General features: G+C 71.4%; 50 protein-coding genes and 1 pseudogene (2 of these 51 only partly in view). 31 read left to right on the forward strand and 20 right to left on the reverse strand.

The genetic code is table 11. The annotated features are described in order from the left end of the window. Positions 1-380, forward strand: partial view of a hypothetical protein gene (locus tag QU602_RS06045; protein ID WP_308799339.1) — the final stretch only. 706 nt of this gene lie to the left of the window's left edge; the window shows 380 of its 1,086 coding nt (coding positions 707-1,086); its start codon lies beyond the left edge, outside the window; the stop codon is at positions 378-380. 6 nt (positions 381-386) lie between these two features. Here QU602_RS06045 and QU602_RS06050 read toward each other — a convergent pair whose 3' ends face one another. From QU602_RS06050 to QU602_RS06070, 5 genes are all read right to left on the reverse strand, one after another. Further along, positions 387-1,247 (reverse strand): CPBP family intramembrane glutamic endopeptidase, encoded by an 861-nt coding sequence (locus QU602_RS06050; protein ID WP_308799340.1) that lies wholly within the window; start codon positions 1,245-1,247, stop codon positions 387-389. 169 nt (positions 1,248-1,416) lie between these two features. Further along, a complete protein-coding gene (locus QU602_RS06055; protein ID WP_308799341.1) occupies positions 1,417-2,292 on the reverse strand; it encodes an alanyl-tRNA editing protein in 876 nt (291 codons plus the stop codon). A 46-nt stretch (positions 2,293-2,338) separates the two neighbouring features. Beyond that, positions 2,339-3,415, reverse strand: coding sequence for an AI-2E family transporter (locus tag QU602_RS06060; protein WP_308799342.1), 1,077 nt, complete (start codon positions 3,413-3,415; stop codon positions 2,339-2,341). Positions 3,416-3,558: 143 nt separating this feature from the next. Then, complete coding sequence (locus QU602_RS06065) at positions 3,559-3,960, reverse strand: arsenate reductase ArsC (RefSeq protein ID WP_308799343.1); 402 nt, start codon at positions 3,958-3,960, stop codon at positions 3,559-3,561. Positions 3,961-4,013: 53 nt separating this feature from the next. Continuing rightward, the gene (locus QU602_RS06070) at positions 4,014-5,309 is read right to left on the reverse strand and encodes an FAD-dependent oxidoreductase (protein WP_308799344.1); all 1,296 of its coding nucleotides are present in this window, start codon (positions 5,307-5,309) and stop codon (positions 4,014-4,016) included. Positions 5,310-5,393: 84 nt separating this feature from the next. On the opposite strand from QU602_RS06070, the gene QU602_RS06075 reads away from it, so the two are divergent. The 8 genes from QU602_RS06075 (at position 5,394) to QU602_RS06110 (ending at position 15,902) form a co-directional block, all read left to right on the forward strand. Beyond that, the gene (locus QU602_RS06075) at positions 5,394-5,768 is read left to right on the forward strand and encodes an ArsR/SmtB family transcription factor (RefSeq protein WP_308799345.1); all 375 of its coding nucleotides are present in this window, start codon (positions 5,394-5,396) and stop codon (positions 5,766-5,768) included. A gap of 202 nt (positions 5,769-5,970) precedes the next feature. Beyond that, positions 5,971-8,328 (forward strand): choice-of-anchor M domain-containing protein, encoded by a 2,358-nt coding sequence (locus QU602_RS06080; RefSeq protein WP_308799346.1) that lies wholly within the window; start codon positions 5,971-5,973, stop codon positions 8,326-8,328. A gap of 70 nt (positions 8,329-8,398) precedes the next feature. Continuing rightward, positions 8,399-9,991: an anchored repeat ABC transporter, substrate-binding protein gene (locus QU602_RS06085; protein ID WP_308799347.1), complete on the forward strand. Its 1,593-nt coding sequence runs from the start codon at positions 8,399-8,401 to the stop codon at positions 9,989-9,991. Continuing rightward, on the forward strand, positions 9,988-10,965 hold the full coding sequence (locus QU602_RS06090; protein WP_308799348.1) for a choice-of-anchor M domain-containing protein: 978 nt from the start codon (positions 9,988-9,990) through the stop codon (positions 10,963-10,965). The genes QU602_RS06085 and QU602_RS06090 overlap by 4 nt, the downstream gene beginning before the upstream one ends. Continuing rightward, a complete protein-coding gene (locus QU602_RS06095; protein WP_308799349.1) occupies positions 10,962-11,708 on the forward strand; it encodes an anchored repeat-type ABC transporter ATP-binding subunit in 747 nt (248 codons plus the stop codon). The genes QU602_RS06090 and QU602_RS06095 overlap by 4 nt, the downstream gene beginning before the upstream one ends. Continuing rightward, complete coding sequence (locus QU602_RS06100; protein ID WP_308799350.1) at positions 11,708-12,649, forward strand: anchored repeat-type ABC transporter permease subunit; 942 nt, start codon at positions 11,708-11,710, stop codon at positions 12,647-12,649. The genes QU602_RS06095 and QU602_RS06100 overlap by 1 nt, the downstream gene beginning before the upstream one ends. After that, a complete protein-coding gene (locus QU602_RS06105; protein ID WP_308799351.1) occupies positions 12,646-15,042 on the forward strand; it encodes a choice-of-anchor M domain-containing protein in 2,397 nt (798 codons plus the stop codon). The genes QU602_RS06100 and QU602_RS06105 overlap by 4 nt, the downstream gene beginning before the upstream one ends. Further along, positions 15,042-15,902 carry a lytic transglycosylase domain-containing protein gene (locus QU602_RS06110; protein WP_308799352.1) on the forward strand — a complete coding sequence of 287 codons (861 nt, stop codon included), beginning with the start codon at positions 15,042-15,044 and terminating at the stop codon, positions 15,900-15,902. Before QU602_RS06105 ends, QU602_RS06110 begins: the two co-directional genes overlap by 1 nt. Before the next feature lie 19 nt (positions 15,903-15,921). Here the strand turns inward: QU602_RS06110 and QU602_RS06115 are convergent, their stop codons facing one another. Continuing rightward, positions 15,922-16,215 carry a Dabb family protein gene (locus QU602_RS06115; RefSeq protein ID WP_308799353.1) on the reverse strand — a complete coding sequence of 98 codons (294 nt, stop codon included), beginning with the start codon at positions 16,213-16,215 and terminating at the stop codon, positions 15,922-15,924. A 22-nt stretch (positions 16,216-16,237) separates the two neighbouring features. Here QU602_RS06115 and QU602_RS06120 point away from each other — a divergent pair, with 22 nt between their 5' ends. Next, positions 16,238-17,131: a dihydrodipicolinate synthase family protein gene (locus tag QU602_RS06120; protein WP_308799354.1), complete on the forward strand. Its 894-nt coding sequence runs from the start codon at positions 16,238-16,240 to the stop codon at positions 17,129-17,131. A 31-nt stretch (positions 17,132-17,162) separates the two neighbouring features. On the opposite strand, the pseudogene QU602_RS06125 reads toward QU602_RS06120, so the two are convergent. Next, positions 17,163-18,004: pseudogene (locus tag QU602_RS06125) on the reverse strand (helix-turn-helix transcriptional regulator). Positions 18,005-18,170: 166 nt separating this feature from the next. Between QU602_RS06125 and QU602_RS06130 the strand changes: the two are divergent. Next, entirely contained in the window at positions 18,171-19,127 is a 957-nt protein-coding gene (locus QU602_RS06130; RefSeq protein ID WP_308799355.1) for an SDR family oxidoreductase, read from the forward strand. Between the two features lie 44 nt (positions 19,128-19,171). After that, on the forward strand, positions 19,172-19,684 hold the full coding sequence (locus QU602_RS06135) for a hypothetical protein (RefSeq protein WP_308799356.1): 513 nt from the start codon (positions 19,172-19,174) through the stop codon (positions 19,682-19,684). A 23-nt stretch (positions 19,685-19,707) separates the two neighbouring features. Here the strand turns inward: QU602_RS06135 and QU602_RS06140 are convergent, their stop codons facing one another. Together QU602_RS06140 and QU602_RS06145 are read right to left on the reverse strand one after the other, a co-directional pair. Beyond that, positions 19,708-21,948, reverse strand: coding sequence for a heavy metal translocating P-type ATPase (locus tag QU602_RS06140; protein WP_308799357.1), 2,241 nt, complete (start codon positions 21,946-21,948; stop codon positions 19,708-19,710). Beyond that, a complete protein-coding gene (locus QU602_RS06145; RefSeq protein ID WP_308799358.1) occupies positions 21,945-22,157 on the reverse strand; it encodes a heavy-metal-associated domain-containing protein in 213 nt (70 codons plus the stop codon). Before QU602_RS06145 ends, QU602_RS06140 begins: the two co-directional genes overlap by 4 nt. A 117-nt stretch (positions 22,158-22,274) precedes the next feature. On the opposite strand from QU602_RS06145, the gene QU602_RS06150 reads away from it, so the two are divergent. Continuing rightward, a complete protein-coding gene (locus tag QU602_RS06150; protein WP_308799359.1) occupies positions 22,275-23,309 on the forward strand; it encodes an NADPH:quinone reductase in 1,035 nt (344 codons plus the stop codon). Between the two features lie 99 nt (positions 23,310-23,408). On the opposite strand, the gene QU602_RS06155 is transcribed toward QU602_RS06150, so the two are convergent. From QU602_RS06155 to QU602_RS06165, 3 genes are all read right to left on the reverse strand, one after another. Beyond that, positions 23,409-23,531 carry a hypothetical protein gene (locus tag QU602_RS06155; RefSeq protein ID WP_308799360.1) on the reverse strand — a complete coding sequence of 41 codons (123 nt, stop codon included), beginning with the start codon at positions 23,529-23,531 and terminating at the stop codon, positions 23,409-23,411. Positions 23,532-23,659: 128 nt separating this feature from the next. Beyond that, the gene (locus QU602_RS06160) at positions 23,660-24,781 is read right to left on the reverse strand and encodes a carboxylate-amine ligase (RefSeq protein WP_308799361.1); all 1,122 of its coding nucleotides are present in this window, start codon (positions 24,779-24,781) and stop codon (positions 23,660-23,662) included. Positions 24,782-24,900: 119 nt separating this feature from the next. Further along, positions 24,901-26,082 (reverse strand): alcohol dehydrogenase catalytic domain-containing protein, encoded by a 1,182-nt coding sequence (locus QU602_RS06165; protein WP_308799362.1) that lies wholly within the window; start codon positions 26,080-26,082, stop codon positions 24,901-24,903. 211 nt (positions 26,083-26,293) lie between these two features. Between QU602_RS06165 and QU602_RS06170 the strand changes: the two genes are divergently transcribed. From QU602_RS06170 to QU602_RS06180, 3 genes are all read left to right on the forward strand, one after another. Next, a complete protein-coding gene (locus QU602_RS06170; RefSeq protein ID WP_308799363.1) occupies positions 26,294-26,494 on the forward strand; it encodes a hypothetical protein in 201 nt (66 codons plus the stop codon). A gap of 70 nt (positions 26,495-26,564) precedes the next feature. Next, positions 26,565-27,134 (forward strand): NADPH-dependent FMN reductase, encoded by a 570-nt coding sequence (locus QU602_RS06175; protein WP_308799364.1) that lies wholly within the window; start codon positions 26,565-26,567, stop codon positions 27,132-27,134. 44 nt (positions 27,135-27,178) lie between these two features. Continuing rightward, on the forward strand, positions 27,179-27,997 hold the full coding sequence (locus tag QU602_RS06180; RefSeq protein WP_308799365.1) for a carbon-nitrogen hydrolase family protein: 819 nt from the start codon (positions 27,179-27,181) through the stop codon (positions 27,995-27,997). A gap of 15 nt (positions 27,998-28,012) precedes the next feature. Here the strand turns inward: QU602_RS06180 and QU602_RS06185 are convergent, their stop codons facing one another. Then, complete coding sequence (locus QU602_RS06185; protein WP_308799366.1) at positions 28,013-29,260, reverse strand: aminotransferase class I/II-fold pyridoxal phosphate-dependent enzyme; 1,248 nt, start codon at positions 29,258-29,260, stop codon at positions 28,013-28,015. A gap of 145 nt (positions 29,261-29,405) precedes the next feature. On the opposite strand from QU602_RS06185, the gene QU602_RS06190 reads away from it, so the two are divergent. From QU602_RS06190 to QU602_RS06210, 5 genes are all read left to right on the forward strand, one after another. After that, entirely contained in the window at positions 29,406-31,277 is a 1,872-nt protein-coding gene (locus QU602_RS06190) for a S1C family serine protease (RefSeq protein WP_308799367.1), read from the forward strand. Between the two features lie 179 nt (positions 31,278-31,456). After that, positions 31,457-32,455, forward strand: coding sequence for a glycosyltransferase family 2 protein (locus QU602_RS06195; protein WP_308800097.1), 999 nt, complete (start codon positions 31,457-31,459; stop codon positions 32,453-32,455). A 4-nt stretch (positions 32,456-32,459) separates the two neighbouring features. Continuing rightward, positions 32,460-33,266, forward strand: coding sequence for a CDP-alcohol phosphatidyltransferase family protein (locus QU602_RS06200; protein WP_308799368.1), 807 nt, complete (start codon positions 32,460-32,462; stop codon positions 33,264-33,266). 118 nt (positions 33,267-33,384) lie between these two features. Next, positions 33,385-34,224, forward strand: coding sequence for a glycosyltransferase family 2 protein (locus tag QU602_RS06205; RefSeq protein ID WP_373692916.1), 840 nt, complete (start codon positions 33,385-33,387; stop codon positions 34,222-34,224). A 39-nt stretch (positions 34,225-34,263) separates the two neighbouring features. Continuing rightward, on the forward strand, positions 34,264-35,559 hold the full coding sequence (locus QU602_RS06210) for a CDP-glycerol glycerophosphotransferase family protein (RefSeq protein ID WP_308799369.1): 1,296 nt from the start codon (positions 34,264-34,266) through the stop codon (positions 35,557-35,559). Positions 35,560-35,737: 178 nt separating this feature from the next. Here QU602_RS06210 and QU602_RS06215 read toward each other — a convergent pair whose 3' ends face one another. The 3 genes from QU602_RS06215 to QU602_RS06225 all read right to left on the reverse strand — a co-directional run bounded on the left by QU602_RS06215 (position 35,738) and on the right by QU602_RS06225 (position 38,471). Further along, a complete protein-coding gene (locus QU602_RS06215) occupies positions 35,738-36,745 on the reverse strand; it encodes a hypothetical protein (RefSeq protein ID WP_308799371.1) in 1,008 nt (335 codons plus the stop codon). A gap of 134 nt (positions 36,746-36,879) precedes the next feature. After that, a complete protein-coding gene (locus QU602_RS06220; protein ID WP_308799373.1) occupies positions 36,880-37,656 on the reverse strand; it encodes an ABC transporter ATP-binding protein in 777 nt (258 codons plus the stop codon). Beyond that, the gene (locus tag QU602_RS06225) at positions 37,656-38,471 is read right to left on the reverse strand and encodes an ABC transporter permease (protein ID WP_373692917.1); all 816 of its coding nucleotides are present in this window, start codon (positions 38,469-38,471) and stop codon (positions 37,656-37,658) included. The genes QU602_RS06220 and QU602_RS06225 overlap by 1 nt, the downstream gene beginning before the upstream one ends. Positions 38,472-38,551: 80 nt before the next feature. On the opposite strand from QU602_RS06225, the gene QU602_RS06230 reads away from it, so the two are divergent. Beyond that, positions 38,552-39,106, forward strand: a complete 555-nt coding sequence (locus QU602_RS06230) for an ECF transporter S component (protein WP_308799374.1) — start codon at positions 38,552-38,554, stop codon at positions 39,104-39,106. Positions 39,107-39,210: 104 nt separating this feature from the next. Here QU602_RS06230 and QU602_RS06235 read toward each other — a convergent pair whose 3' ends face one another. Then, positions 39,211-39,903 carry a phosphocholine cytidylyltransferase family protein gene (locus QU602_RS06235; protein WP_308799375.1) on the reverse strand — a complete coding sequence of 231 codons (693 nt, stop codon included), beginning with the start codon at positions 39,901-39,903 and terminating at the stop codon, positions 39,211-39,213. Between the two features lie 271 nt (positions 39,904-40,174). Between QU602_RS06235 and QU602_RS19100 the strand changes: the two genes are divergently transcribed. From QU602_RS19100 to QU602_RS06255, 4 genes are all read left to right on the forward strand, one after another. Further along, positions 40,175-42,313: an ABC transporter ATP-binding protein gene (locus QU602_RS19100; protein ID WP_373692894.1), complete on the forward strand. Its 2,139-nt coding sequence runs from the start codon at positions 40,175-40,177 to the stop codon at positions 42,311-42,313. Between the two features lie 178 nt (positions 42,314-42,491). After that, positions 42,492-48,944: a family 78 glycoside hydrolase catalytic domain gene (locus QU602_RS06245; RefSeq protein WP_308799376.1), complete on the forward strand. Its 6,453-nt coding sequence runs from the start codon at positions 42,492-42,494 to the stop codon at positions 48,942-48,944. 170 nt (positions 48,945-49,114) lie between these two features. Further along, positions 49,115-50,689, forward strand: coding sequence for a hypothetical protein (locus tag QU602_RS06250; protein WP_308799377.1), 1,575 nt, complete (start codon positions 49,115-49,117; stop codon positions 50,687-50,689). Positions 50,690-50,699: 10 nt separating this feature from the next. Beyond that, positions 50,700-50,987, forward strand: coding sequence for a DUF3039 domain-containing protein (locus tag QU602_RS06255; RefSeq protein ID WP_308799378.1), 288 nt, complete (start codon positions 50,700-50,702; stop codon positions 50,985-50,987). Between the two features lie 36 nt (positions 50,988-51,023). On the opposite strand, the gene QU602_RS06260 is transcribed toward QU602_RS06255, so the two are convergent. Further along, on the reverse strand, positions 51,024-52,343 hold the full coding sequence (locus tag QU602_RS06260; protein ID WP_308799379.1) for a nicotinate phosphoribosyltransferase: 1,320 nt from the start codon (positions 52,341-52,343) through the stop codon (positions 51,024-51,026). 78 nt (positions 52,344-52,421) lie between these two features. On the opposite strand from QU602_RS06260, the gene murI reads away from it, so the two are divergent. The 4 genes from murI (at position 52,422) to QU602_RS06280 (ending at position 55,726) form a co-directional block, all read left to right on the forward strand. Further along, positions 52,422-53,258 carry a glutamate racemase gene (gene murI, locus QU602_RS06265; RefSeq protein ID WP_308799381.1) on the forward strand — a complete coding sequence of 279 codons (837 nt, stop codon included), beginning with the start codon at positions 52,422-52,424 and terminating at the stop codon, positions 53,256-53,258. Between the two features lies 1 nt (position 53,259). Next, positions 53,260-54,030: a ribonuclease PH gene (rph, locus tag QU602_RS06270; RefSeq protein ID WP_308799382.1), complete on the forward strand. Its 771-nt coding sequence runs from the start codon at positions 53,260-53,262 to the stop codon at positions 54,028-54,030. Then, complete coding sequence (gene rdgB, locus QU602_RS06275) at positions 54,027-54,644, forward strand: RdgB/HAM1 family non-canonical purine NTP pyrophosphatase (RefSeq protein WP_308799383.1); 618 nt, start codon at positions 54,027-54,029, stop codon at positions 54,642-54,644. Before rph ends, rdgB begins: the two co-directional genes overlap by 4 nt. A gap of 152 nt (positions 54,645-54,796) precedes the next feature. Further along, complete coding sequence (locus tag QU602_RS06280) at positions 54,797-55,726, forward strand: cation diffusion facilitator family transporter (RefSeq protein ID WP_308799384.1); 930 nt, start codon at positions 54,797-54,799, stop codon at positions 55,724-55,726. 47 nt (positions 55,727-55,773) lie between these two features. Here the strand turns inward: QU602_RS06280 and QU602_RS06285 are convergent, their stop codons facing one another. Together QU602_RS06285 and QU602_RS06290 are read right to left on the reverse strand one after the other, a co-directional pair. Further along, positions 55,774-56,526: a DedA family protein gene (locus tag QU602_RS06285; protein WP_308799385.1), complete on the reverse strand. Its 753-nt coding sequence runs from the start codon at positions 56,524-56,526 to the stop codon at positions 55,774-55,776. 158 nt (positions 56,527-56,684) lie between these two features. Then, positions 56,685-57,332 carry a biliverdin-producing heme oxygenase gene (locus tag QU602_RS06290; RefSeq protein ID WP_308799386.1) on the reverse strand — a complete coding sequence of 216 codons (648 nt, stop codon included), beginning with the start codon at positions 57,330-57,332 and terminating at the stop codon, positions 56,685-56,687. A gap of 125 nt (positions 57,333-57,457) precedes the next feature. Between QU602_RS06290 and QU602_RS06295 the strand changes: the two genes are divergently transcribed. Further along, positions 57,458-57,671 carry the 5' end (the start) of an LLM class flavin-dependent oxidoreductase gene (locus QU602_RS06295; protein WP_308799387.1) on the forward strand. Its footprint extends 659 nt past the window's final position, so only the first 214 of its 873 coding nucleotides appear in the window; its start codon is at positions 57,458-57,460; its stop codon lies beyond the right edge, outside the window.

Raw genomic sequence — 57,671 nt, forward strand, 5'->3', positions numbered from 1 at the left:
TCATAGGTGTGCTGCTCGCCTGCGTCGGGATCTTCCCGGTCGACGAGTTCCTGGAGGCGCACAACGCCGCCGCTTCGGGTATGGCGGTCGTGTACGTCGCGACGGTCATCGGCCTCGGCTGGATGGTTCCCTCGCTTCCCAAGGTGTTCCTGCTGCTCAGCTATGTCTACGTCGCCGTGATCGTCGTCCTGGCGGTCTTCTTCCTCACCGGGTACTACAACCTCACCGCCGTGGAGCTGGTGGCTGCAGCGCTCATCTTCAGCTGGCTCATCGTGTTCCTGCGCAACACCGGCGCGGTCAGCGCGCGCGCCGAGCCCCCTTCAGTCGTGTCCGACGTCGACGCGCGAGCGCAGCGGTCGCGCTCGTCGCAGACGAGGTGACGGCGGTCAGGCGATGTGGTCGTCGGCCGTCTGCCGGCGGTCGCGTCGTGCGCGCAGATCCTGACGGATGCAGCTGACGAGCAGTGCGGCGGCGAGCGCCCAGAGCGCGAACTGGATCACCACGTTGACCGGTGAGGTGAGGACGTCGGAACCGCTGTGATCTGCGAGGTCGCCATTGGAGACGTACAGACTGAAATCGGTCAGCGCGTGCAGCGTGGCCGCCACCCAGAGCCGCCCCGTGGCACGGAACACGCCGTAGAGCAGGACGCCGTCGAAGGCGGTCGCCACGACCTGGAACGCGATGAACGTCGGCTGCAGGCCCAGCATCACGCTCCCGAGCGTGTGCGCGGCGCCGAAGAGCAGCGATGTGACCACGAGGGTGAGCGTCTCGCCGTGGTGCGCTCGCAGACTCGCACGGAGAATGCCGCGGACGTACAGCTCCTCTCCGAACCCGACCATCGCCGTCCCGAGCGCCACGACGAGCACCAGTCCGGCGGCCCGGTCATTCCAGGGGATGAGGACGATCACGGCGACCGCCTGGGCGAACAGCAGCACCGGGAACGCGAGCATCCACCATCGCCGCGGATGGGTCTCGAACGCGGCGGGCGTGCGCCAGACGGAACGCCCCCACCCGGACACCCGGACGAAGACCACGCCGGCGACGATCAGCGGGATGAGCACCGGGAAGTGGGTGAGCGCGAACTCGCCGACCTCCGAGCTCGGCTGGACCCACGCGTCGAGCAGGTTGGCGACGCCGCCCGCGAGCGCGACGTAGACGACGAGCGCCAGCAGCCCGATCCAGAAGCGCTGCGGCACCCGGGTGGTCGCGCGCAGATCGGCGGGCTCGTTCGAGACGGGCGCGGTCATTCGGCTCCTTCGGTCAGGATGAGCAGACCGAACGCGGCCCGACCCCACGCTACGGCCTGTCGGCTGCATCGTTCAACGGCCGTCAGGTCGACCGCGACGCGGCCTGTCGGTGCTCGTGGCCGCCTTCGGCATCGGGCCGCTCGTCGCCTCGCTTGGCATCGGGCCGAGGTCAGGAGTGTCGGCGCTGCACCGTCGTCGTCATCCGCACCTCGGTCGCGCTGCCGAGGTCGGTGATCTCGAACGACACCGATGCGTTTGACAGCTCGGCCAGGTCGGTGAGGTGCGTGCCGCCGCACGGGATCGAGACGCGCGCGTCCGGCAGGTCGCATTCCCACGACCGGCGCGCCGACAGCCGGGGGTCGTCGACGCGGATCTGGACGGCGCCGCCGGCGCTGATCCACTCGGCGAGGCGGCGGTTCACCCGTTCGGCGATCCCGGCGGGGTCCGCGAAGCCGTCGGCCGGGAACCCCTTGCGCCTGAGCGACTTGCCGAGGCGGTACACGTCGACCGACCCGTTCTCGTGGATTCGGGAGCGCTCGATCGCGAGTGCGTCGAAGGCCGGGTTGCCCAGCGCGTCGGTGGGTGCGGGTTTCGTCCAGCGCTCAGCGAGGGCCTCGTCGAGCGCGAGCGACGCGAGGTGGCAGCCCGTGTGCCCGGCGCTCAGGGCGTCGCGGTAGTCGACGTCGACCTCGACGCGGGCGACGGAACCCGGCTCGGGAGCGCCCCCGTCGATGACGTGCGCGACGACGAACGTCCACCCTTCGGTGCCCGTTCGAACGGGCAGGTCGGCACCCAGATGCAGTCGCCCTTCGGAGATGCCGGCGGTCACCACGTCGAGGATCGGCTGCGTTCCGGCCGCGGTGCGCAGCACCGCCCGGTCGGCGGGCTGGTCGGGCCACGCGGTGTCGACCGGATGCGCCGCAGTCGAGTCGAGCATCACGGCCGACCGGCCGTCGGCGAGCGGTTCGACGTGCACGACGACGCCCTCGGCGCTCGTCGCGCCGGCCGGATAGGTCACGACGGTGTCAGAAGAAGGCAAGGCCACGATCATGAAGTCTGCCAGGTCCGCCTCCGGCGGCCGCGTCGCCCGGTCAACCGCCACGGCCGGGCGCCGGAGCCGCGTTGCCGGACAACCAGCGCACCACGGCGGCGCCGGGGTCTCGGTCGAGGAGCAGATCCCGGACGAGCAGGGTGAGCGGGATCGACAGGATCGCGCCGAGCGGACCGATCACGAACGTCCAGAAGACCACCGACACGAAGCTCAGTGTGAGCGAGAGGTCGACGGCGTCGCTGACGAACTTCGGCTGGATGAGCACCTGCAGCACCACGTTCACGACGGAGTACACGGCGATCACCGCGAGCGCCAGGGGCAGCCCGCCGACCACGAAGGCGAGCGCGACGGGCGGCACGAGGCCGAGCACGAACCCGATGTTCGGGATGAAGTTCGTGACGAACGCGAGGATGGCCCATACCGCCGGCGCCGGAACGCCCATCGCCCAGAGCGCCAGCCCGTCGATGACCGCCACGATCGCGCCGAACGACGCGTTGACGACGTAGTAGCGACGAACCGAGGAGTTGTATGCCCGCACGCGGTCGATCGCCGCGCGCACGCCGGCGCCGAGCGCCTGCTCTGCCCGCCCGTACCGGGCCGCGTCCGCGGCCATGAAGATCACGTAGGCGAGGACGAAGAACGCGGCGGTGAGGAATCCGAGTGCCCAGCCGGCGACACCCTGCGCGACGTCCAGCAGCACCGACGGGTCGAGGGCGCTCGCGGCCGCATCCGACAGCTGATCGCCGAGCCCCAGGGTCGTCAGCCAGTCGGTGACGGATGCCACGCTGGCCTCGAGCTCATCGCCGAAGCCGGCGACCAGCTCGCCGAACTCGAATCCGGCGTACACCAGGAGCGCGGCGAGCGCGGCGAGGATCAGATACGCGACGGCGACGACGACGCTGGTCGCGGCCCATCGGGGCCAGCCACGCCGCTGCAGCGGGTGCCGGATCGGATGCACGATGATGACCAGCACGGCGGCCAGCGCCAGCGGCGCGACGATCTCGCGGGCGACCCACATCCCCGCGAGCGTGAGCAGGAGTGCGATGACGATGACCGCGGTCCGCACGCTCGGCGACGGTGCGCCCGTCGTCGCACCACCACCGGTCTCGCCGGTCACCGGTTCGTCCCGTCCTCGCGCAGTACCATGCGTCGCACACTAGGGCGCAGCACCCGCGCCGCGCCAGACCAGCGCCGAGATCGCGAGCGGTCGCCCGGGGAACCTCTCTCGCCGCCGCGGCCGGCTCGTCGGCCGGCCCGGCCTCAGAGCCCCAGCTCGGTGAGCAGCCGCTGCACGCGGCCCCGGATGTCGTCGCGGACGCGGCGGACGGTGTCGAGATCCTGGCCGGCCGGGTCGTCGAGCTCCCAGTCTTCGTACCGCTTGCCGGGGAAGATCGGGCAGGCGTCGCCGCAGCCCATGGTGATCACGGCGTCGGCGGCGCGGACGTCGTCGGTCTGCAGCAGCTGCGGGACGGCGGCACTGATGTCGATGCCCTCCTCGCGCATGGCCTCGACCGCGACGGGGTTGATCTCGGACCCGGGCTCGGAGCCGCCGGAGAGCACGTTCGCCCGGCCGCCGGAGAGGGCGCGGGCGTACCCTGCGGCCATCTGCGACCGGCCGGCATTGTGCACGCAGACGAACAGGATGGTGGGGGAGTCGGTCATGCAGCGGTTCCGTTCGCAGCTCGTGTCGGCGTCTGGTGGGGGTGATGGTGGGCTCAGGAGCATCCGCCGCTCGACGGTAGCACCAGGTCGACCTGCGACGCGGCCACGTCGTCGCCGGCCAGGTGCGCGACGATCGAGCGGATCTGCTCGTACCCGGTCGCGAGCAGGAAGGTCGGGGCGCGGCCGTAGGACTTCATGCCGGCGATGAAGAAGTCGGGCTCGGGGTGCTGCAGCTCGGCGAAGCCATGTGGTGCGACGGTGCCGCAGGTGTGCAGGTTCGGGTCGATGAGCGGCGCGAGCCGCTTGGGTGCCTCGACGACGTCGTCGAGCTCGAGCCGGATCTCGCGGAGCAGGCCGAGGTCCGGCCGGAAGCCGGTGGCGTTGACCACGAGGTCCGTCTCGTGCTCGACGAGCTCGCCGGCTCGAGCGCCGTACAGCCGGATGCCGTGGTCGGTGCGCCTGAGCCGGATGATCTCGAAACGGTCGGCCACAGCGATCCTCCCGGCGGCGACGAGGGCGTCGACGCGTCGCCCGATCGACGCACGGGCGGCGAGCTCGTCGTTCCCCGACGTCGCGACGCGGACCGCGCCGGCGGTGCGGATGAGCCAGGTGATCGTGGTGCCGGGTTCCTGCTCGGCCAGCTCGGCCAGCGCGAGCAGCGTGTTCGCGGCGGAGTGCCCGGCGCCCACCACGGTCGTGTGCTTCCCGCTGAATCCTTGCCGGTCGCGACCGAGCACATCGGGCAGCGCGTGGCTCACCCGGTCGGCGACGTCCGCGAGTCCGAGCGGTTCGAGCCCCGAGGAGCCGAGGCTGTTCGGCAGGTCGTAGGTGCCGGATGCATCGATGACGGCGCGGGCCGTGAGCTCCTCGGTGGTGCGCTGCCCGGTGTCGTCCACCGAGACGACGCGCAGCAGGAACGGCGTCGACTCGCGGTTCACGCTGCGCGTGCGGTCCATGCCCTGACGGGTGACCGCCTCGACTCTGACGCCGGTGCGGAGGCGGCCGGCGATCGCCTCGAGCGCGGCGAGCGGTTCGAGGTATCGCTCGACCAGATCGAGTCCGGTCGGCAGCGACTCGGGCGCGGGCGGCTCCCACCCGGCCGCGTCCAGCAGCCGGCGCGACGCGGGATCGACCACGAGCCGCCACGGGGAGAACAGGCGGGTGTGGCCCCAGTCTCGGATGCTGCTCCCGACGCGGTCGCCGGCTTCATAGACGACGAAGTCGATGCCGCGCTCCACGAGGTGGGCCGCTGCGGCGAGTCCGACAGGGCCGGCGCCGATGATCGCGACCGGCACTGCGGCGAGCTGCGGTTCGGTCGGGGCGGGGATCGTCAGGTCGACGAGCGTCATGGTGCATCTCCAAGGCATCGATGAACTTCGATATGCACTCTCGACCATCCATCGATGTTTGTCAATATCGACTACCATCGATGCATGCCCACCTCCGTGCTCCCGCTGGTACAGACTGACGCGCAGGCCGCGACGGCTGCCTGCTGCACGCCGATCACCCGAGAGCCGATCGACGCCGACCGGGCGAACGACCTGGCGAAACGGCTCAGGGCGCTGGCTGACCCCACGCGCCTCAGGCTCGTGTCGATCGTCGCCGCGGCCGAGGGTGAAGAGGCCTGCGTGTGCGACCTCATCGAACCGGTCGGGCTCAGTCAGTCCACCGTGTCGCACCACCTGAAGATCCTGATGGACGCCGGATTCCTCACGCGCAGCAAGCGTGGGACCTGGGCGTACTACAAGCTCGTGCCCGGCGCGCTCGGGCAGCTCTCCCAGCTGCTCGACGTCACCGCTTCGCGCTAGCGCCTGCCTCGCGGGCTCGGCGCGAGTCCCGACGAAAGCCTCTCCTTCGGGAGGGGCTTTCGTCGTCTCCGGCGACCTCATCGCGACTCGATCGTGCCGCGTTCGCGTCCCCCGAGCGAATTGCGAGTCACCGCTCCGTGTGCCATGGTGATCATGATAATCGTTTTCAATAACGACCGTCTGGTCGTTTGGAAAGGCACTCATGCACGTTAAGACTCGTCCGAGAGTCGCCGCGGGCCTGGTCGGGCTCCTCGCCGTGACCGGGGCGCTGCTCGCCCCGGCATCGGCGCTGGCCGCCGAGCCCGTCGACGACCCCATCCGCTTCGACAGCGGCCACATCGACGCGTTCGCGCTGTCCCTCAACGACGACGGCTCGGTCCGGCTCGCGTTGAAGGAGGACGTGACCGGATCCCACGTCGAGCGCACGCCTGAATCCGTCGAGCTCTTCGTCAAGAGCCAGGCGATCGTCGACGGCGTTCCCGCCCAGTACCTGCCGGCCGGGCTGGAGGGCGCGTCGTACCAGCTGCCGCTCACGCAGAACCCCGAGCTGCTGTGGCCGGGCTGGGACAGCCAGCCGATCGCCTCGGTGTACGGCGCGAACGCCAAGATCGAGATCGACGTCACCGACGTCACCGGACCGGGCGAGGTGTTCCTCTGGTCGCAGGGTCCGTTCGGCGACCCGCGGCAGATCCTCAGCGGCGCCTGGAAGCTGCCGGCCACGATCCAGCAGTCGGCGCCCGCGCACGTCCACAGCAACTGGGCGTTCACCGAACCGGGCACCTACCGGTTCACCGCGCAGGCCACGGTCACGAGCGGTGACGGAACGCGCGAGTCGACGACCAACTCGGCCGACTACACATTCGTCGTCGCCCCCGCGCCGACGGCACTCACGATCGACGGCGCCGAGTCGGCGGTCGAGCCGGGCTCCCTGCTGACGCTCACCGCCGGGCAGACCCCGGCGGCGGCGACGTTCAGCGACTTCGCCTGGTTCAGCCGCGCCGGCTCCGACGGCGAGTGGCAGCAGGTCACGGATGCCTCGGGCAGCGAGCTGACCGTGACCGCCGTCGACGGGGCGCAGTACAAGGCGACCGTCTCGGGCGGTCAGCGTGTCGCCGCGGGCGGCCCGTTCACCATCGAGTCCGAGCCGGTCACGATCGATGCGGCCGCCGCGCCGGTGAACCCCACCATCGGCATCTCCCCGCTGGCACACCACTACCACAGCGGTTCCCCGATCAATCTGACCGCGATCGTGGAGCCCGCGCTCGACGACGCGACCTACCGGTGGACCGTCCAGCGCACCGACCAGCAGACGCCGGGCGTGCTTCCGGAGACCGGGCCGACGGCCAGGCTGACCGCCGAGCAGGCGCTGAGCGACGCGGTCGTGCGGGTTGCCCTGCTCGGGACCGACGGGACCGTGCTGGCGGAGTCCGAGCCCGCCACGGTCGACGTGGACGACCACGGCGCCGCACCGCTGCAGCAGGTCTCGATCGGCGGCCTCGCGCACCACTACCACTCGGGCGACACCGTCGAGCTGACCGCCTCGGTCGACCCGGCATCGGTCCTCACTCGGTTCGAATGGTACGTGCAGCCGCAGGGCGAGACCGTGCCGCAGCTCGTCGCCGGGCAGCACGACGCCGACTACGCCTTCGAGGCGACGGCGGACCTCGCAGGTGCAGCCGTGATCGCGAAGCTCACCTACGACGACGGCCGCCCCTACGCCGAATCGGCACCGGTGCTCGTGCACCTCGACGACCACGGCCACGAGATCCCCGAGACGGGCCTCACGATCGGCACCGACCGCGCGGCGGACGACTACTGGGTCGGGCAGACCGCGAGGCTGACCGCCGAGCAGTCCACGCCGACCGGCCTCACCGAGCACCGATGGCTGGTGAAGGCCGCCGGCGCGGATGCGTTCGCCCCCGTGGCCGCGCAGTCCGCGGCGCAGTACTCGTTCAAGCCGACACTCGCGAACAGCGGGATCCAGGTGAAGGTCCAGCTGCTCCACGACGGCGAGGTGCATGCCGAGTCCGAGGCGGTCACGATCACCGCGCAGCAGCGACCCGTGGTCACCGAGCTGCTCGTCGAATCCGACCGGGCGGCGTACGTGCCGGGCGACACGGCGCAGCTGACCTCGCGCCAGAGCCCCGAGACCGGCATCGACCACTACCACTGGTACGTCAAGCGCGCCGGGGCCGCCGACTTCGTGTGGGTCGACCAGTCCCGTGAGGCCGACCTGGCGTTTCCGGTGACGCTCGAGGACGACGGGGCGCAGCTGGTCCTCCGCCTGTTCGACGACACCCACGCGGTGATCGCCGAGTCGGCGCCGTACACGCTGACCGTCGCGGCCGGCGCCACCCAGCCCGACCCGGTCGAGCCTCCCGTCGATCCCGCGGCACCGGTCGGCGGCGAGCCGTCGCCGGCCGACCCGGCGCTCACCTCCACGGGGCTGGCGTCGACCGGGGCCGATCTCGGCGGAGCGGTCCTCGGCGGAGCGCTGCTCCTGCTGCTGGGCGCCGCATCCGTCGCCGTCGCACGCCGTCGCCGGCCGTCAGCCGACTGATCGCCGTGCCTCCGGGTGGCCGTCGCGACCGCGTCGCGGCGGCCACCCCGCCTGAACCCGAGAGCCATCCGTGAACCGACTCGTCACCCGTGCTGCCACCGTCGCCACCGCGCTTCCGCTCGCCCTGCTCGCCGGGTGCGCCACGACCGCGCCGGCTCCGGCCGCGACCGACGGCACGGTCGAGGTCGTGACCACCACGGCCATCCTCGCCGACCTCGCCGCGAACGTCGCCGGCGACCGCGCCGAGGTCGTCCCGCTCGTGCCCGAAGGCGGCGACCCGCACAGCTACGAACCGACCCTGCGCGACATCCGCAACATCGTGTACGCCGACGTCGCGTTCTCGAACTACCTCATGCTGGAGGAGCAGAGCCTCATCACGGCCCTCGACACGAACCTGCCGCCCGGCGTGCCGAACATCTCGCTCGCCGAGGAGGCCGTCAAGTACGCGGCCGAGATCATCCCGCTGGTCGAGGACGTGTCGCTCGATACCATCTGGCTCGGGCTCCGCGTCACCGGTGATGGGGCCGCGTACGGGGCCGATCGCACCGCCGACGTGCTGTTCTCGGCCACGGGCGTCGACGGACCCGGCGACCTGATCGCCTATCTCACCGGCAGCTTCGGCGACGTCGACCGGTACTTCGACTCGACCGACGGCTTCGACCGGGCGACCGGCTACCGCGACGACACCGTCACGCTCCCACCGGACGCGCACACCCATCTCAGTTGGGCGTTCACCGAACCCGGGTACTACACGCTGGACGTGCGCGCGAAGCTGCAGGTCGCCGCCGACCAGCGACCCATCGAGATCGCGGAGGACGACCTCGTCTTCGCGGTCGGCGTCGACCCCTACGGCGCGCCGGGCCGCACCGATGCGACGGTGCTCGACGCCGGCCACGCCGACCTCACCCTCAACCTGGACGCCGAACGGTTCGAGCTCGTCCTCGACCACGAGCACGGCTCGGGCGACGTGCATCAGGAGACGTTCGATCTCGGCCGGGTGGTCGTCGACGTGCCGAACACGGCGCTGCACGAGATCCCGGGCGACCCCGCGTACCGCTTCCTCGGCCGTCCGGGGGAACCCGTCTATCAACTGCCGCAGGCGGTGCTCGGCAAGCACGTCCACGGGGAGATCGATCCGCACCTCTGGCAGAACGTGCGCAATGCGATGGCCTACGTCGAGATCATGCGGGACACGCTCATCGAAGCGGATCCGGAGGGAGCGGCGGAGTACGCCCGGAACGCCGCCGCCTACCTCGACGAGCTCGCCGCGCTCGACGGGGAGGTCAGGGAGACGATCGCCGGGATTCCGCGGGAGCGGCGCACGCTGGTCACCACCCACGACGCGTTCGGATACCTCGCTCAGGCGTATGACCTCACGATCGCGGGTTTCGTCACCCCGAACCCCGCCGTCGAACCGTCCCTGGCCGAGCGGAAGCGACTCACCGAGACGATCCGCAACCTCGAGGTGCCCGCGGTGTTCCTCGAACCGAACCTCGCCGCGCGTTCGTCGACACTCGTCGAGGTCGCCACCGAACAGGGCATCGCCGTGTGCCCGATCTACGGCGACGCGTTCACCGCCGACGTCGCGACGTACGTCGACATGATGCGGTTCAACGCCCGCTCACTCGCCTCCTGCCTGTCCGAACCCAAGGAATCCCGATGAACTCCACCAGACCGCTCGTCCGAACCGCCGCATTCGTGGCGCTGCTGCTGGCGGGACTCACCGCGCTGCCCGTCGCACCGGCGCTCGCCGCGCCCGCCGACGAGCCACCGGCGCAGACGATCGATCCCGGCCAGTCGCAGGGGACCGGTCAGTTCGTCGTCGATCGTGGACACGTCGACTTCGGGCCGACGCTGAACACCGGCGAGTGGATCGTACAGATTCACGACGACACCGGGACGCCGAAGTACTGGCGGAACCCCGAGGACGTGGTCATGAAGGTCACCGATGCCGGCGTGCTCACCGTTCCGGAGGGCGACGCCTACGCCTTCCTGCAACAGGCGCCCGGCACCGAGGTCTGGGTGGTACCGCAGACCCGCAATGCGGACGTCGTCTGGACCGGGTGGAACACCCAGGAACCGACCGTGCTCGAGAGCCTCAACCTCGGGACCACGCTCCGCATCCACGGTGTCGACGGGCCAGGCGACGTCTCCGCCTACCTGCAGAGCGGCAACTTCGGCGATCCGCAGCCGCTCTGGTCCACGTTCGACGCGTTCCCTCAGGAGACCTGGATCGAGGTGAACACCCACACGCACGCCAACTGGGTGTTCAGCCGGCCGGGTGTCTACCTGGTCGAGATCGAGTTCGAGGCCGACCTCATCGACGGCCGGAACGTGTCGGCGCGCGACACGCTGCGCTTCGCCGTCGGCGACGAGACCGACCCGGCAGAGGCCTTCGCGGCCGTGTACTCGGGGCCCGCTCCCGCCGCCGACCCCGAGCCGGCGGCGGATCAGGCCGATGCCGCCGCGCCCGATCCCGACGCCGGCACCGACCTCGGCCTCGTGATCGGTGCGGTGGTCGCCGCGGTCGCCGTCGCGCTCGCCGCGGCGATCGTCGTCGCCGCGCTCGCCACCCGCCGCGCGAAGGCGAGAGCCAGGGCGGGATCGGGCGCCCGGACCGGGAGCGACACCCGATGAACGCGCTGGACATCACCGATCTCAGCGTCCAGCTCGGCGGCCGGCGCGTGCTCCGGAACGTCGACCTCGCGGTGCGCACCGGCGAGTTCGTCGGGCTCATCGGTCCGAACGGTGCGGGCAAGACCACCTTGCTCCGGACCATCCTCGGGATGCTCCGCGCGGAGCGCGGCTCGGTCCGGGTGGACGGACGGCCGCCCGCGCGAGCGCGCAGCGCCATCGGGTACGTGCCGCAGCGGCACGAGTTCGCCTGGGACTTCCCGATCAGCGTCGAGGACACGGTCATGACCGGCCGGGTGCGCCGGATCGGCTGGCTGCGCCGGCCGGGGCAGCAGGACTTCGAGGCGGTCGCCGACGCCCTCGAACGCGTGCACATGGGCCACCTCGCCGCGAGGCCGGTCGGCGAACTCTCCGGGGGGCAGCGCCAGCGCGTGCTCGTCGCCCGCGCGCTCGCGCTCCGACCCAGCCTGCTGCTGCTGGACGAACCGTTCACCGGGCTCGACATGCCGACGCAGGAACTGCTCATCGAGCTGTTCCGCGACCTCGCCACCGAAGCGCGCGCGGTGCTCATGACCACGCACGACCTGATCGGCGCGATGCACGAGTGCTCGCGGCTGTGCCTCGTGAACCGGACCGTGATCGCGGACGGGGCACCGGGCGACCTCACCGACCCCGAGGTGTGGATGCGCACGTTCGAGGTGAACGCGGGCAATCCGCTGCTCACCGCACTGGGGGTGGCCGCCTGATGCTCTCGCCGATCGACTTCATCACCGACCTGCTGAACCCGGATCTGCGCTTCCTGCCGAAAGCACTGCTCATCGCGATGATGTCCAGCGTCGTCTGCGGCGTCATCGGCTGTTACGTGGTGCTCCGCGGGATGGCGTTCATCGGCGACGCCGTCGCGCACGCGGTGTTCCCGGGCCTCGCGGTCGCCTTCGTCATCCAGGGCAACCTCGTGTTCGGCGGCGCGGTCGCCGGCGTCCTCACCGCCATCCTGGTCGCGGTGTTCTCGCAGAACCGCCGGATCAAGGAGGACAGCATCATCGGCGTGTTCTTCGTGGCCGCGTTCGCGCTCGGCATCGTGATCATCTCCCAGGCACCGGGATATGCCGGGTCACTGCAGCAGTTCCTCTTCGGATCGATCACCGGGATCCCCGACGAGGACCTCATCGTCGTCGCGGTCACCGGGCTGGTGCTGATGCTGGTCGCGTTCCTGTTCCACAAGGAGTTCGTGTCGGTCACGCTCGATCGCGAGATGGCCAGATCCACGGGCATCCCGGTCTTCACCCTCGACCTGGTGCTGTACGTGATGGTCGCCATCGCGATCGTCATCTCGATCCAGACCATCGGGAACATCCTGGTGCTGGCCCTCCTGATCACGCCGGCCGCGGCCGCGAGGCTGCTCACCGACCGGCTCGCCGCGATGATGGTGCTCGCTCCCGTCATCGGCGGGGTCTCGGCGCTCGTCGGGCTGTACGTCTCGTGGAGCTTCGACTTCCCGGTCGGCGGGATGATCGTCCTCGTCGCCACCGCGATCTTCCTGCTCGCCTGGTGCTTCGCACCCCGGCACGGCCTCGTCGCCAAGACGATGCGCCGTCGCGCGCAGCCGATCGAGGGCGAGGACGACCTCGACCAGTCGCGCCCGCCCGCGCGAGCCGACGTCCCGGTCGGGAGCCTCGCACCGTGAGCCGGGCGAACCTGCGCCGTCGCGGCGCCGGGGCGATGCTGCTGACCCTGGCGTTGCTCAGCGGCGCGGCTGCGCCCGGCGCGGCGGCGGCCCTCCCCGCGGGCCCGGGTGAGCCGGCAGGCCGCACGGCCGCCGCGCCGGGCCAATCCGACCAGCCCGCGCCGCCCAGCTCGCGCAAGCGCGTGATCGGCGCGGTGCACACCGACACGGTCTCGGCCTTCCTGGACCAGGGAACCCTCACAGTGGCGAGTCGGGCCGACATCGACCTGGACGGTGACGGGGTACCCGATCTCGGCAGCCGCCTGGACCCTTCGGGGGTGCTCTTCCATCTGGATGAGCCCAGCCGTACCACCGTGCCGGCCGGCGACGCATACGCATTCCTCGGAGCGGCCGGCGCCCCCGTCTGGCTCGCACCGCAGATCCAGGACCATCGCCTCCTCTGGCCCGGGTTCAGCACCGAGGACCCGGCGCTCGCCGGGACGGTCCACGACGGCCGGCTCGCCGTGCGCATGCTCGGAGCGGCCGGCCCGGGCGAGGTCGAGATCTTCCTCCAGGACGGCGGCGCGGTCCGCCGCGTCTTCAGTTCCACCAGCGACCTGCCGTCGTGGCAGACCGGCGTGCCGCAGCACACGCACATGAACTGGGCGTTCACACAGCCCGGCACCTATGAGCTCGAGTTCGAGATGCGCGGGGTCGTCGGCGGCCGTGAGCAGGCCGCGGCGAACCGCTACACCTTCGTCGTGGGTGACCTCGCCGCACACACCCGCAGCACGAGCACCGGGCTGCGTGCCGACCGCAGCGTCGCCGCACCCGGCGAGGCCGTCACGCTCGTCGCGACCGTCGCGCCCGCGGTCGCCGGCGCCGTCCAGTTCCGCGATCTCGGCAGCAATGTCATGCTGGGACACGCGCCCGTCGCCGGCGACGGCTCCGCCACGTTCCGCACCTCCGCGCTCGTCCCCGGGGGGCATCAGATCCGCGCGGAGTTCGTTCCCACCTGGGCCGACGACGCCACGACGTCAGCCTCGGCACCGATCGACGTCACGGTGACCGGGACCGCGGAACCCGAACCCGACCACGACGACACCGTCCCCGTGCCGGACGACCGGCTCGATCCCGTTGAGGCGGGGGCCGGGCTCACCGTGACGACTCCGCAGAAGCGTCTCGCGCCGGGCGGCACCGTGACCGCGCGAGTCACCGGCGCGCTCGCCGGGCGGTGGGTCTCGGTGTGGGTGCACGCACCCGAACCGTCCTGGTACGGGTGGCTGCAGGCCGACCTCACGGGAGGGTTCAGCGTCGATCTGGCCGACGACCTTCCGGCGGGCGACGCGCGTCTGGTGGTGAAGGATGCCGAAGGCGCCCTGCTCGGCTGGGACCGCTTCACGCTCGTGCCCGCGAGCAACGGGAACGGCGGTGACGGAAGCGGCCCGCCGCCCGTCGCCCCGCCGCCGACGTCGAATCCCGAGCCGCCGCAGGCGGCGACCCAGCAGTGTGCGCCGGCACTGGTCCTCGACCGCGGCCACGTCGACCTGTTCTTCGTGTCAGCCGCCAATGGGAAGGCCGTGCTGCAGCTCGTGGAAGACGTCACCGGTCACCGCGTCGTCCACGAAGCCGAGACGGTGCTGCTCCGCGTCGACGAAGCCGCCTACCGGGCGAACATCCCCGCGGGCACGCCCGGCGCCCCGGCCGGGTACGTCCTTCCACTCACGCAGAGCCCGGATCTCGTCTGGCCCGGCTGGGACACCAACCGCACCGCCGCGAGCGGCCACACCGACGTGACCATCGACGTCACCGGGGTGGACGGCCCCGGACGGGTGCACCTGTACAGCCAGGGATCGTTCGGGGACATCCGGCCGCTGCTCCAGGGCGGGAGCACGGCCCTGCCGGGCAGCATCCGGGAACCGACGCCCGCGCACACGCACGCCCAGTGGGTCTTCAGCGCACCCGGTGTCTACCGGCTCACCGCGCACGCCACGGCGACGAACCCGCAGTCGGGTGCGACCCTGACGACCGCGGCGCACACCTACGTGTTCCAAGTGGGGGACGTCCCGATCGGCGACGTGTTCTGCGGCATGACCACGCACGGCGTGGCGGACGCGGCGGAGGTCAACGCCGCCGTCGACCGGGCCGCGGCGGAGGCGGTCGCGGCGAACCAGGCCGCCGATCCCGAGACGCTGACCCGTGCGCGAGGCCCGGGGAACCGCGGGGCCACCGACGACGTCGCGCACGACGAGACCACGCGAGCCACCGGCGCACAGCACCCCATGGTGCTGATCGCCGTGATCGGCGGAGGCACGCTCGTGGTCCTCGGTCTCGCCGGCGCCACCTGGTGGTACGTCAGGCGACTGCGTGAGCCGGGGCCCGCCGCGGCAGGTCCTTCGGGGGAGCGCGGCTGATGGACCGCGATCCCGCGGGGTTCGACGACCTGCTCGGTGCCGCGGACGATCCGCTCGGCGAGCCCGTGGAGCAGATCCCGCCGCCGAGCCGCACGCCGTGGGTGCTCGCCGCGTCGGTCGGCAGCATCCTCATCGGCACCGCAGCCGTGGTCGCTGCGACCTTGACCCTCCCTGCCGGCGCGGGTGTGCCGCCCGGCGCAGAGGCATCCGCAAGCCGTTCCGCGACCGCGCCGCCGGAGCCCGCAGGAGTCCCCGCCCCCGGGACCGGCTGGGCGGCGGGCGCGGCCGCGCGCCAGGTCGATCCCGGCTGGGTCGCCGACGTCGCCGAACGCACCGCCATCCCCGGGCGTGCGCTCGCCGCGTACGCCGGCGCCGCGCACCGTGTGCGCCTCGAACACCCGGGCTGCGGGCTCGGCTGGAACACCCTCGCCGGGATCGGCCTCGTCGAATCGGAGCACGGCCGCATCGACGGCGCCCGCATCGGCGGCGACGGCGTCGTCACGCCGCCGATCATCGGCATCCCGCTCGACGGTACGCGTTCCGACGCGATCCCCGACACCGACCGCGGCGCCCTCGACGGCGACGCCGTCTGGGACCGCGCGGTCGGGCCGATGCAGTTCATCCCGTCCACCTGGGCGCAGTGGGCCTCCGACGGCGACGGAGACGGTGTCGCCGACCCGCACCAGATCGACGACGCGGCGTTCACCGCGGCCCGGTACCTGTGCCACGACGGTGCCGACCTCACCGACCCGCAGGGCTGGATCGCCGCGATCGCGTCGTACAACAGCTCGCTCGACTACAACCACCGGGTCGCCGAGGCTGCCACCCGGTACGCGGAGAACGCCGGCGCGTTCGGCTGACCGGCCTGGCGCCTCGACGTCAGTAGGCCTCGAAGTCGAGCTCTTCGAACTCGCTGACCTCGGGGACCCAGCGCTGTTCGACGAAGGCGACGTGCGCCGGGTGCGCGTTGTAGGCCTCGTAGGCCGAGGCATCCGCAAAGCTCATCGCGAACTGGAAGCGGAAGCTGCTCTTCGGGCTCACCTGCCGGGCCACCGCGAAGTCGCGCACGCCGGGGATGGAGGTGAGCGCCTGCCGGCCGTCCTCGAGGAATGCCGTCTCGGCCGGCGAACCGGCCTCGTGGCGGAGCGAGAAGGCGACGGTATGGCGGATCATAGGTCGATCGTATGCTGTGCAGATGTTCACCGGTCTCAGTGCGTTCCCACTCACACCGATCACCGACGACCGCGTCGACGACGAGGCGTTCGTCCGGCTCGTCGCGCGGCTTCGCGACGCGGGCGTGGACTCGATCGGCGCACTCGGCTCGACGGGCAGCTACATGTATCTGCATCGCGAGGAGCGCGCACGAGTCGCCGGGCTCGCCGTCGAAGCCGCCGGTGAGGTGCCGGTCATCGTCGGCATCGGCGCACTGCGCACGCGCGATGCGGTGGCCGCCGCGGAGGACGCGCAGACCGCCGGTGCGGCCGGTCTGCTGCTCGCCCCGGTCGGCTACCAGCGACTCAGCGCCGACGAGGTGTACGGGCTCTTCGCCGACGTCACCCGAAGCCTGTCGGTCCCGCTCGTGATCTACGACAACCCCGGCACGACCCACTTCACCTTCACGCCCGAGCTCTACGCCCGCATCGCCCGACTTCCGCACGTGGCATCCGTCAAGATTCCCGGCGTGCCCGCCGACGAGGCGGCCGCGGCCGCCCGCGTCGCCGAGCTCCGCGGCTCGCTACCGGCCCGCTTCACGATCGGCGTGAGCGGGGATGCCTCGGCGGCGACCGGTCTCCTCGCGGGCTGCGACACGTGGTACTCGGTGATCGGGGGCACGCTGCCCGAGCTCGCGGTCGAGCTCACCGAGGCCGCGCGGTCCGGCGACGCGCAGCGCGCGCGAGCGCGGTCCGACCGGCTCGCACCGCTCTGGGAGCTGTTCGCGGTGCACGGCAGCCTTCGTGTCGTCGCGTCGATCGCCTCGCTCCTCGGCCTCACCGCGGTCGAGAACCTGCCGGCCCCGGTCCGCGGACTCGACGCCACCGTCCGCCGCGAGGTCGGCGATGCGCTCGCGCTGATCGGGGTCGACGTCTGAGCCGCCGGCGCGCGCGGCCGGCCGTCGCCGGTCAGGCGAGGCGCTGCGCCCCGATCACCGCGAGGAGCCGGAGCTTCTCGGCGCTCTCGGTACCCGGCGCTGCGGTGTACACGAGGAGCGAGTGCGACTGGGGGGGTCGACCAGCGTCTGGCAGCTGAGTTCGAGCGCGCCGAGCTCGGGGTGCACGAAGTGCTTGATCGCCCTGGGTCGAACTCCGACCTCGTGCCGCGACCAGAGGTCTCGGAACTCGTCGCTCTGCCGCAGCAGCAGGTCGGCGAGGTGTGCGGCGTGGGACGAGCGCCCGCGGAGCGTCGCGACCTCGCGGAGGCCCGACACCCAGAGTCTGGCGAGGAACGGATGGTCCTCGGGGGCGTAGAGCGCGCGGCTGGCCGGATCGGTGAACCAGCGGAACCCGATGCTCCGCGCCGGTCCGACCAGGCTCGCCGTGTCACCGGTGAGCGCGACGCCCAGCGGGGTCTGTCGCAGCGTCTCGCCGAGCTCGGAGACGATCTCGGCGGGCGTGTCGTTCAGGCGGTCGAGGATGCGCAGAAGCCCAGGGCCGATGTGCTCGCTCGAGCTGCCCCGTGCGGGTGGTCGATGCCCGGCGAGCCGGAACAGGTGGTCCCGCTCATCGATGGAGAGATGCAGGCCCTGCGCCATCGAGGCGATCATCTCCTCGGACGGGTGCGGCCCTGTGCCGCGCTCGAGGCGCGCGTAATAGTCGGTGGACATGTGGCAGAGCCCGGCGACCTCCTCGCGCCGGAGGCCGTCGGTGCGGCGCCGCGGGCCGCGCGAGAGCCCGACGTCCTCGGGCTGCAGCGCCTCGCGGCGGCGGCGCAGGAACTCGGCCAGACCGGCTCGATCGATCGACATGGCGCTCCTCACTCGTGCCTCCCTTCCTACCGCCTGCTCACGGCGGGAGCCACTGACCGACGATCCACCTCTCGCAGCCGTGGATCGTCGGGTCCTGGTTCGCGCTCGCCGCAGCGGCGAGAGTCGAAGCACCGACTGCACGCACCGAATCGACTTGGAGCAGATGATGCCACGCACACCGATCGAACCCGCCGTCCCCCGTCTGACCGGCACGCGCGCCGTGATCACCGGCGGCAGCGACGGCATCGGGCTCAGGATCGCGATGCGGCTCGCCGTCGCCGGCGCCGAGGTCGTCCTCCCGGTACGGAATCCGGGGAAGGGTGAGTCCGCCGTGGCTCGCATCCGCGAGGCCGCCCCCGGAGCGCGAGTGTCGTCGCGTCGTCTCGACCTCTCTTCGCTGGAATCGGTCGCGGCGCTGGGCGACACCCTGCGCGGCGAGGGCGAACCCATCCATCTCCTCATCAACAACGCGGGGGTCATGACCCCGCCCGAGCGGCAGGTCACCGAGGAGGGGTTCGAGCTGCAGTTCGGCACGAACCACCTCGGTCACTTCGCCCTCGTCGCTCAGCTGCTCCCGTTGCTTCGCGCGGGCCGGGCGCGGGTCACCTCACAGGTGAGCATCGCGGCGAACCAGGGCGGCATCAACTGGCAGGACCTGAACTGGGAGCGCTCGTATCACGGCATGCGCGCCTACAGCCAGTCGAAGATCGCGTTCGGCCTCTTCGGTCTCGAGCTCGACCGTCGCAGCCGGGTGCACGGATGGGGCGTGACGAGCAACCTGTCCCATCCCGGAGTCGCGCCGACGAGCCTGCTGTCGGCACGCCCGGAGCTCGGACGCGGCGGTGACACCACGGAAGTCCGCGTGATCCGCTGGTTGTCCGCGAGAGGACTCATCGTCGGCACCCCGGAGACGGCGGCGATGCCGGCCCTGTACGCGGCCACCTCGCCGGAAGCCCTCGGCGGGCGGTTCTTCGGTCCGAACGGGATCGGCCACATGGGCGGGGCACCGGCCGAACAGCGGCTCTTCTCCCGCTTGCGCAGCGAGGCCGAGGCCGCGCGTGTCTGGCAGGTGTCGGAGGAGCTGACCGGGAGTCGCATCGCGCACGAGTCGTCCTCGGCGTGAACCAGCCTGTGAGTCACCACATGTTGCAGGCCTACGATCCGAACATGAGCATTGATCAGCATCGTGAGACGTCATCGGACGTCCCTGCCCCTCAGGGCGCCGCCTCGCCGGACGCGGACACGTCCGCGTTCGAGCCGTTCGCCGTGGACCACCTCATCCTGAACGACCTCCCGTTCACCCTCGGCACGGTCGACGCACCCGAGCGGTACACGGTCACGGCGGTCTTCACGCGTCGCCCGCTGCCCCTCGAGCTCGAACTCCTGGCCAAGCCCGAGACCCAGATCCTGCTCGCCGAAGCCGGCTACCCCGCGGTGTCGCTGACGACCGCCGACCGGCGGCTGTTCATCGTCAACACGAATCTCAGCGAGTTGCGCCAAGGCCTGGCCCAGGTCATCGGCCGAGTCCTCGACGACATCGGCACGAGTGTCGCGAAGACGCGGACCGAGCAGGCTCAGAAGGCCGCCGAGCTGGCCCACCGCGCCGCGGAGCGGGTGCAGCGTGTGTTCGCCGAGGCCGAGCAGATCGACTTCTCGCCGAACCGGGCGCACTACACGTGAACGCGATGCGGGGCTGAGCCGGCTCAGCCCTCAATGCTCCTGAACGCGCGCAGCCGAAGGCTGTTGCCGACCACGCACACGCTGGAGAGCGCCATCGCCGCGCCGGCGAGCATCGGATTCAAGAGACCGAGGGCGGCGATGGGGATCGCCGCGACGTTGTAGGCGAAGGCCCAGAACAGGTTGGTCTTGATGGTGCCGAGCGTCTTCCGCGCCAGCCGGATCGCGTCGACCGCGCTGCGCAGGTCGCCGCGGACCAGGGTGAGATCGGATGTCTCGATCGCGACATCCGTCCCGGTGCCCATCGCGAGGCCGAGGTCCGCCTGCGCGAGCGCGGGCGCGTCGTTGACACCGTCGCCGACCATCGCGACCACCTTGCCCTGATGCTGCAGCCGGGCGACGACGTCGACCTTCTGCTTCGGAAGGACCCCGGCGATCACCTCGTCGATGCCGACTTCGGCGGCGATCAGACGGGCCACCGTCTCGTGGTCTCCCGTGAGCAGCACCGGCGCCAAGCCCATGCGCTGCAGCTGGGCGATGGCCTCGCGGCTGGTCGGCTTCACCGTATCGGCGACGATGAGCAGGCCGCGGGCGAGCCCATCCCAGCCCGCCGCGACGACGGTCCTGCCCTCGGCTTCGGCGCGGGCCTTGGCCGCGGCGAGCTCGTCGCCGAGACCCAGCGACCGTTCGGCGAGCAGGGTCTCGCGACCGACGACGACCGGGCGGCCGTCGACGACCCCCTCGACGCCCCGGCCTTCGGCGTTCGAGAAGCGCTCGGCGACGGGAAGCGGGCCGGCCTCCTGGGCCGCGGCCTCCGCGATCGCCCGGGCGATGGGGTGCTCGGAGGCCGCTTCGACCGCGCCGGCCAGGCGGAGCAGCTCCGCGCGTCCGGTGCCGGGCTCGAGCACGACCTCGACGACGGACATCTGCCCGGTCGTGACCGTCCCGGTCTTGTCGAGGACGACCGTGTCGACCGCCCGGGTGGACTCGAGCGCCTCGGGGCCCTTGATCAGGATGCCGAGCTGCGCGCCGCGTCCGGTGCCGACGAGGAGAGCGGTCGGCGTGGCGAGGCCCAGCGCGCACGGGCACGCGATCACGAGCACCGCGACCGCGGCCGTGAACGCCGTTTCGACGGGGAGGCCGCTGACCAGCCACGCGGCAAGGGTGACGAGCGCGACCACCAGGACGACCGGGACGAAGACGGCCGAGATCCGGTCGGCGAGCCGCTGCACCGCGGCCTTGCCGGTCTGCGCGTCCTCGACGAGCTTCGCCATCTGCGCCAGCTGGGTGTCCGACCCGATGCGCGTCGCCCGGACCACGAGCCGGCCGCCGACGTTCACGGTGGCGCCGGTGACCCCGGCACCCGCCCCGACCTCGACCGGCATGGATTCGCCGGTGAGCATCGAGCGGTCCACGGCGGATGTGCCCGACACCACGACGCCGTCGGTGGCGATCTTCTCGCCCGGTCGGACGACGAACTCATCGCCCACGGCGAGCCGCTCGACGGGGATCTTGGTCTCGACCCCGTCGCGGATGAGGGCCACGTCCTTCGAGCCGAGCTGGAGCAGGGCCCTCAGCGCCGCACCGGCCTGGCGCTTGGCGCGCTGCTCGAAGTAGCGACCGGCGAGGACGAACGTCGTGACGCCGGCCGCGACCTCCAGATAGAGGTTCGACGCGCCGTCGGATGGCGCGATGACGAACTCGAACGCGTGCACCATGCCCGGGACGCCGGCGGAACCGAAGACGAGGGCGTACAGCGACCAGAGGAAGGCTGCCGAGGTGCCCATCGAGATGAGCGTGTCCATGGTGGCGGCGCCGTGCCTGAGGTTCGTCCAGGCGGCCCGATGGAACGGCCAACCGCCCCAGACGACCACGGGCGCTGTCAGCGCGAGGGAGACCCACTGCCAGTACGTGAACTGCAGGGCGGGGATCATCGCCATCGCGATGACCGGGACGGTCAGCACGATCGAGACGACGAGGCGATTCCGCAGCGCTCCGGCGGCACGGTCGACGGCCGGACCCGCCTTCGCCGGTTCGCGAGCGGGCGGGGCGGCCGGGAGTGCAGCGGTGTAGCCGGCGCGCTCGACCTCGGCGATCAGCGCGGCGGGGTCGTACCCGGCGGGCACGACCACCATCGCCTTCTCGGTGGCGTAGTTCACCGTCGCGGCGACGCCGTCGAGCCGGTTGAGCTTCCGCTCGACGCGCGTGGCGCACGAGGCGCACGTCATCCCGCCGATCTCGAGCTCGACACCGGGCGCGGGGGTCATTGGACGCGCGTTGCCGAGTAGCCCGCCTCGCCCACCGCAGCGAGGACGGCCGTATCGTCGACCGGTGCCGCGCCGGTGACGACGAGGAGCCCGGTCTGCGCGCTCACTCGGATCTCGTCGACGCCGGCGATCTGGCCGACCTCCTCGCGGACGGACTGCTCGCAGTGCGCGCAGGTCATGCCGGTGATCTCGAACTCGGTCGACGTCATCTCACGCTCCTCCCAAATACCCGGGGTGGGTATTCGTCACCAGTCACCGTAGCCCCAGGCCGCCATCGTGTGCAAACGCGACGAAATACCCGGGACGCCGGCTCGGTTGACCCTGGCATGAGAGCCGTCGTCTATGCGAATCCCGGTCCGTCCTCCGTGCTGTCGCTCGTGGAGCGTGACGTCCCCGAACCAGCCCAGGGCGAAGTGCGGGTCAAGGTCGCCGTCTCGGGCGTGAACCCGACCGACTGGAAGAACCGCGCCGGTGGCGGACGCCCCGGGCCCGCAGGCGAGATCGTGCCCAATCAGGACGGAGCCGGTGTCGTCGACGCGATCGGCGACGGCGTCGACGGCCTCACGGTCGGCGACCGGGTCTGGCTCTATCTCGCCCAGCACGAACGGCCCACCGGCACGGCACAGGAGTACACCGTCGTGCCGGCGACCCGCGTGGTGCGCCTGCCCGAGGGCATCGGCATGGACGTCGCGGCGAGCCTGGGGGTTCCCGCCATGACGGCGCACCGGGCCCTCACCGTGCACGAGGCCGGGCCCACCCGGCTGTCGCCGGGCGCGCTGAGCGGCCGCACCGTCCTCGTCAGCGGAGGCGCCGGCGCGGTCGGCCACGCGGCCATCCAGCTCGCGGTCTGGGCCGGCGCGACCGTGCTCACGACCGTGAGCAGCGACGAGAAGGGCGAGCTCGCGCGCGCGGCCAGCGCACACCACGTCGTGCGGTACACCGACGACGACGTCGCCGAGCAGATCGAGCGTCTCGCGCCCGAGGGCATCGACCACATCGTCGAGGTCTCGCTCGCGGAGAACGCCGCCCTCAGCCTCCGCGTGCTCGCGAACCACGGCAGCATCGCGTTCTACGCCGACAACGGCGGCGACCACGTCGACGTGCCGATCCGCCCCGCGTTCGCGAAGAACGCGCGACTCCAGGGTCTGCTGATGTACACCGTCGGCGATGCGGCCCTGCACGCCGCGGCCGAGGACATCACGGCGGCGCTCCGCGACGGGGCGCTTCCGGTCGGAGCGGCGGCCGGTCTCCCGTTGACCTGGTTCGGCCTGGAGGAGACCGCCGCCGCCCACGACGCCGTCGAAGCCGGCACGGTCGGCAAGGTGCTCATCGACGTGGCCGCGAGCGACCGCCCCGCCTGAGTGCGCCGACCGGCATGACGAAGGCCGCTCCCGTCGGGGAGCGGCCTTCGTTTCCCGGCCTCGTCGGCGCGGGACGCTATTCCTCGTCGGCGCGGGACGCTATTCCTCGACGCCGGGGTCGCCGGCCTCGAGGCCGCCGTCCGTCGACTTGGTCATCGGCTCGCCCTCTTCGCTGGGGTCCCGTTCCTGCTCGTCCTCGCTGCGGGGAGTGGCATCCGTCATCGGTCGCTCCAATCGTGATGGTGCCGCCAGTCTCGCCCAGGCGACCGGCCGGTGACAGGGGCTTGACCTGCCGTCCGGGTGTGCCGCACCGACCCGCGTGCGGCTCCATGGGTTCCGCGTACGAGTCGTCAGGCCGCTCCGGCGGTGGGGCGCGTCGGTGAGGAGGAACGGACGGGCGTGGCTCCGGCGAGCACCGCGCCGAGCAGGCCGGATGCCTCGGCGGCACGCCGTTGGATCGAGGCGCCGTTGCCGTCGCGAAGGATCTGCTGCACGCCCGTCGTCACGACGTCGAGATCGCCGTGCTCCAGAAGACCGGGTGCGGCCTCGGCGAGCAGTGCGCCGACGACCTCGGCCGCGGGCGCCGGCTCACCCCGGAGCGGATGGACGAGCAGGCCCTCGAGCCCCTCCAACGAGGCGGTCCACGAGGCCAGCCGGAGCACGTCGGCCGACGCGGGAGGAGCGGGATCCCCGCGTGCGGCGGACGCCGCTGCCGAGGCCACGAGTCCGCGGATCAGGCCGGCGATCGTCACCGTGGCCGACGGGAGGAGCGGCACGTCGGCGACCCGCACCTCGATGGTCGGGAAGCGGCTCGACAGCCGCACGTCGGGGTAGAGCATCCCCTCGTCGAGGAGGGCGCCGGTGCGCAGCAGCGCGTCGATCGCCGAATGGTACGCCTCGAGGCTTCCGTACACCTCGTTCGGCCCGCTCGAAGGCCACTGACTCCACTGCAGGAACCGGTAGCTCGCGTAGCCCGTGTCGATCCCGTTGTGGAAGGGCGAGTTCGCGGCCAGTGCGCGGATCACGGGCAGCCAGACGCGGATCCGGTCGAGGATCGCGACACCTTCGTCAGGCGAGGACACCGAGACGTGCACGTGCAATCCGCACGTCATGCAGCGCAGCGAGGTCGCCCCGTACCGCTCGACGATCGCCCGGTAGCGCGGTCCCGGCGACGGGTGCGGGCTACTGGGGAACGGGGACGTCCCGAGCGCCACCGCGCGGGCGCCGAGGCGACCCGCCCAGCGATCCGCCGATCGCCGCGAACGCCGGACCTCGGCCGCCAGTGCGCGGAGCGAGGCGTGCGGGCGCGACACCAGCTCGAGCATCTCCTCGTGCATCTCGGCGACCGCGGCGTCAGGTGGGACACCGTCTCGTGCGGCGAGCTCGAGGACCTCGGGCGCGACCGGCACGGGCGCCCCCGTCTGTCCGTCGACGAAGAGCAGCTCTTCCTCGACTCCGAATGTCCGTCTCATCGCATCACGCTTTCGAACATCGACGCACCCTCTTCGGTGCGGCCCCGACGTTCAGTGTGACATGTGCCGCTCGAATGCGCTCCGTGAGGTGGACAGATCGCCCGGACCTGACCCGGGACTCACGCGCCGGGCTTGAGCACCACCTTGATGCAGCCCTGCTCCTTCTTCTGGAAGATCTCGTACATCTCGGGCGCGCGGTCGAGCGGCACCCGGTGCGTGGTGAGGTCCTCGGTGCCGAGCGGGTCCGCGGGATCCTCGACGAGCGGGAGCAGCTCGTCGCGCCAGGCGTGCACATTGCACTGGCCCATGCGCAGGGAGAGCTGCTTGTCGAACATGGTCATCATCGGCAGCGGGTCGGCGGCGCCCGCGTAGACGCCGCTCAGCGAGAGCGTCCCGCCGCGACGCACCGCGTCGATGGCGAACGTCAGTGCGGCGAGCCGGTCGACGCCGGCGTGCTGCATGATCGGCTTGGCGGCGGCGTCGGGGAGGATGCCCACCGCCTTCTGCACGACCTCGATCGTCCGGTTGCCGTGCGCCTCGAGGCCCACCGCGTCGACGATCGAGTCCGGCCCGCGCCCGCTCGTGCGCTCGCGGAGCGCGTCGAGCGTGTCGTCACCGAGGTCGAGCGTCTCGATGCCGTATCGCTCGGCCATCAGCCGTCGCTCCGGAACGGGGTCGATCGCGATGACCCGGTGACCGAGATGCCGGCCGATCCGCGCGGCGAACTGGCCGACCGGGCCGAGCCCGAGCACGCCGAGCGTGCCACCGTCGGGCACGTTCGCGTACTGCACGCCCTGCCAGGCGGTCGGCAGGATGTCGCTCAGGAAGAGGTAGCGATCGTCGGGGAGATCGTGCCCGACCTTGTAGGCGTTCGCGTCGGCGCGGCGCACGCGAAGGTATTCGGCCTGCCCACCGGGCACCGATCCGTACAGCTCGGTGTACCCGTACAGATCGGCACCCGTGCCGTGCTCGTGGTTCTGCGTGGTCTCGCACTGGGTCGTGAGGCCCGACCGGCACATCGCGCACTCGCCGCACGCGATGACGAACGGCACGACGACGCGGTCGCCGGCCGCGAGGGTGCGCACGTCGGACCCGACGGCCTCGACCACGCCCATGGCCTCGTGGCCGAGGATGTCGCCGCGGTCGAGGAACGGGCCGAGGACGCCGTACAGGTGCAGGTCGGATCCGCAGATCGCGGTCGAGGTCACCCGGATCACCACATCCTTCGGATCCTCGATCGTCGGGTCGGGGACGGTCTCGACGGAGACGTGACCGGTGGACTGCCAGGTGAGTGCTCGCATGGCCCCTGTCTACGCCGCACGCGGCGCGGCGCCGCGGGGGTTGACGCGTGGGCGGCGGCCATGGTGATCGGTCGAGTGCCCCGACGCCGAGACATCCGCCGTCTTCGGTCCGGTGCTCGGGAGCAGCCGTGTTCCGCAGCTCGACGCGACGGCCGGTCCGGGCTAGCCTGACGGCGAGCGCGGGCTCGTTTCGATCGCGGGGGTGGTCAGCATGAGCGGGGACGGTCGTAGCCGGGTGACGGCGACCTCGGGGTCGCTGGGTTTCTTCTTCCTGCTGGCGTACATCGGGGCGGCGATCTATTTCATCTCGGTGTCCGACGGATCGTTCTGGGGCGTCATCCTCGGGCTGCTCCAGGCGATCGTCTGGCCCGTGTACGTCGTGTACCACGTGCTCGTGCTGCTCGGCGCCTGACTCCGAGTGCGACCTCGGCACCGAGCGCAACCCTCTGGCGGCGCGCGGGCGGGTCGCCGAATGTGGACGCATGAGCACCTACCGAGTCGGATACTTCGTCGGCAGCCTGTCGTCCACGTCGATCAACCGCGTGTTGTCACGCGCGCTCATCCGCATCGCGCCCGGCGACCTCGAGTTCAGCGAGATCGCGATCGGCGACCTGCCGCTCTACAGCCCGGACTACGACGCCGACTACCCGGCGCCGGCGCAGGCGCTGAAGGAGTCGATCTCGCGGGCCGATGCCGTCCTCTTCGTGACGCCCGAATACAACCGCTCGATCCCCGGCGCGCTGAAGAACGCGATCGACTGGGCGTCGCGGCCCTGGGGTCAGAACTCGTTCGACCACATCCCGGCCGCGGTGATCGGCGCGTCAGCCGGGCAGATCGGCACCGCGCTCGCCCAGCAGAGCCTGCGCGCCGTGCTGAGCTTCTGCAATGCCAGGCAGATGACGGCGCCCGAGGCATACATCCGGTTCTCGCCCGAGGTGTTCGCCGATGACGGCGCGGTGCACGACGAGAGCACCGAGACCTTCCTCACGAACTACATGGCCGAGTTCCGCGACCACATCGAGCGCGTGCTGACGGTGCTCCCGCGACGCTGAGCTGGCGGCGCCGCACGCGGGCCGCGCACCCGTAGGCTGGCCGTATGCCGACCGAATCCGAGGCGTTCGCCGTCGCCGTCGCCCAGTTCGCCCCGACCGACGACCGCAGCGCGAATCGCGACGAGATCGAACGGCTCGCGACGCTCGCGGCCGGCCGCGGGGCGAGGCTCGTGGTCTTCCCCGAGTACTCGAGCTACTTCACGCCGCAGCCGGGTGAGGACTGGCTCGACGCCGCCGAAGACGTCGACGGTGGCGAGTTCACGACGGCGCTCGCGGCGCTCGCCGCCCGGCTCGGCGTGCACCTCGTCGCGGGCCTCATCGAGCGGGTGCCGGGGGAGCGCCGGGTCCGGAACACGGTCGTCGCGGTCGCACCCGATGCCGGCGTGGTGGCGCGGTACCGCAAGCTCCACCTCTACGACGCGTTCGGCGCGCAGGAGTCCGAGTGGATCGCACCGGGCGACATCGACGAGCCCGAGCTGTTCACCGCGGGCGGGCTGACGTTCGGGCTGCAGACCTGTTACGACGCGAGATTCCCCGAGGTGACCCGCCGGCTCGTCGACGCGGGTGCCGACGTCGTCTGCATGCCCGCCGAGTGGGTGCGCGGCCCGCTCAAAGAGGCGCACTGGCGCACGCTCACGACGGCTCGCGCGCTCGAGAACACGATCTACGTCGCCGCGGCCGACCACGCGCCGCCGGTCGGCGCCGGCAACAGCATGATCGTGGACCCGATGGGCGTCGAGGTCGCGACGATCGGCGAGGCGACCGATGTCGCGCTCGCCTGGGTCTCGCGCGAACGCATCGATGCCGTGCGCCGGGTGAACCCGGCGCTCGAGTTGCGTCGATTCGGGGTCATCGAGCGCTGACGTCCGCGAACCGGGTCACCGAGCCCTGAGGCGCGTGAGCCGGGCGGATGCCTCTTCGAGGACGTCCCGGCGCTTGCAGAACGCGAACCGCACGAGGTTCGCGACGTCGCCGCGACGCTCGGCCGGCACGAACGCCGACACCGGCACGCCCACGACGCCCGCGAGCTCGGGCAGTCGACGGCACAGCGTCTCGCCGTCGTCCCAGCGGCCGTCGGCGACCCCGGCCAGCGGTGCCGCATCGGCGACGATGAAGTAGCCCGCCGCCGGGAGGGACACCCCGAACCCGGCGGCGGTGAGCCCGTCCGCGAGCAGGTCGCGCTTGGCGCGGAGCGCGTCGGCGGCGGCCGTGAAATAGGAGTCGGGCAGGTCGAGTCCGGCCGCGATCGCGGGCTGGAACGGCCCGCCGTTCACATACGTCAGGTACTGCTTCACCGCGAGCACCGCCGTGATGAGCGGAGCCGGCCCGGTGACCCAGCCGATCTTCCAGCCGGTGGTGTTGAACGTCTTGCCGCCGGACGAGATCGAGAGGGTGCGCGCCCAGGCGCCGGGGAGCGTCGCCACCGGCACGTGGCGGCCGTCGAAGACGAGGTGCTCATAGACCTCGTCGGTGACGATCAACGCGTCATGGTGTTCGGCGAGCTCGACCACCAGCTCGAGGACGTCGCGGTCGAGCACGGCGCCGGTGGGGTTGTGCGGCGAGTTGACGAGGACGAGCCGGGTGCGATCGGTGACCGCGGCGCGGAGCTCGTCGGGGTCGGGGCGCCAATCCGGCCGCTCGGCGTCGGGGGTCCAGCGCAGCGGTACGGTGCGGAGCACACCGCCCGCTCGCGCCACGAGCGCCGAATAGGCGTCGTATGCGGGCTCGAACGCGACGACCTCGTCGCCCGGCTCGACGAAGGCGAGGATCGTGGCGGCCAGCGCTTCGGTGGCGCCGGCCGTGACCAGCACTTCCGTCGAGGCATCCGTCTCGAGGCCGTACCATCTCGCCTGGTGACGCGCGATGGCCTCGCGCAGCACGGGCACACCGGGGCCGGGCGGGTACTGGTTGAGCCCCGACGCGATGGCCTCGCGTGCGGCCTCGAGCACCTCGGGCGGTCCATCCTCGTCGGGGAAGCCCTGCCCGAGGTTGATCGCACCGCTCGCGAGGGCCAGCGCACTCATCTCGGCGAAGATCGTGGGCCGCACGCTGCCGTCCGCCGCGAGCAGGCCCGCGCCTGCCGCCGTGCGCTGCCAAGGGAGAAGGGGGTTGGGCGTCACCGTCACGCTCACACCGTATGCCAGGTTCCGGTCGCTACGCTGGGCGCGGCATCCGGATGACTCCAGGTGAAGCGATAGCGAGTTCATAGACTTCGCCGATCCACCGCACAGGGTGCGGGGTGAGAGTGGGGATCGCTTGAAAGGAGCAGACATGACCGATCACCAGCACGGCCCGGCCCAGGGGGAGCCCACGGAGCCTCGTCAGCCGGCAGAGGGCGCGCCCGAGGCCGCCGCCACGGCTGAGACCGCGAGCACCGCTCCCGCCACGCCCGCAGCCCCGGCCGCACCGACCTCGGACGCGCAGTCCGCTTCGCCGGCTGCCCCGGTCTCGATGCCGGCCCCGCCCGCAGCCCCGGCCGCACAGCCGGCCGGCCACACCGAACCGACGGCCCAGACGGCGCAGGCGACCACGCCGACGGCGCAGACGGCGCCGACGGAGCCGGTCGCGCCCGCAGCTTCCGCTCCCGCTGCGCAGGAGCCGACTGCGCCGACGGGCACCGTCTACGCGCCCGGCCAGACGCCGCAGCCGTACCACGCGCCGCAGTACAGTCACCAGTCTTCGACGCCCGCCGCACCGGCGCAGCAGTACTACGGACAGCAGCACCCGCAGCAGCAGGCGCAGCCGGCCCCCTACGGGCAGCACGCCGGTCACCAGGCACCCGGCCCGCACGGCGCGGGCGGCCAGGCGCCGACGGCGCACCACGCGCAGACGCAGCCGACGCAGCCGCTTCCGGGCGCGCCCGGCTCGGTTCCGCCGGCCTTCGGCGGCCCCGGCACCCCCGGCGCCCCCGCGGACGGGGCGTCGGCCGGGCAGCCCAAGCCGCGACGGGTCGGGCTCGGGGTCGCCGCGGCGATCGTCGCCGCCGCGCTCATCGGTGGCGCCTCTGGCGCCGGCATCACGGCGCTCGTCGGTGGCGACCGGTCGACCGGCGCGGTCGAGTCCTCGGCCACCGGCACCCAGAACATCGTGGTCAACGACACCGACTCGGTGAACGAGATCACGGCCGTCGCCGCCAAGGCCAGCCCATCCGTCGTGACGATCTCCGTCGCCGGCGGGCAGGGCGCCGGCACCGGATCAGGCATCATCATCTCCGAAGACGGCTACGTGCTCACGAACACGCACGTCGTCACGCTCGACGGCACGACCGGTGAGCCCACCATCCAGGTGAAGGCGAGCGATGGCCGCCTCTACACGGCCGACCTCATCGGGACCGACCCGATGTCCGACCTCGCGGTGATCAAGCTCCAGGATGCTTCCGGCCTGCAGGCGCTCGACTTCGCCGACTCCGACGCGCTCAACGTCGGTGACGTGGCGATCGCGATCGGGGCGCCGCTCGGACTCTCCGGCACCGTGACCAACGGCATCGTGAGCGCCCTGAACCGCAGCATCGACGTGAAGTCGTCGGCCGTCCCCGAGTCGCCGGAAGACAGCCGCGAGGGCGAGAGCCAGCAGCCGTTCGACTTCTGGAACTTCGACATCCCCGGTCAGGAAGGCGGACAGCAGACGCAGTCCGGCGGCACGATCTCCATCCCGGTGATCCAGACCGACGCGGCGATCAACCCCGGGAACTCGGGTGGCGCACTCGTCGACTCGGAGGGCAAGATCATCGGCGTCAACGTCGCGATCCTCTCCGCGGGCGGAGCGTCCGGCCAGGCCGGGAACATCGGCGTCGGCTTCGCCGTCCCGTCGAACCTCGCCCAGCGGGTCGCACAGGAGCTCATCGAAGACGGTTCGGCCAGCCACGGCCTCCTCGGCGCGACGGTGACGAGCGCCCAGGCCGAGGCGGACGCCACGAACGTCGGCGCCTTGATCACCGAGGTCACGCAGGGCGGCGCTGCGGCGTCGGCCGGGCTGCAGGCCGGTGACGTGGTGACCGAGTTCAACGGCGTCCAGATCACCGACCAGACCGACCTCACGGCGCAGGTCCGCGCACAGGCCGGCGGCGCGACGGCGCAGCTCACCTACCAGCGCGGTGATGAGACGAACACGATCGAGGTCACCCTCGGCACGTTCGAAGGCTGAGTTAGCCACCCGAGCGGGGCCGGCGCCGTCGGGCGCCGGCCCCGCTCGCGTCCATGGCCGGCCGACGCCCCTCGGGCCCGGTGCGCTGCTAGGCTCGATCGACCGAGCACGAGTGAGGACCCTTGCCCCAAGAGCCACCCGAGGCGACGCCGTCGCCACGCGTCGGCGTCTCTTACGTCATGCCGGTGCTGAACGACGTCTCGCACGTCAGGGCGGCCGTGGCGTCGATCCTCGAACAGGACTACGACGGCCCCGTCGAGGTGCTGATCGCGCTCGGGCCCTCGATCGACGGCACCGGCGAGCTCGTCGCCGACCTCGCCGCGCGCGACGAGCGGGTGCGCGTCCTCGACAACGAGGTCGGCTCGACCCCCGCCGGTCTGAACCTCGGCATACGCGCGGCGCAGTATCCCGTCGTCGTCCGGGTCGACTCGCACTCGATGCTTCCGCCGCAGTACACCCGTGTCGCGGTGGCGACGCTCGAGCGCACCGGCGCAGACAATGTCGGCGGTGTCATGGCCGCGCGCGGCGAGACGCCGTTCGAGCGGGCGGTCGCGCTCGCGTACAGCACCAAGGTCGGGCTCGGCGGCACGAAGCTGCACATCGGCGGGCCCGAAGGCCCGGCCGAGACGGTGTACCTCGGCGTGTTCCGCACCGACGCCCTGCACCGCGTCGGGCTCTTCGACGAGGACATCAAGCGCGGTCAGGACTGGGAGCTCAACCGGCGGCTGCGCGAGCACGGCGGCACCGTGTGGTTCACACCCGAGCTCTCCGTGACCTACCGGCCGCGATCGAGCCTCGGCCGCCTGGCCCGTCAAATGTTCTCGACCGGGTTATGGCGTGGCGAGCTCGCACGCCGGTTCCCCGCGGCGAACGGCCTCCGCTATTTCGTCCCGCCGGCGATGGTCGTCGGCGTCGGCCTCGGCCTGCTCGCCGGAATCGCGGGCGTCGTGCAGGCCGCGCTCGGCCAGACGCCGTGGCTGCTCCTCGGATTCGCGATCCCCGCGGTGTACGCCGCGTTCGTGTGCGCGGCGACCGTCCGATACGCTCGCGGATCGGGTGCTGCGACGGCGAGCCGATTCCTGGTGGTGCTGCCGTGCATCCACATCGCATGGGGATCCGGCTTCGTGCTCGGATACCTCTCGCTCGCGAAGAACATCGCGCGACACACGGGAAGGTGAGGGGATGAGCTCAGCCGGCTACGCACGACCCACGAGCATCGCCGAGCTCAAGGCCGTGACGCAACCGCCCGAGGTGCGCCTGCGGCGCAATGCCGAGCACTGGACCGCGTCGTTGTATCTCCGGCGGCTGTCGCCGTACCTCACCTGGCTGCTGCTGCACACCCGCATCTCGGCCAACGGCGTGACCGGGTTGATGATCCTCGTCGGCTGGTCGACGGCTGCCGCGCTCCTCATCCCGGGCATCTGGGGCGCGTTGCTCGCGGTCGTGCTGGGTCAGCTGCAGATGCTCATCGACTGCTGTGACGGCGAGGTCGCGAGATGGCGGAAGACCTCCTCGCCCGCCGGGGTGTTCCTCGACAAGGTCGGGCACTACACGACCGAGGCGTTGATCCCGATCGCGCTCGGCATCCGCGCGGCCGCCTACCCACTCGAGTTCCCGGCCGACTTCCTCTGGACGACCGTCGGTGCGATGCTCGCGCTCGTCATCGTGCTCAACAAGGCGCTCAACGACATGGTCCACGTGGCGCGGGCGAACGCCGGCCTGGCCAAGCTCGCCGACACCCACGGCGAGACTGCGCCGCGAGGTGGACTGGTCGCGAAGCTCCGCCGCGCGGCGAAGTTCCTGCCGTTCCACCGGCTGTACCACTCGGTCGAGCTCACGCTCATCGCGTTCGCTGCGGCGCTCGTGGGCCTCATCGTCGGGCAGCCGTTCGTCGACCGTGTCGTGGTCGCAGCGTTGCTGCCGCTGGCCGTCCTGGCGCTCGTCGGTCATTTCGTCGCGATCATGGCGAGCCGCCGTGTCCGGGCCTGACGGCGCTCACGGGCCTGACGGCGCCCGCCAGCCCGGCGCCCGCGAGCCCGGCGCCCGCGAGCCCGGTGCCCGCGAGCCCGACGGCCCGCGCCCACGCGTCGGCGTGGTCGTGCTCACGATGGGGCGGCGCCCCGACGACCTCGCCAGGGGCATCGAGAGCGTGCTCGCGCAGCGCGAGGTCGTGACCGACGTGGTCGTCGTCGGCAACGGCTGGGATCCGGCGACCTCCATGCTTCCGGCGGGCGTGAAGACCGTGCACCTGCCCGAGAACCTCGGCATCCCGGCCGGGCGTAACCGCGGGGTGCCGCACGTCGAGGGCGAGGTGCTGTTCTTCCTCGATGACGACGCTTTCCTCCCGCACGACGACTTCCTCGCTCGCGGCTGCCGGATGCTCGCCGAACGCCCGGACCTCGGCCTCATCCAGCCCCGAGTGGTCGACCCCACCGGGCTCACCGCCCCGCGCCGATGGATCCCGCGCATCCGCAAGGGGGACCCCGAGACATCCGGCGACGTGTTCTCCTGCTGGGAAGGCGCGGTGCTCATGCCCCGCCCCGTGTTCGACGCGGCCGGCGGCTGGGGGGACCCGTATTTCTACGCGCACGAGGGCATCGAGCTCGCCTGGCGCGTCTGGGACACCGGGCATCGCGCCTGGTACGCGGGCGACCTCGAGGCGGGGCATCCGGTCATCGATCCGGCCCGCCACGCCGAGTACTACCGTCTCAACGCCCGCAACCGGGTATGGCTCGCGAAACGCAACCTGCCCGCCCCGCTCGTGCCCGTCTACGTCGGCACCTGGACGGCGATCCAGGTGCTCCGCTGGGCCCGCCGCCCGGCGGCGCTCCGCGCCTGGTTCGGCGGATGGCGCGCCGGGTGGCGCGAGCAGCCGGGCGGGCGCCGGGCGATGCGCTGGCGCACCGTGTGGCGGATGACCCGGGCCGGCCGGCCGCCGATCGTGTGATCGGTGCCGGTGACCCGCCGAGGTCGCTACCCTTGTTCAGTGGGATTTCGGACTGACGCACGGCGCACCATCAAGCTCGTGAGGAACGTCCTGGCCTCGCGCCGTGCGCAACGCACGCTCGCCGCGGAACTCGCGGCCAGGCCGCGGCTCGAGCCGCACCGGTACAAGATCGGCGTGTACTTCGCCGACGGCAAGGTCAATCTCTACCAGCTGCGCCAGTGGTACGCGCCGCTCGCCGAGCTCGCCAAGACGCATCCGGTGCTCATCCTCAGCCGGGCATCGGGTGCGGCGCTCGCGCTGCTCGAGGAGTCGCCGGTGCCCGTCGCATACGTGCGACGCGTCGCCGAGCTCGAGCAGGTGATCCACGAGCAGGATCTGCACGTGATCTTCTACGTGAACCAGAACGCGAAGAACTTCCAGATGATGCGATACGGGCGTCGCTGGCACGTGTTCATCAACCACGGCGAGTCCGACAAGATGTACATGACCACGAACCAGTTCAAGGCGTACGACTACGCCCTGATCGCCGGCGACGCGGCCAGGGCGCGGCTGTCGAAGGTGCTGTGGGACTACGACCTCGACAAGCGCGCTATCGCGATCGGCCGCCCGCAGGCCGACCACTATTCGGGTGTGTTGCCGTACACGCCCGACGACCGCGAGGTCGTGCTGTACGCGCCCACCTGGGAGGGTGACCGGGCGGCGGCGGCCTACGGCTCGATCGCGTCGCACGGCGTGCATCTCGTGCGCGCGCTGCTCGCCTCGGGGCGGCACCGGGTGATCTACCGGCCGCATCCGCGCTCGGGCGTGATCGATCACGCCTACGACGCCGCGAATCGCGAGATCACACAGGCGATCCACGAGGCGAACGTCGAGGACCCGGGTGCGCAGCACATCGTCGACGACGGCGCCGAGCTCGGCTGGCAGCTCGCCGCGGCCGACGTCGCCGTGGTCGACGTCTCCGCAATGGTGTACGACCGCCTCGCGGCGGGCAAACCGCTGCTCATCACCCGTCCCGTGAACCCGGGCGCCGAGATCGACACCGGCGGCTACCTCGGCGCGTGCGAGTGGCTCGACGCCGGCCCCGGGGAGTCGATGCTCGCGCGACTCGACGAGGTCGCGCACGACCAGACCGCGCTCGAGCGGCTCGGCGTCTGGGTCGAGCGCTACTTCGGCGACATGACGCCCGGTGCGACGACGCGGCGCTTCCATGCGGCGGTCGAGCACCTGTTCGCCGAGTGGGAGCGGTTCGCGGCGCTGCACGCCGGCGACGGCGAGATCGACGAGCACGACGAGCGCGCTGACGCGATCGACGACGACCTCGAGGCGACCGCGTAGCACCGCCCGGGCCCGCCGTGCGACGCCCGCCGTGCGTGTGCGTGTTTCACCGGCAGCGGATCCGCCCGCCCCTGGTCGCGCGTGACCTACACGCGAGCGGGCGCGGATGGTGGGTTCTGGCCGCTGCGACGCGCCATCCGCGACCGTTCGATGCCGGCTCGCGGCTTGCGGCTAACGGCTAGCGGCTGTGGTGGGGGGCGTCGGGTTCGTCGGGGGCGCTCGGCTCGGCGGCGGGCTTGCGGGTGAGCGCGCCACGTGCGCCTCGCGCGGCGCGGCCGGTCGCCGCGCCCACGTCACGGATGCCTCGGGCCGAGGCCTTCGCGAGACCGCCGATGGCCGCGCCGGCACGGGCCGCTCCGCGGCCGACGGACTGCAGCGCCGACTCGTCGCCGCGCGGCTCGAGCTCGGCGGGCACCACGGCGGGTGCCTGCCCGAACGCCAGGCGGGACTGCGTGAGCACGCGTCGGCCGAGCACGTGGTTGCCGATGCCGCCGATGGCGGCGCCGACGCCGAACGGCAGCGCCTTGCCGAGCCAGCCGACGCCGCCGCGCACCGCGAACTGCTTGATGAACACGTGGCGCAGCCGGTCGACGACCGTGCCCATGACCGCTTTCGGGAGCGTGTTGGTGATGAGCTCGCCCCAGTAGACGTTGCGGGCGACGCCCGTGCCGGTGGCCTGCCCCGCGAACTGGCGCACGAGGTCGCTGCCCTCTTTGCCGAGCATGAGCGTCATGACGAGCGCGCGAGCGCGTTCCGGGCTCTCGACCGGGATGCCGTGCACCTCGGCGACCGACTGGCCGAACAGGGCGGTGGCCTCGAGGAAGCCGGCGGTCTCCACACCCGACAGCGCGAGCGTCACGCCCGTGCCGATGCCCGGGATGACGGCGGTCGCGCCGACGGCGGCGCCGCCGGTGGTCACCGCGGCGAGGTAGCGCTGTTCGAGGATGCGCACGAGTCGCTCGGGGGTCGCCTCGGGTGCGCGGCGGCGGATGCTCCGCAGGTGCGCCAGCACGACGGGCCGCTGGATGGCGAGGGCGAGGTCGATGCCCCGCTCGAAGCCGTGCGCCCGACCCTCCGCCGACGGCGGCGCGGCCGCGTCGCCCGGGCCGCCGGGCTCGCCGGGCTCGCCGGACTCGCGGGGCGCTTCGGTCCCCATCGAGGTGATCTTGTGCACGCGCTCGGACATGCGCCGATCCTAAGCGCACTTCCTCGACGGTCGCCCGGGCTTGCGCCCGGCCAGAGGAGGTTGGAATCGCGATACCCGGGTGCCCCGGATGTCGCTCAGAGCGAGAGGTGGCGTTCGAGCGCGCCGATGCGGGGCTACTTCTTGGCGGCGTACTCGGTGTTGTAGCGGTCGAGTACCTCGTCGATGGGGGCGTCGAGCTGCAGACGGCCCTTGTCGAGGTAGAGGCCGCGCGTACAGAAGCGGCGCAGGTCGCGCTCGTTGTGCGAGACGAAGAACATGGTGCGGCCGCCGGCCAGCAGCTCCTCGATACGGGCATAGCACTTCTCGCGGAACGCCTTGTCGCCGACCGCGAGCACCTCGTCGACGAGCAGGATCGGCTCGTCGAGCTGGGCGATCACGGCGAACGCGATGCGCACCTTCATGCCGCTCGACAGATGCTTGTACGGGGTGTCGAGGAAGTCGCCGATCTCGGCGAACTCGATGATCTCGTCGAACCTGCCGTCGACCTGGGCTCGGGTCATGCCGTGCAGTCCGGCGGTCAGGTACACGTTGTCGCGGACCGTCAGGTCGTCCACGAACCCGCCGGTGATCTCGATCAACGGCGCGACGCCGCCCGTGACCACCACGCGACCCTCGTCGGGCAGCATGACACCGGCGACGAGCTTGAGCAGGGTCGACTTGCCCTGGCCGTTCCGGCCGACCACCCCGATCGCCTCGCCGGGCCGGACGTCGATCGACACGTCGCGCAACGCCCAGAACTCGTTCGGGCGCATGCGCCGCCGGCGACGCGAGAAGAGGTCCTTGAACGAGCGCCGGCCGCGCCGGTTGCGGCGGAACCGGATGCCGAGCCCCTCGGCCCGGATCGCAAAGGTCTGCGTCGCGGCGAGCTCGGCGGCCGAGGCATCCGTCATCAGATCTCCTTCAGCACCTGGCGCACGCTCGCGCGGAAGACCAGCAGCCCGGTCGCGAGCAGGGCGAGCGACATGACCGCCGAGACGATGACGTTGAACCAGTCGAGCTCGTGCGGGAAGAATCCCGCGCGGTACAGCCCGAAGATCCCCGACAGCGGGTTGAACGCCGCCCAGACGTGCAGCTGTTCCGGCAGGTTCTCGACGCCGTAGATGATGGGCGATGCGTAGAACAGGAAGCGCAGGACGAGCTTCACCGCGCGCTCGAGGTCGCGGAAGAAGACCACGAGTGGCGCCACGATGAGCGCGACGCCGCAGGTGAGGATCGCCTGCAGCAGGATCGCGAGCGGAAAGTACACCAGCTCCCAGCTGACCTGGGCGCCGAACACGATCGCGAACAGCGCGAGCACGGGCAGCGCGAGCAGGAACTCGATGCCCTTCGACAGCACGATGCGGTTCACCCAGATCGTCCGCGGGATCATGGTCGATCTGACGAGCTTCGCGTCCTTCAGGAACGCGCGCGTCGAGTCCGAGACCGCGCCGTTGAACCACATCCACGCGAGCAGCGCGGTGAGCAGGAACACGATGTACGGCTCGGTGCCGACCGGGCGCCGGAACACCTGCGTGAACACGAACCAGTAGATGCCCGCCATCACGAGCGGGTCGAGGACCGACCAGACGTAGCCCAGCGCCGAGGTCGAGTAGCGCACCTTCAGGTCGCGGGTCGTGAGCAGCCAGAGCGAATGCCGGTAGCGCAGCAGGGGCGTCCGTTGGAGCGGATGCGCGTCGCCCTCGCTCCCGACCGATACCGTGCTCACCACGCACCCATCGTAGAGGCCGACCGGGGGTAGGTTTGCAGGGGGCGTTCGGCGTGTATCGTGCGCCCGGAAGGAGTGGCGTGCACGGCACGAGTACGAGGATCCTGCTGAGCTGCGCCGCGATCGGCGTCGGCGGCGGGCTCATCGCCGGTGGGTCCGGCTACCTCGCCGCGGCGTTCGCGGCCTTCGGCCCGCTCCTGTACGGGCTCACGGTCGGCTCGCATTTCCTGCCGAGCGTGGTCGCGTTCGCGCTGCTCCGTCGACCGGGCACCGCGTTGCTCACCGGCCTCATCGCGGGCGTGGTGGGCATGGCGTTCGCACCGCAGTGGTGGTTCCGCTACGTCGCGACCGGCCTGCTCGTCGGGGTCCTGCTCGAGCTGCCGTTCTTCCTCACGCGCTACCGGCGCTGGGATGCGTGGATGTTCTACCTCTCCGGCGTCGTCTCCGGCGCGATCATCGGCGCCGTCGTGTTCTTCGCACAGGGTGCCGAGCACTACGCCTGGTGGGCGTGGATCATCTCGCTGGCGTGCTGGGTCGCCAGCCCGCCGTTCTTCATCTGGATCGGCCGGATCATCGCCCGGGCGCTCGAACGGGCCGGCGTCGCGCGCGAGTCGGTGGGTCAGCGGCAGCCCTGATCGCCCCGCCTCGGCCGCGATCCGGCAGGGAGAAGACGAACAGCGGATGCCTCGGGGCATCCGCTGTTCGCTGCTGTGGTGCTGGGGGTGCTACGCAGGAAAGATCACACGAAGTGGTTCGCGCGCTCGAGGTCCTCGGCGAAGTCGATCTCGACCGCGTACAGGTCGGAGACGTCCATCGGCTCGACGAGGATGCCGTTGCGCTCGATCGCGAGCTCGAGGCCGCGCTCGAAGTAGTCCTGGTCATCGACCCGCTGCAGGTAGCTCAGCAGCGTGGCCTTGTCGCGGGACGAGATGTAGTTGATGCCCACGGCCTCGCCGAGGCCGCCCTTGACGGTCTTCGAGAGCTCTTTGATGTAGCCCTCAGCGCTCGTCGTGTACTTGACCTCTTCGTCGGAGACCTTCGCGGTGTTGACCGTCACGAACGACTGGTCGCGCTCGATGAACGGCATCGCGCGGTCGAGGATGCGGGGGTCGAAGACGACGTCGCCGTTCATCCAGAGCACGCCGCCCGACTTCGAGGCCTTGAGGGCGCGCATGAGCGACTTCGAGGTGTTCGTCTGGTCGTATTCCTCGTTGTAGACGAAGGATGCCTGCGGGAACGCCTCGATGATGTGCTCGAGCTTGTAGCCGACGACGATCGTCACGGCCGGGTTCGTGCCGAACGTGTGCTCGATGTTGTCGAACTGCTGGCGCATGATGGTGCGGCCGTCGCTGAGCTCGGTCAAGGGTTTGGGGAGCGAACGCCCGAGCCGGCTGCCCATGCCGGCTGCGAGGATCACGATCTGGGTGGTCACCTGCATCTCCTTCGGTGGTCGGATGGCCCGCGCTCATGGACCGATCGTGTCGATCGTTCGCCTGCAGTTCACCCGGAAGTTCGAATGTGGACACGCCGTTATGCCGATCATCAGAATACCTGGCCCCCCTGCGAGGGACGGAACGGGTTGACGAACGTCATTCGATCGTGATTGATCACTCAGGGGATGCTCAGGAAAAAACTCGCGTCTCACCCCGCAATCAACCTCGCGGGGGACGGCGGGCGACCGGCACGGTTGATACCGTTGCCGGGTGACTTCAGTTTCGCGCTCAGAACAGAACGACGAGGCTCGCGAAGACACCGTTCGGGGGGCGACCGCTGACGGGGCGCGTGCCGAGGGCGGTGCCGGCCGTGCGCCGCGCACGGCGTCGACCGCGCGCGGGACGGAGAAGGCCCGAAGCGCCTCGAAGCGCGCCTCGGCCGCGGCGAAGGCTGAGGGGGGCGAGTCCGGTTCCGCGGTGGCGGATGCCTCGGCGGAGGCCGGCTCTGCCGCTGCCACCGATGAGACGACCGCGTCGGAGACGACGGTGGAGCAGGGTGCGGAGGCGTCGGGCGAAGCGGTCTCGAAGTCGGCGTCCGCGCGATCGGGCGGGGCGAAGGCGGGCGTTGCGAAGGCGGGCGCTGCGAAGGCGGGTGCTGTGAAGGCGGGCGCTGCGAAGGCGGGCGCGAAGAAGCGGTCGCCGGCGACGAGCACGCGGTCGGCGAAGGCTGCCGGGAGCGCGGCGGCGGACTCCGGTTCCGAGGAGGCGTCCATCGGCGGGGCATCCGCGGCCGCGGCGTCAGCGACCGAGTCGTCCGCGACCGAGGCGCCCGATGTCGACGCCACACCCGCGAAGCGCGCGCCGTCGGGCGCCGCGAAGGCGCCGCGGGCTCGTGCTGGCTCCCCGCGCACTCGCGCGACGACGGCGAAGCCCGCCGGCGCGACCGAGTCCGCTGCGGCGGCGGCCGGTGAGGCAGAGCCGGCCGAGCCGGCGACCTCGTCGAAGCGGACGCCGGCGTCACGCACCGCGTCGAAGACGGCCTCGAGCGCGCGAGGCCGGGCTGCGAAGTCGACCCGGACGACCGCGGAGAAGGGCGCGGCGACCAGCGCCACCGCGCGGGCGCGTGCCGCCGAGTCGACCTCGGCGAAGAAGCGCCCGACGCCGCGAGCGGCCGCGGCGCTCACGACCGACACCACGGCGGCCGAGCGTCCCCGCAAGGCCGAGCCGTCCGGCGACCCCGAGTACCTGGTCGACGAGCTTCCGTTCCCCGACGAGCAGGTCGCTCCGGCCGAGCCGTTGGCCGAAGCGGCAGCCGCTGCCGCGGCGGCCGAGGCGGCGTCCGATGCGCCGGCCACCAGGGCCGAACCGGCGCCGGCCGCCGAGGCCACTACCGTGGCGGAGCCCACGGAGGCGACGTCGTCGGCTGCGTCGACGCCGCCCGCTGAGCCCGATGGTCTGGCCGAGCTGCTCGACCAGCCGGTGCCGGCAGAAGCCGAGCCGGCCTCAGAGGTCGAATCAGACTCCGGCCAGGCCCCGGCAGAGGCGACGCGCGACCAGGCGGTCGCCGTCGTCGCCGCGCCGCCGAAGAAGCCCGCGCCGCGGAAGAAGCGCACGCTGCGCGTTGCGCGTCAGGCGCCCGGCGCCGACGTCCCCGCGGTGCTCGAGGTCGACGGTCTCGTCAAGCGCTTCGGGGCGAACACCGCTGTCGACCGCATCTCGCTCGAGGTGCGGGCCGGTTCGTTCTTCGGCGTGGTCGGCCCGAACGGTGCCGGCAAGACGACGACCCTGTCGATGATCACCGGTCTGCTGCGGCCCGACGAGGGCACGGTGCGGATCCACGGCATCGACGTGTGGGCCGACCCGAAGGCCGCGAAGCGCGCGACCGGCGTGCTGCCCGACCGCCTGCGCCTGTTCGACCGGCTCACCGGCGCGCAGCTGCTCGACTACTCGGGAACGCTGCGCGGGCTCGATCACCAGACGGTGCGCGAGCGTGCAGCCGACCTCGCGGCCGCGTTCGGCCTCGAGGACGCGCTCGGCCGGCTCGTCGCGGACTACTCCGCGGGCATGACCAAGAAGATCGCGCTCGCGTGCGCGATGATCCATTCGCCCCGGCTGCTCGTCCTGGACGAGCCGTTCGAATCGGTCGACCCGGTGTCCGCCGCCAACCTCACCGAGATCCTCGAACGCTACGTTGCGGGCGGTGGCACGGTCGTGCTGTCGAGCCACGGCATGGACCTCATCGAGCGGGTCTGCGACTCCGCCGCGATCGTCGTCGGCGGCCACGTGCTCGCGCACGGCACGCTCGACGAGGTGCGCCAGGGCCAGACCCTCGAAGACCGCTTCGTCGAGCTCGCCGGCGGCCGCAAGGCCGCCGAGGGCATGGAGTGGCTGCACAGCTTCGTCGACTGAGCCGGTCGTGCTGATGCGCTGGGAGCGCGCACTGGTCGTGGTGAGGCGCGGGGAGAGCGCACTGATCGTTGCGAAACGGAGCTACCGCCCCGTAAACTGAGATCAGTCGACTTGTGAATCGTTTCATTTCAGGAACGGCCGGTCGTTACTTCTGCCCATCAGCGTCGATAGGTTGTTCATGCTCCGTGCCCGCGCCCGGTCCATCTTCTCCTCGGCGGTCGCCGCCGCTCTGATCGTCGGGCTGCTGGGCACCGGCTCACCCGCGGCGGCCGCCACCGCGCCGGTCGAGATCGGCGAACTGCGCGTCAACGCGGGTGCAGAGCGTCTCGGCATCCCCGTCGAGGCGCCGACCTTCGGCTGGCAGCTCGCCTCGGAGGCGCGCGACGTCGTGCAGCAGGCGTATCGCATCCGGGTGGCCGAACACGGCTCGAGCCTCGCCGACGACGCCGTCTGGGCCTCGGGCTGGATCGACTCGTCGAACTCGGTTCAGGTTCCGTACGACGGCCCGGCGCTCGAGCCGACGACGCGCTACGAGTGGCAGGTGCAGATCCGCGACGGGGCCGGCGCCGAGAGCGAGTGGAGCACGCCCGACTGGTTCGAGACGGCGCTCGCGGCCGATCACGAGTGGGAGGGCGCGGCGTGGATCGGCGCGCCCGAGCCCGAACCGTGGACCGACGCGGTCGTCGAGGTCGAGGCGACCATGGCGCCGGGCACCGCCTTCGGCGTGTTCTTCCGCACCATCGGCGGCAACGGCTACATGTGGCAGTTGAACGACGAACTGCCCGACACACCCCGCCTTCGTCCGCACGTGCGGACGAATGGCGCCTACCAGGCGCTGCCCGACGTGCCGATCGGCTCGCTCGTCGGCGCCGGCGTCTTCGACTCGCGCGTCGCCCTGCGCATCGAGGCCGCAGGCACGAGCCTGCGGACGTTCGTCAACGACGTGCTCGTCGACGAGCGCACGGACGCCGCGTTCGGCGAGGGGCGGATCGGGTTCCGCACGTCGGGCGCCGAAGCCGCGACCATTCACGCGGTTCGGGTGACCGACGGCGACGAAGACCTGCTTTCGGTCGACCTGGCGACCGAGGCGAGCCCGTTCTCCGGCGGCACGCCGTTGCGCGGAGAGGGGCTGCGCGTCTCCGGCACGCAAGACGTCTTCCTCGCCGATCCGACCGCCTCGCCCGCACTGCGCACCGAGTTCGACGTCGACCGGCCGCTGGCCTCCGCGCGGCTGTACGCGACCGCGCGCGGCGTCTACGAGTTCAGCGTCAACGGCGAACGCGTCGGCGACTTCGAGCTCGCTCCTGGATGGACCGACTACAACATCCGGCACAGCTACCAGAGCTACGACCTGACCGAGCAGCTGCACCAGGGCGCGAACGCGGTCGGCGTGCTCGCGGGCCCCGGCTGGTACTCGGGCGCCCTCGCCTGGTTCGGCCCGGAGCAGTACGGCGCCCGGCCGAGCGTGCTCGGCACCATTCGCCTCGAGTACGCCGACGGTGAGGTCGAATGGATCTCGACCGACGACACGTGGGTGAGCGGTGTCAGCCCCATCCGCTCCTCCGATCTGCTCCACGGCGAGCAGTACGACGCCCGCCTGGAACAGGCCGGCTGGGATCGGCCCGGCTTCGACGACACCGCGTGGGCCCCCGCCGCAGCGGACGAGGACACCACCGGCATCGTGCTCGAACCGCAGCCCGACCCGCCGGTCCGCGTCGTCGAGGAGCTCACCGCCCGAAGCATGAGCGAGCCGCAGCCCGGGGTCTACGTCTACGACCTCGGCCAGAACATGGTCGGCCGGGCGCGCATCGAGGTGCCCGCGCTCGCCGGCGAGACCGTGCAGATCCGGCACGCGGAGGTCACCCACCCCGACGGCCGGATCGCACCGGAGAACCTGCGCAGCGCCCGTGCGACCGACACCGTGACCGTCGCCGAGGACGGCGTGCTCGTCTACGAGCCGCGCTTCACGTTCCACGGCTTCCGCTACGTCGAGCTCTCGGGCCTGTCGACGCCGCCCGGCCTCGACACGGTCGTCGGCCGGGTCATCCACACCGACGGTGCGCTCACCAGCCGGCTCACGACCTCCGACCCGATGGTCAACCAGCTGCAGAGCAACATCACCTGGGGTCAGCGCGGCAACTTCCTGTCGATTCCGACGGACACGCCGGCGCGCGACGAGCGACTGGGCTGGACGGGTGACATCAACGTGTTCGCCTCGACCGCGACGTTCAACATGGACACGCAGTCGTTCTTCACGAAGTGGATGACGGACATGCGGGACGCGCAGCTCCCGAACGGGGCGTACCCCGAGGTCGCACCGCAGTTCTGCAAGGACCCGGCCGTGCACCCATCCTGTGGCGGCGGGTCGACCGGCTGGGCCGACGCGGGCGTCACCGTGCCGTGGACCGTCTGGCGAAGCTACGGCGACACCCGGGTCATCGACGAGAACTGGGAGTCCATGACGGAGTACCTGGACTTCATGGACGACATCGCGCCCTCGGGCATCCGGCCCGACGCCGGATCATGGGGCGACTGGCTCAGCCACAACGACCCCACGCCGGGCAATGTGATCGGCACCATCTTCTACGCACGCAGTGCCGACCTCATGGCCGAGATGGCCGAGGCGACCGGCCGCTCGGCCGAGGCCGCGTCGTACCGCGACCTCTTCGAGCGCATCGCCGACGCGTTCGCCGACGAGTTCATCGCCGCCGACGGCACCATCACCGGGAACAGCCAGACGGCGTACGTGACGAGCGTCGCATTCGGGCTCGTGCCCGACGCCCTGCTCGAGGCCGTCGGCGACAAGCTCTACGCGGCCGTCGAGCGCCGGGGCTTCCACCTCTCCACGGGCTTCCTCGGCACGCCCTACCTTCTGCCCGCCCTCACCGAGACCGGCAACGTGGACATCGCGTACCGGCTGCTGCTGAACCGCACGTACCCGTCCTGGGGCTTCCAGATCGACCGCGGCGCGACCACGATGTGGGAGCGCTGGGACTCCATCCGCGAGGACGGCAGCTTCGGCGACCTCGGCATGAACTCCTTCAATCACTTCGCGTATGGCGCGGTGGGTGACTGGATGTACAAGACCATCGGCGGCATCGAGGCGCTCGAACCCGGCTACGCGTCGACCCTCATCGCGCCGCAGCCCGGCGGCGGCCTGACCTTCGCCGACGTCGAGTACGACTCCATCCGCGGCACGATCGGCTCCTCGTGGCGGCAGGGCGCGGCGGGCTTCGAGCTCGACGTCGACGTGCCCGCGAACACGACCGCGGTCGTCTCGCTTCCGGCCTCGTCGGCCGGTGCCGTGCTCGAATCGGGCATCCCGGCGGGCGACGCCGAGGGCGTGCACGACGTCTCGCGCAGCGGCGACCGTGTGCTCGTCGAGGTCGGCTCGGGATCGTACTCCTTCCTCGTCGACGCCACCCTCGCCGGATTCGACGAGGTCATCGCCGCGGCCGAGGCGCTCGGCGACGACGTCGAGACGGCGGTCGACGCCGGCGACCTCGGCGAGGACGACGCGGCGGCGGCCCGGGCGGGCCTCGCGGCGCTCATCGACGCGGTCGAGGCGGCCCGCGCGGCGTACACCGGGACCGGTGCGATCGAGTCCGCCCGAGACATCCACACCGCGCTCGCCGACGCGCACGAGGTCTCGAGGTCCGTCGCTGACGCGCGCGACCTGGCCGCCGCCGCCGACGCCCTCGTCGGCTCGCTCTCCGAGCTCTCCGCGGCGCTGCTGGGCGTGGACGCCGCGATCGCGGCGTCGGAGGAGCCGGTGCTGCCCGGCACGCGCACGACCCTGACCGGTCAGGTGACCGCCGGGTCGGCGGCGATCGACGACGTGCGCTTCGCCGCGGAGCCGCGCCGCGGCTGGACGACCGAGCCGGCCGAGGCCGTGCTCGGAGACCTGGCCGAGGGGGCGGCCGGGTCGGCGACCATCGACGCCACCGTCGGGATGCGCGAGGCCCCTGGGCCCGTCGGCATCGCCGGTACCGTCTCGTACGGCTTCGAGGGTTCCCGGGCCGTGCTGCCGCGCACGGCGACGCTCGAGATCGGTGCTGCGCTCCGCATCGTGGAGGTTGCGCTCGAGCCGGCCACCGTCCGTGCCGGCGACGCCCTGACCGTGCAGCTCACCGTCGCGAACGACAATGCGTTCGAGGTCGTCGCGGCGCCGCGCGCGATGCTCGCCGACGGCGTGCCGAGGCACGGGCCGGAGGGCGCCTTCGCGCCCGGTGAGACGACGACGCTCTCGTTCGAGGTCGACGTGCCGCTGAACGCGACCGCGGGCACCGCCGAGCTCAGCGCGGCGCTCGTGAGCGGCGACGTCGTGTACGCCGAGGACTCGGTGTCGTACACCGTGGAGCTGCCCGACCTGGGCGTCGTCGACTTCGACCATGTCGACCTCGGCGACGCGACCTCGGAGGCCGCGCACGGCCTCACGGCCTCGGCGCAGTCCGGCACGGCCCCGAACGAGGCCGGGCTCACACGGCGGTACACGACGCGCACCGACCCGCAGGGCTTCTTCGAGGTGACGATGGCCGTCCAAGAGGGCGAGCCGTTCGCGCTCAACGTGCTCGAGACGTTCGACGGCAACCGACTCAAGGACTACCGCATCCTCGTCGACGGCGTGCTCGTGCACGAGCACCTGCACCAGCGCGTGGGGGGTGCGGGATCGGCCGCGTACACGATCGTCGTCGACGACCCGGCGGTCATCACAGACAACGGCGGCGACGTGCGTGTGCGGTTCGAGAACAACGCGAAGGCGGCGAACTACGACCCGTCGATCGCGGACCTCTGGACGCAGTCGATGCATGACCACGTCGACCTCGGCGACTCCGGCTCGGAGACCGTGCACGGGCTCACCGCGACGTCTCGCTCCGGCACCAACGTCGAAGCCGGCGCCACGCGCCGCTACGCGAACCGCGAAGACCCGGAGGGCGCGTTCGAGTTCGACCTCGCCGTCATCCCCGGGCAGTCGTTCGTGGTGCGCGCGGTGGAGACGTACGGCACGTCGCAGATCAAGGAGTACGACGTCTTCGTGGACGACGTGCTCGTCCACGAGCGGCTGTACCAGCACACCGGCGGCAACGCGCTCATCGAGTACCAGTTCGTCGTCGGCGCCGAGCACGCGGCCGCGGACGGCCGGGTGCGGATCCGCTTCCAGAACAACGAGTTCGGGCGCAACTACGACGCGTCGCTCGCCGACGTCTGGGCGCTGCCCATCGAGGCGGATGCCGCGGCGCCACGCGTGACGACGCAGACGATCTCCGACCAGCCGCGCCGCAACGGGTGGTACCGGTCCGAGGTGGCCGTGCGGGTCGACGGCAGCGACGATCGGGGCAGGCCGGTCGCGCTCGAGGTGAACGACGGCTCGGGCTGGGCGCCGTACACGGCGCCGGTCCCGGTGGCCGGGGACGGCACGCACACGATCACCGCGCGCGGCACCGACGAGGCGGCCAACCGCTCGGCCGAGGTCGCGGCCGAGGTCAGGATCGACGGGACCGCGCCCGTCGCGACGCACGCCGTGATCGGCGCCGAGGCGAACGGCTGGCTCGCGCCGGGCGCGCAGCTCACGTTCGCCGCCGAGGACGCGCTGAGCGGGGTCGACGCCATCGAGTTCCGCTTCGGCGGCGGCGAGTGGACCTCGTACCGCACGCCGATCGTGCTGCCGAACGGGGTCAGCAGCGCCGAGTACCGCGCACGCGACCTCGCCGGCAACACGAGCGAGCCGGTCGCGGTCCAGCTCCGCGTCGATGCGGATGCTCCGGTGGTGGCCGTCACGAGGTCGACGCCGCCCGCCGCGAGCGGCTGGCACCTCGACCACCCCGCGCTCGCCATCGAGGCCGGAGACGACGCCAGCGGGGTCGCCTCGGTGCGCTATGCGATCGGCGCGGGGCAGTGGCAGGACTACGCAGGTCCCTTCGAGGTCGGCGACGGCGTCACCGAGGTGCGTGTGCGGGTCACGGATGGCTCGGGCAACACCACGACCGTCACCGAGACCGTCCGGGTCGACACCATCGCACCCGAGGCGCTCGCGCAGATCGACGGACGCCGGGTGCTCACGGTGAGCGGGGCCGACGAGCACTCCGGGGTCGCGCTGCTCGAGTTCAGCCTCGACGGCGGCGAGACCTGGTCGGCCTACGAGGCACCCGTTCAACTCGGACTCGCGTCGGCGGTCATCGCCGCGAGGGCGACCGACCATGCCGGTCACGTCGGCACGTCGGGCGAGCACCGCATCGCCGGCGGCTCGCTCTCGGCCGACTGGGTCGTGCAGGGCGGCACCCTGACGGTGCGCGGCGAAGGGTTCGAACCGGGGGAGCAGGTGCGGGTGGAGCTGCACTCGGCACCGGTCCTGCTCGACCGGGTCGTGGCCCGCGGCGACGGGACGTTCGAGACCACGGTCACGATCCCGGCCGGCACGAGCGTCGGCGCGCACGAGATCGTGCTCGTCGGTGAGGCATCCGCCCGTGACGTACGGTTCGCGCTCGAGGTGGCGGCCGCCGGCTCGATCCCGCCGATCGCGCAGACCGGTCTCGCGATCGGGATGCCGGTGCTGCTCGCGATGCTCGCACTCGGCCTCGGCGCCGTGTTCGTCACGCGGCGGCGCCGGACCGCGACCGAACCGGAGGTGTGAGCGACCGTGATGACCGGGTCGTCCACGCGGGTAAGCTCGTAGCACCGCTGCGGCCCGGTCTCGACCGGTCGCGCGTTGCGGACGCGACGATGAGGGAGCACGGGGATCACGCGGGGATGACGCAGTCGACGGCAATCCGAGAGACCAGCGCGGCGCGCCCGGCTCCGGGGATGATGACCCAGTTCCTCCGGCTGAAGCTGCGCCTGCTGGCGAACATCTTCAAACGCAGCCCGTGGCAGGTCGTCGGCATCATCATCGGGCTGATCTACGGACTCGGGCTCGCGGGGCTGCTCTTCTTCACCCTGGTGATGCTGCGATTCGTCGGCGACGTCGAGATCATCGGTGCGGCGGTCATCGTCGGCGGATCCGCCACGGTCGTCGGCTTCATCGTGTTCCCGCTGGTGTTCGGCGTCGACGACACCATGGATCCGCGACGCTTCGCGCTCTTCGGCATCTCCGATCGCTCCCTCGCCTTCGGACTCGGCCTCGCGGCGCTCATCGGGGTGCCGGCGCTCGTCCTCGGCGTCGTGCTGCTCGGCACGATCGTCACCTGGTCGCGCGGGGTCGGCGAGACGGTGCTCGCGGTCCTCGGCGCCGCGCTCGCGTTCGCGACCTGCCTCCTGCTCGCGCGCGTCGCGACCGCCGTCGCCTCGCTGCTGCTCGCCACCCGCCGGTCGCGTGAGTTCTCTGGTGTGCTGGGCCTCCTGCTCATCGTCGCGCTGTCGCCCGTCGTCGTCGTGCTGGTCTCGATCGACTGGGCGTCCTCGGGCCTCGCCGTGCTCGAAGGCCTCGCGGGCATTCTGAGCTGGACGCCGCTGGGCGCCGCGTTCGCGGTGCCCGCCGATGCCGCGGCGGGTGCATGGGGCGCGGCCCTGCTGAAGCTCCTCATCGCCGTCGCGACGCTCGGCCTCATCTGGCTCGCGTGGGAGCGCCTCGTGGCCACCATGCTCGTCACCCCGGGCCGTGAGGGCTCGGCGAAGAGCTATCGCGGCCTCGGCTGGTTCGACCGGTTGCCGCACACCCCCGCGGGCGCGATCGCCGCCCGCAGCCTCACCTACTGGTTCCGCGACGCCCGGTACTGGGTCTCGTTCATCATGATTCCGGTGGTCCCGGTGCTGGTGATGGTGCCGCTCGCGATCGCCGGCGTGCCCGCGACCTATCTGCCGCTCATCCCGGTCCCGCTGATGGCCCTCTTCCTCGGTTGGAGCCTGCACAACGACACCGCGTACGACTCGACGGCGATCTGGTTGCACGTCGTGTCGGGGGTGCGCGGCGCCGCCGACCGGTTCGGGCGGCTGGTGCCGGTGCTCGTCGCCGGGGTGCTCGTCATCGGACTCGGCAGTGCGATCACCGCGCTCGTGCTCGACGACTGGCGCATGGTGCCCTCCGTGATCGGCGTGAGCACCGCGCTGCTGCTGGCCGGCCTGGGCGTCGGCGCGGTCAGTTCCGCCCGGTTCCCGTACCCGGCGGTGAAACCCGGTGACAGCCCGTTCCAGCAGCCGCAGGCGACGGGCACGATCTCGGCGCTGGTGCAGTCGATCACGATGCTCGGGTCGATCTTCGTGGCCGCGCCCGCGATCGTCTTCGCGGCGCTCGGGCTCTTCGTGAACCCCGAATGGCATCTGCTCTCGCTCGTGTCCGGCGTGGTGCTCGGTGTCGCCGCGCTCGTCTGGGGTGTCTGGCTCGGCGGACGCGTCTTCGAGCGGCGCGGACCCGAGATCCTGCAGGCTGCGGTCCGCGCGTAGAATCGAGGGCATGTCGTTGTCCCCGCGAGCCAGCATCGCCGATCCCGACCAGCCGGGCGGCGGCACGAGCGTCCTCGATCGCGAGCTCGAGCAGCTCCTCGAAGAGGAGCACATCGAACCGGGCGATCACGAGCGCTTCTCGCACTACGTCAAGAAAGAGAAGATCCTCGAGTCCGCGCTCAGCGGCAAGCCGGTGAAGGCGCTGTGCGGCAAGAAGTGGACGCCGGGCAGAGACCCCGAGAAGTTCCCGGTGTGCCCGACGTGCAAAGAGATCTACGAGCGGATGAAGCGCGAATAGCGCCGACCGGTCCGGGAGTCCCGGCCCGCCCGCGGCCTACCGGTAGACGGTCGGGATCGCTGGCTCGCCGCGTCCGAGGCGGAAGGCCTCGATCGGCAGTTCCTGCATGACCTCGGCACGGTGCTCGCGCGCCGCGCGCGTACCGGCCGCGCCCGTGTAGGTGGCGTCGATCACGCCGCCCGACACGAACTCGACCATGAGCGGCCGGAGCCGCTCGTCGGCATCGAACTCGGCCTCGCCGTCGGGGCCGTCTCCGACGAACACGAGTTCCTCGCGCGCGGTGCGCGTCGCGTCGAGCCGGCGAGCCGCGTTCTTCCGGCCGCCGACCGAGACCTTGTGCGCCGACGCCTTCGCGACCGGCACCCAGGTGCCGGCGTCGTCGCGCCGGGCGACGAGCTTGAAGACCATGCCGGCCGCCGGCGCTCCCGAACCGGTCACGACGGACGTGCCCACGCCGTACGCATCGACCGGCGCGCCCGACAGCCCGGCGATCGTGAACTCGTCGAGATCGCTCGTCACGGTGATCCGCGTGTCGACGGCGCCGAGCCGGTCCAGCTGATCGCGCACGGCCGCGACGACCGTGGGCAGGTCGCCCGAGTCGATGCGCACCGCACCGAGCTCGCGGCCCGCGACGCGGACCGCGGTCTCGACGCCCTGCTCGATGTCATACGTGTCGATGAGGAGCGTCGTCTTCGGCCCCATCGCCGAGACCTGAGCCCGGAACGCCGCTTCTTCGCTGTCGTGCAGCAGCGTGAACGCGTGGGCGGCGGTACCCATCGTCGGGATGCCCCAGGCGCGACCCGCCTCGAGGTTGCTCGTCGCGTCGAAGCCCGCGATGTACGCGGCGCGGGCCGCCGCGACCGCCGACCCCTCGTTCGTGCGCCGTGAGCCCATCTCGGCGATCGGGCGGCCGAGCGCGACGGACACCATGCGCGCGGCGGCGCTCGCGACCGAGGAGTCGAAGTTCAGGCACGAGAGCACGAGCGTCTCGAGCATGACCGTCTCGGCGAACGTGCCCTGGATGGTCAGCAGCGGGGAGCCCGGGAAGTACGCCTCACCCTCGCGGTACCCCCAGATGTCGCCCGAGAACCGGTAGTCGGCGAGCCAGTCGAGCGTCGCGGGGCGCACGACCTCGTGCTCGCGCAGCCACTCGAGTTCGGCGTCGGTGAAGCGGAACCGTTCAATGAGCTCGAGCAGCCGCCCGGTGCCCGCGACGATGCCGTATCGCCGGCCCTCCGGCAGCCGCCTCGCGAACGCCTCGAAGAGGCTCTCGCGATGGCCGGTGCCGTCGAGCAGTGCGGCGTCGACCATGGTGAGCTCGTATCGGTCGGTGAAGAGTGCAGCTGAGCCGGTCACGGGGTAGAGCCTAGCCATGACGCCCGAGGCGAGGCATCCGGCCCTCCGACCCGGCATCCGCGTCTAAGCTTGTCGATCGTGACGGACGCACCGATCGGCATCTTCGACTCCGGCGTCGGCGGGCTCACCGTCGCGCGGGCCGTCAAAGACCAGCTGCCGAACGAGTCGATCCTCTACATCGGCGATCTCGAGCACTCGCCCTATGGGCCGAAGAAGATCGCCGACGTCCGCGGCTACGCCCTCGCCGTGCTCGACGACCTCGTCGCGCAGGGCGTGAAGATGCTCGTCATCGCCTGCAACACGGCCAGCGCGGCCATGCTGCGCGACGCACGCGAGCGCTACGACGTGCCCGTCGTCGAGGTGATCCAGCCCGCGGTGCGCCGCGCGGTCGCCGCGACCAAGACCGGGCGCGTCGGCGTCATCGGCACGCGAGGCACCATCCAGTCGCGCGCCTACGACGACGCGTTCGCCGCGGCGCCGCACCTCCGGCTGTCGTCGCAGGCCTGCCCGAGATTCGTCGAGTTCGTCGAAGCGGGCGTCACCACCGGCGACGAGCTGCTCTCGGTCGCCGAGGTGTACCTCGAACCGCTGCGGCGGGCCGAGATCGACACGCTCGTGCTCGGCTGCACCCACTACCCGTTCCTCAAGGGCGCGATCTCGTACGTCATGGGCGACGACGTCACCCTCGTCTCGAGCGACGTCGAGACCGCGAACGACGTCTACCGCGTGCTCGTCTCGCGCGGCATGGAACGGCGTTCACCGCTGCCGCCCACCTACCGGTACGAGGCGACAGGGGAATCGACGAGCGCATTCCTCGACCTCGCCCACCGCCTCATCGGCCCCGAGATACCGAGCGTCGAGCTCGTGCAGACCGGCGCCATCCAGATTCCCCGCACCACCGCCCGACAGGAGTGACATGACCGACGCCACGACCCTCCGCGCCGACGGGCGTACGCCCGACCAGCTGCGCGAGGTCACGATCGAACGAGGCTGGAGCGCGCACGCCGAGGGCAGCGCGCTCATCTCGTTCGGCCGGACGAAAGTGCTCTGCACCGCGAGCTTCACCAATGGCGTCCCGCGCTGGATGAACGGCAAGGGCAAGGGCTGGGTCACGGCCGAGTACTCGATGCTGCCCCGCTCCACGAACACCCGCAACGACCGCGAGTCGGTCAAGGGCCGCATCGGCGGCCGCACGCACGAGATCAGCCGGCTCATCGGGCGGAGCCTCCGCGCGGTCGTCGACATGAAGGCGCTCGGCGAGAACACCATCCAGATCGACTGCGACGTGCTGCAGGCCGACGGCGGCACGCGCACTGCGGCGATCACCGGCGCCTTCGTCGCGCTCAGCGACGCCATCGAGTGGGCGCGCGGCCAGAAGTTCATCGCGCAGCGCGCGACCCCCCTCATCGACACCGTCTCCGCGGTCTCGGTCGGCATCATCGACGGGGTGCCGATGCTCGATCTCGCCTACGTCGAGGATGTGCGGGCCGAGACCGACATGAACGTCGTCGCGACCGGCCGTGGCCTGTTCGTGGAGGTCCAGGGCACCGCCGAGGGGGCGCCGTTCGACCGTCGCGAGCTCGACTCCCTCCTCGACCTGGCGCTCGCGGGCACCACCGAGCTGACGGCGCTGCAGCAGGCCGCGCTCGCATCGGTCGCGCCGGACGCGGAGACCCTGAGCCGATGACGCTCGAGGTCGTACTCGCGAGCCACAACGCGCACAAGGTCGCCGAGTTCCAGCGGATCATCGGCGAACGCCTGCCCGACGTGCACGTGCTCGCGTACGACGGGCCGTCGCCCGTCGAAGACGGCACGAGCTTCGCCGAGAACGCGCTCATCAAGGCCCGTGCGGCGGCCGCGCACACCGGCCGCGTGGCGCTCGCCGACGATTCGGGCATCTGCGTCGACGTCATGGGCGGCGCGCCCGGCATCTTCTCGGCCCGCTGGGCCGGCAGCAGCGCCGGCGACGAGGCGAACCGCCGGCTGCTGCTCGACCAGCTCGCCGACGTCCGCCGTCCCGACCGGGGCGCCTCGTTCCACTGCACCATCGCGCTCGTCGTGCCCGAAGCGCTGACCGCGGGCGGCGACGAGTTCGTCGCCGAGGGCCGCTGGCCGGGCTCACTGTCCTACGAGCCGCGAGGCTCGCACGGGTTCGGCTACGACCCGATCTTCGAGCCCGAGGGGCGCGAGGTGACGGCCGCCGAGCTCCTGCCCGACGTCAAGAACGCGGAGAGTCACCGGGCGCGGGCGTTCACGGCGCTCATGCCCGAACTTGCGCGCGTGGCATCCGCCCTCGCCTGACGGCCTCCGCCTGGCCGCCCCGCCTGATCGAGGGCGCCCGACCGCCCTCGCCCGGTCGAGGTCGACTGGACCGCCCGCAGGTCACCCGCTGAGAACGCGACTCATTCCTATCTGCCGCTGACCGGTCGTTTCCTGCCTACGCTGGAAGCGACATGGGACACACGCACGACCACTCGCAGCACCGTGCCGACCGCGTTCGGCTCGGCATCGCCATCGGCATCATCGGCACCTTCCTGGTGGTGCAGGTGGTCGGCGGACTGCTCAGCGGTTCGATCGCGCTCCTCGCGGACGCGGGGCACATGGCGAGCGATCTGATCGGGCTGGTCGTCGCCCTGTTCGCTGCGGTGGTCGCCGCGCGTCCCGCGACCGACCGGCAGACGTATGGCTTCCGGCGCTTCGAGGTGTTCGGCGCGCTCGTGAACGGCGTCATCCTCGTCGTCGTGGCGGTGACTGTCGCGGTGGGCGCGATCGGGCGACTGGTCGGCGATCTCGGCGCCGAGGGCGACGTGCACGAGGTGCAGGGCATGCCGATGCTCATCGTCGCGATCGTCGGTCTCGCCGCCAACATCGCGGCCATGCTGGTGCTGCGGGGCAACGCCAAGCACTCCATCAACCTGCGCGGTGCGTACCTCGAGGTCCTGGGCGACACCATCGGCTCGGTGCTGGTGATCGTCGCGGCGGGCGTGATCCTGCTGACCGGGTGGGACGCCGCCGACCCGATCGCGTCGCTCGCGATCGCGGCGCTGATCCTGCCACGCGCACTGATCCTGCTGCGCGACGTCATGCGCGTCCTGAGCGAATCGGCGCCCGCGGACACCGACGTCGCCGAGATCCGCGATCATCTCCTCGGCACGCCAGGGGTGGTCGCCGTGCACGATGTGCACGTCTGGGCGATCACGTCAGGGTCTCCCGTGTTCAGCGCCCATGTCGAGGTCGATCCCGAGGTGTTCGCGTCAGGACGCGCGGGTGTGCTCCTCGACGAGCTCGGCGGATGCCTCAGCGACCACTTCGACGTCGAGCACTCGACGTTCCAGCTGGAGCCGGCCGGGCACGCGGGGCGGGAGCACACCGCGCATCGGTGAAGCCGTGACCGCCGACGCGGCCTGCGCCGAGCGCCGCGACCGGAGCTCTACTTCTCGTCGTGCCGGTGCGGGTGCTGCGTGAAGGCGTCGGGGTCGAGCACGAGCTCCTCGGCCTCCTGCTCATCGGTGACGACGTCTTCGCCGGCGGCGGCGGCCTTCTTCGCCTTGCTCGACGACTGGAAGTAGTGCCACAGCGTCGGGATGAGCGTGAGCACCACCGCGCCGATGAGGATGACGTCGATGTAGGACTGCACGAAGTCGGCGACCGGCGGGATGTACCCGATCAGGAATCCGAAGTAGGTGAGGCCGACGCCCCAGATGACCGCGCCGATGAAGTTGTACAGCGTGTACTTCTTGTAGTTCATGTGGCCGACGCCCGCGGCGACGGGCGTGAACGTGCGCACGATGGGGACGAATCGGGCGAGGATGACGGCGAGCCCGCCGAACCGCTCGAAGAACGCGTTGGTGCGTTCGACGTTCTTCACGCTGAACACGCCGGATTCCTTGCGTTCGAAGATGCTCGGCCCGAACTTGTGCCCGATCAGGTAGCCCACCTCACCGCCGATGAACGCGGCGCCGCCGATCGCGAGACACACCCACCAGATGTCGACGCCGAACACGAGCGACGTGTTCGTGAGCAGGCCGGAGATGATGAGCAGGGTGTCGCCGGGAAGCAGGAAGCCCACCAGCAGCCCCGTCTCGGAGAACACGATGAGCGCGACGACCACGAGCGCCCAGGGCCCGGCCGCCTCGATGATCGTTTGCGGGTCGAGCCACGGGATGAGCGCGGTGTTGATCACGTCGGAGGGCTCCTGTCGGACGGGCGCGGCGGTCGCCGACGACACGGGCGACTGAGACGAGAGCAGTCTAGCGAGCGGATGCTTCGCATGAACGGTGAGCCGGTGGAATCATCCGCGCGGATGAGCCGGCCACTCAGGCGCCGAGCGCGCCGCGCGACTCAGGCGTCGAGCGCCTCGAACACCGCGCCGTTGAGACGGAACGAGGCGCGTGCCTCGTCGATCAGCGCGTCGACCTCCGCCGGCTCGAGTGCGAGCGCATTCATGGCCTCGCGGTAGCGGCGCTTGTAGCGCACCGGGCCCTCCTCGAGGTCGAAGTCGTAGAACGAGAGCTGTTCGGGCGTCGCGCCGTAGTGCCGTGAGACGAGCGCGGCGATGGCCTGGCCGCCCGAAAGGTCGCCGAGGTACCGGGTGTAGTGGTGGGCGAGGTAGCGCACGTCGTCGTCGGCGAGCTCGCGCAGATGGGTCACGTACGCGGCGGTGGCGGGGAGCGGCGGGTGCGCCTCGCGCCAATCGGCCGCGCCGAGCGCTGCGAGGTCGGATTCGATGGCGGCGAAGCGCGCGAGCCTCGGGTCGAACACCTCGGGATCGCCGGCCCGGCTGCCGCGCTCCTCGAGCGCTTCGTACACCCAGGCGTACTGAGCCAGGTAGCGCGTGTAGTCGTCGAGGGACAGCTCCCCTCCCATGAGCCTGGTGATGAATCCGCGGCTCTCGGCGTTGCGATGATCGTCGGCCGTCGCGGCGCGGACGAGCGCGGCGACATCGAGCGGAGCGGTGCCGGCTGGAGCGGTGGGGGGAGCGATCGTCATGGGGCGCCCTTCGAGGATGAGGTAAGGCTTACCTCACATCGTAGACGGTGGCGTGCGCCGACGACACCCAGGACTCCGATTCCGTCGAGGGAACCGTGACGGTGGCTCCACTTAGGCTGCTCGCCATGGAGTACGGATTCATCTTCACGGGCAGCGATCCCGAGCTCGCGGTCGAGCTCGCACCACTCGCCGAGGCCTCCGGCTGGGACGCGTTCTTCGTGTGGGAGGGCATCTGGGCGACCGACCCGTGGGCGACGCTCGCCGCCGCGGCCGTGCAGACCGAGCGCATCCGCCTCGGCACGATGCTGACGCCCGTCCCGCGCCGCCGTCCGTGGGAGC

Source organism: Agromyces protaetiae (assembly GCF_030866785.1).
Taxonomy (GTDB): Bacteria; Actinomycetota; Actinomycetes; order Actinomycetales; family Microbacteriaceae; genus Agromyces; species Agromyces silvae.

Excerpts from the sequence above, each read along its gene's own strand:
- QU602_RS06050 (WP_308799340.1), bottom strand. The coding sequence starts at position 1,247 with ATGACCGCGCCCGTCTCGAACGAGCCCGCCGATCTGCGCGCGACCACC.
- QU602_RS06065 (WP_308799343.1), bottom strand. The coding sequence starts at position 3,960 with ATGACCGACTCCCCCACCATCCTGTTCGTCTGCGTGCACAATGCCGGC.
- QU602_RS06070 (WP_308799344.1), bottom strand. The coding sequence starts at position 5,309 with ATGACGCTCGTCGACCTGACGATCCCCGCCCCGACCGAACCGCAGCTC.
- QU602_RS06075 (WP_308799345.1), top strand. The coding sequence starts at position 5,394 with ATGCCCACCTCCGTGCTCCCGCTGGTACAGACTGACGCGCAGGCCGCG.
- QU602_RS06080 (WP_308799346.1), top strand. The coding sequence starts at position 5,971 with ATGCACGTTAAGACTCGTCCGAGAGTCGCCGCGGGCCTGGTCGGGCTC.
- QU602_RS06090 (WP_308799348.1), top strand. The coding sequence starts at position 9,988 with ATGAACTCCACCAGACCGCTCGTCCGAACCGCCGCATTCGTGGCGCTG.
- QU602_RS06095 (WP_308799349.1), top strand. The coding sequence starts at position 10,962 with ATGAACGCGCTGGACATCACCGATCTCAGCGTCCAGCTCGGCGGCCGG.
- QU602_RS06100 (WP_308799350.1), top strand. The coding sequence starts at position 11,708 with ATGCTCTCGCCGATCGACTTCATCACCGACCTGCTGAACCCGGATCTG.
- QU602_RS06110 (WP_308799352.1), top strand. The coding sequence starts at position 15,042 with ATGGACCGCGATCCCGCGGGGTTCGACGACCTGCTCGGTGCCGCGGAC.
- QU602_RS06115 (WP_308799353.1), bottom strand. The coding sequence starts at position 16,215 with ATGATCCGCCATACCGTCGCCTTCTCGCTCCGCCACGAGGCCGGTTCG.
- QU602_RS06120 (WP_308799354.1), top strand. The coding sequence starts at position 16,238 with ATGTTCACCGGTCTCAGTGCGTTCCCACTCACACCGATCACCGACGAC.
- QU602_RS06130 (WP_308799355.1), top strand. The coding sequence starts at position 18,171 with ATGCCACGCACACCGATCGAACCCGCCGTCCCCCGTCTGACCGGCACG.
- QU602_RS06135 (WP_308799356.1), top strand. The coding sequence starts at position 19,172 with ATGAGCATTGATCAGCATCGTGAGACGTCATCGGACGTCCCTGCCCCT.
- QU602_RS06140 (WP_308799357.1), bottom strand. The coding sequence starts at position 21,948 with ATGACCCCCGCGCCCGGTGTCGAGCTCGAGATCGGCGGGATGACGTGC.
- QU602_RS06145 (WP_308799358.1), bottom strand. The coding sequence starts at position 22,157 with ATGACGTCGACCGAGTTCGAGATCACCGGCATGACCTGCGCGCACTGC.
- QU602_RS06150 (WP_308799359.1), top strand. The coding sequence starts at position 22,275 with ATGAGAGCCGTCGTCTATGCGAATCCCGGTCCGTCCTCCGTGCTGTCG.
- QU602_RS06155 (WP_308799360.1), bottom strand. The coding sequence starts at position 23,531 with ATGACGGATGCCACTCCCCGCAGCGAGGACGAGCAGGAACGGGACCCC.
- QU602_RS06160 (WP_308799361.1), bottom strand. The coding sequence starts at position 24,781 with ATGAGACGGACATTCGGAGTCGAGGAAGAGCTGCTCTTCGTCGACGGA.
- QU602_RS06165 (WP_308799362.1), bottom strand. The coding sequence starts at position 26,082 with ATGCGAGCACTCACCTGGCAGTCCACCGGTCACGTCTCCGTCGAGACC.
- QU602_RS06170 (WP_308799363.1), top strand. The coding sequence starts at position 26,294 with ATGAGCGGGGACGGTCGTAGCCGGGTGACGGCGACCTCGGGGTCGCTG.
- QU602_RS06175 (WP_308799364.1), top strand. The coding sequence starts at position 26,565 with ATGAGCACCTACCGAGTCGGATACTTCGTCGGCAGCCTGTCGTCCACG.
- QU602_RS06180 (WP_308799365.1), top strand. The coding sequence starts at position 27,179 with ATGCCGACCGAATCCGAGGCGTTCGCCGTCGCCGTCGCCCAGTTCGCC.
- QU602_RS06190 (WP_308799367.1), top strand. The coding sequence starts at position 29,406 with ATGACCGATCACCAGCACGGCCCGGCCCAGGGGGAGCCCACGGAGCCT.
- QU602_RS06195 (WP_308800097.1), top strand. The coding sequence starts at position 31,457 with ATGCCGGTGCTGAACGACGTCTCGCACGTCAGGGCGGCCGTGGCGTCG.
- QU602_RS06200 (WP_308799368.1), top strand. The coding sequence starts at position 32,460 with ATGAGCTCAGCCGGCTACGCACGACCCACGAGCATCGCCGAGCTCAAG.
- QU602_RS06205 (WP_373692916.1), top strand. The coding sequence starts at position 33,385 with ATGGGGCGGCGCCCCGACGACCTCGCCAGGGGCATCGAGAGCGTGCTC.
- QU602_RS06215 (WP_308799371.1), bottom strand. The coding sequence starts at position 36,745 with ATGTCCGAGCGCGTGCACAAGATCACCTCGATGGGGACCGAAGCGCCC.
- QU602_RS06220 (WP_308799373.1), bottom strand. The coding sequence starts at position 37,656 with ATGACGGATGCCTCGGCCGCCGAGCTCGCCGCGACGCAGACCTTTGCG.
- QU602_RS06245 (WP_308799376.1), top strand. The coding sequence starts at position 42,492 with ATGCTCCGTGCCCGCGCCCGGTCCATCTTCTCCTCGGCGGTCGCCGCC.
- QU602_RS06250 (WP_308799377.1), top strand. The coding sequence starts at position 49,115 with ATGATGACCCAGTTCCTCCGGCTGAAGCTGCGCCTGCTGGCGAACATC.
- QU602_RS06255 (WP_308799378.1), top strand. The coding sequence starts at position 50,700 with ATGTCGTTGTCCCCGCGAGCCAGCATCGCCGATCCCGACCAGCCGGGC.
- rph (WP_308799382.1), top strand. The coding sequence starts at position 53,260 with ATGACCGACGCCACGACCCTCCGCGCCGACGGGCGTACGCCCGACCAG.
- rdgB (WP_308799383.1), top strand. The coding sequence starts at position 54,027 with ATGACGCTCGAGGTCGTACTCGCGAGCCACAACGCGCACAAGGTCGCC.
- QU602_RS06280 (WP_308799384.1), top strand. The coding sequence starts at position 54,797 with ATGGGACACACGCACGACCACTCGCAGCACCGTGCCGACCGCGTTCGG.
- QU602_RS06290 (WP_308799386.1), bottom strand. The coding sequence starts at position 57,332 with ATGACGATCGCTCCCCCCACCGCTCCAGCCGGCACCGCTCCGCTCGAT.